Genomic DNA, 57671 nt, shown 5'->3' on the forward strand with positions numbered 1-57671 from the left:
AGAAGTTGTAATTGCCGCCAGGATGGGGCGCTTGCGCCCCGTTTTTTTGTATAGAACTACTTCCGCGGGGTGCAGAAGCCTGCGAACCCATTTGTTCAGATTTTGGCACAGAACTGTCTCCGTGACCGAAATTTACTTCAAACTAGTTTTTGTCTCGACAAGACTAGAAAGCGTCTTCATTGCGAATCTTACCGCCCGCGTTCTTATCGGTCTTGACTGACTGTCCAACTGAATAAGCCATCCGGCTTCTCTACTGGAAAGGTTTATATGGAATCTCTGGGAAAAGCCTCTATCAACCGACAAGGTCTCGATCAGGAAAGCTTTACTCTCCAGATTTCTGTATACTCCCAGAAACTTCACAAAAATCTCGTTACTTGAAAAAGCTTCTCCAATAAGGCTCCCAAGTCGAGCTTCATCGACGTCTTTCACCCATAGATGTGACACATGAACCACATCCTCTTCAATATTGACGACTCTTTCATTTCTCATACAGTAAAACTTGAAAATCTCTTTCTCCATTGACAACCATTTTCTTTCGTACCTGGTTTTTGCCCCGGCTGACGGATTTTCTTCAATAGTTGGATTGTCAAATAACCTCGTTTCATTTACGCTCAACATCATCTCGCGTACGAACTCTTTTGAATCAGAGTACAGTTGAAAGAACCCGTCTGGTTTCAGAACAGTGGCAATTCTCTGGACAAAAGCAGTATCATTTAAGCGTCGATTCGAATGCCTCTTTTTAGGCCATGGACAGGGAAAGTTCATATACAATCCCGAAATCGAAGCAGGAGGAATTACATTACCCAAGGCAAACGGTCCATCGATTAGAAGTACGCGGACGTTGTCCAGAGAATTCCTGGCCAGTGATTTCAATAGCTTTTCAGCACTAATCATAGAGAGTTCAACACCCAGCAAGTCTACTCCGGGATTCTCAACTGCCTTCTGCACAAGAAATTCACCGCTGCCAAATCCTACTTCAAGAAAGACGGCACGATCTCTTCCAAAGATACAGGCAAGGTCCAGAGGCAAATCAAATTCAGTAGCGTCAAGATAATTGCTCAGGTAATGGAGATTCATGAAATCGCTCCGCTCAACCAATCCGCCCCGTCACTAGGCCAGATCTTAGTCAGGTTACAAAAAGCATTCTAACTCAATTTGCCCGATATTTCCATCTTGAGCCTTCAACGAAGACAATCGTTTCATCCTCTTTTTGCGATGGTATAATTATCGTGACTCCCGGAGGTGAAGGAAATGCACTTTGACCCCGCTAAAATCGAAGTTCTATACTCTGAAGAAAACCTCAGAAGAATTGTTGATAGACTTGCTGAGGAAATTAACAGATACTATTCTCCTATAACAGATGAGATAACAGCCGTTTGCATTCTGAAGGGATCGGTGCATTTCTATAGCGACCTTTTGAAAAGGCTTGAGCTTAAAGTACGATATAACTTTGTCCATGTTTCCAGCTATTCCGGGACTTCTACAACTGGAAGAATACGCGTCAAGACCTGGGTAGATGAATCAGTTACTGACCGTTATGTTCTGTTGGTGGAAGACATAGTTGATACAGGTGGGACTCTCAGGTACATAATCAATTATATCTGGAAACAGAAACCTGCAGACGTAAAGCTCGTATCACTATTTGAGAAGACAATTCACGATCACGGAGTGAAAATCGATTTCACTGGCGAAAGGATAGGTGATCAGTTTATAATCGGTTATGGACTTGATTATGACGAAGTATATAGAAATCTTCCTTATGTGGGTTGCTTGAAAGGTGAATAATGAAGAAAGGCAACATCGTTACACTAGTTCTTGCTGTACTGCTTCTGAGCATTTGTACGATAACTTCACTCTTCGCATTGAGTGTAGTTAGTTCAAATCGAAAGAATACTCAGTTGATGTTAGAAGCTTCGATTATAAGAGGAGTAAGAGCTTCCGCAAAGAAACTTCTTGAGTTCAGTGCAGATTGCGGAGAGCCAGTGGCTGTTGTCATAAACGGTTATTCTCTCGAAACCGACCTGATTGACGGTATATGGTGTGTGAGAGTTAGCGACGGGGACAAGGAAGAGATAATATTCGCCGAAGGCAGGTGAAGGATTTGATAGCAATATCCATTGATTCAGGTTGTGCGCCCACGAGAGATTTCATTCAGTCCCACAAGCTTTTCTTCATGGGAATGAAAGTAATAATCGATGATATGGAATATAACGACGAGTTCGATTTTATGGAAAATGTCTTCTACAGGATTGTGGACAGCTCTAAGGAGTTTCATACAGCGCAGCCACCTCTTGGCCAAGTCCTTGAATACTACAATGATATAAGATCAAGGGGATTTACGGAACTTCTAGATATTCACTTTTCCTCGAAGATGTCCGGCCTTTACGATACTTGCATTTTGGCTTCGAAGATGGTTGAAGGACTTGAAGTACACGTGGTCGACACAAAGAAGGTCTCTATTGGGGCCCATCTGGTTGCAAAAGGATTGATCGAACTGACCGAGTCTGGATTGAAAATCGACGATGTCATGAAAAGAGTACCCCAGGTTATTGATGACACATTCATGGAATTCAGCGTTCCCACTCTTAAGTATCTTATTAAGAACGGCAGAATAGGAAGGGCTCAGGGACTCGCAGGAACTCTGCTGAACATCAAGCCGATTCTTTCTGTGGATGAAGAGGGTTTCATAAGCCCCATAGCCAAACTTAGGGGCATGAAAAAACTTCAAGAAGAGATGGTCTCAAATATCGTTGAGTTTCTGGAGAAAAGAAGAAGGTCGATAACTCTATACTCAATCTATGGAAGCGAAGAATACTTAGGAGTAATGAAAGAAACAACGGAGAGGGCTATCGAAGCCATTGAGATGAATTTGGGCATTTCGAGAAAAGAGATCGAACTTATAAGCGGCAGAATCTGGCCCACAATCGCTTGTCACAGTGGCCCTGCAGTCTTTGGGTTGGCGTGCTACGGGGAGAAAGAAATAGAATAATGCTCTTTGAGCAATTCCTTGATAGATGCGAAGAGCTTTTTGAGACTTCTTTGACCGAAAAGAAGGAAGTAAGTGTTCTTCCCGAATTTAGACAACTCATTTCGTTAGTGGATAAGGAGGAGCTTTCTTCTTATGCCTCGCTTGAGGATTACTTTCCGAAATTTACTTCATACTTCTCAGGAATTGACAGCTTATCGGATGATCGCAAGTTAAGAAGATTGAGAAACGGACTTGAGATGATCGAAAAGCTGAGAAAGATCTTTCTTATGCGTTCAGCCGAAGAAATCGATTCCCTTCTCGGCAGACCTGTTTCTCACTCAACTCCGATCAAGTTCGCATACTCTGTTGGTGAAGCAAGATCAAAAATACTTAAGAGAATGGATATTGAAACAGTCGGAGATCTTATCTACTACTTTCCAAGAGACTACGAAGATCGTAGGATAATTGTCTCTATTTCCTCGATAGTCCCTGATTGCAAGGTAAGCGTGAAAGGTCGAATTCTGAATTTCTCTGCCAAGAAAGTCTCTGGATACACGATTATCTCAGCTGTAGCGAGTGACGGCTTTGGTCAACTTCTTTTGAAGTGGTTCAATCAGGACTATATTCTTCAAAAGCTCAAGAAGGAGCGAGAGTATCTAATTCACGGACTGGCCAAGAAGACTCCTTTTGGCCCCATGGAAATGAACTCCCCGGAAATTGAGGAGGTTGAAGGGGAGGTACCTAGAGAGATTCTCCCGGTCTATTCTCTGACTTCGGGAATCTCAATGAAGATGATGAGAAAAGTAATTAAGCGCAACCTGGGGCTAGTTAGATCGCTGGATAATCTGGTCCCGCTCCCGTTTGTGAAGAGCAGAGACCTCCTCGATCGGAGACATGCCTTTGTTGCAATTCATTTTCCAAAGAGCCAATTCGAAATAAGAAAAGCACGAGAGACTCTGGCGTATGAAGAATTCTTTCTCTTCGAAACCTCAATTCTATATAGAAGAAGGCAGATTCAGAACCGGTATCAAGGTCTTTCTAAAGATATCAGTGGAGGTCTTGCCAAGAAGTTGATTCAATCATTACCCTTTGAATTGACGGAAGATCAGGTGAGAGCCTTCAATGAGATCAGGGAAGACATGAGAGCCTCTTCGCCTATGAGTCGATTACTTCAAGGTGATGTCGGATCTGGAAAGACTCTTGTTGCCGAACTGGCAATTGTAGACAATTATGAAGCAGGTTATCAGAGTGCACTCATGGTTCCAACATCTGTCTTGGCGATGCAGCATTACGAGAAAATCAAACGAGATCTATCGCCTATTGGAATTGAAGTAGCGTTGTTAACCGGTTCAATGAAGAGAAGTGAACAGGACTCTGTAAGAAACGCGATGATTACTGGAGAAATAGACCTGGTTATTGGTACGCATTCTCTCATTCAAGATGGTGTGGAATTTAAGAATCTTGGACTTGTAGTAGTCGACGAGCAACATAGATTCGGAGTTAAGCAGAGAGAGACTCTGACATCTAAGGGAAGTCTTCTCGATAGTCTCGTAATGACAGCCACACCAATTCCAAGGACTCTTGCCCTAACGGCTTATGGGGATCTCGATATTTCAACTATTCTTACGATGCCGAAGGGAAGATCACCGGTGAGAACAGTCCTGCTTGCCAGGAGCAGATTGCGAGAGTTATACTCCTTCATCTCAGATGAGCTGAAAATGGGACATCAGGTCTTCTTCATATATCCTCTTGTTGAGGAATCTGAACAAGTAGACCTCAAGAATGCAACAGACGAAGCTGCAAGGCTTAGAGAACAGGTCTTCCCAGGAGTAGGGGTTGAACTGCTCCACGGAAGATTCACCGATACAGAGAAGCAAGAGATAATGCAGAGATTCAGAACGAAAAAGAGCATGATTCTTGTTTCTACAACGGTTGTTGAAGTCGGAATTGATGTGCCCTCGGCAACGGTAATGGTAATCGAACACCCTGAGAGATTCGGAATGGCCCAGTTACACCAGCTTAGAGGACGGGTAGGAAGAAGCAGCCTCAAGTCGATTTGCGTAATGGTTATGAATCGCGCTATTTCAGAAGAAACTCTCGCCAGGCTAAGGGAATTTGCTTCAACCTCAAGTGGCTTCGATGTTGCAGAGCTTGATCTGAAGCTGAGAGGACCTGGAGAGTTCCTTGGGTTAAGGCAGCATGGAATCCCCCAGTTTAGAATTGGGGATATAGTTGCTGATCGAGATCTGCTTTTCAAAGCTAGAGAAGACGCAAAGAAGCTGATTGACAAAGATCCCGAACTCTCTGAACATGGCTCACTACGAATCGAGATGGAAAGAGTTTATTCGGAAAAGGTAAATTTGATAGAGGTCGGATGATATGTTGACGATAACAGGAGGAAAGTGGACGAGAAGATCGATAAAGACGACGGCTAGAAGAAAGACCAGATATACACCACAGTCGGCAAGGAAAGCGCTCTTCGACATTGTGGACGTAGCTTCGAAATCCTTCATTGATCTCTTTGCTGGAAGCGGAATAATGTCCTTTGAAGCTATGAGCAGAGGTGCTGCAGAGGCGATATCTGTCGATGTGTCGAAGAAAGCATGCAACTTGATTCTTGATAATAGGAATGAACTCGATCCTTCAATGAATCTGAGGATCGTTTGCGCCGACTTTCGCAGAGCGATCCCATCACTTATCAGACAGGGCGTGGGCGCTGACACTGTATTTGCTGACCCTCCCTTCGATGAAGAATACATTGAACCTTTCTTTACCGTTCTGAACCAGAACCCCGAACTCATAAACCATTGGGGTCAATTGATAGTCGAAACTTCAGAGAGAGAGAAGAAAACTGTGTTGGAGCTCTCCTCGTTGTTTCAACTTGTTGATCAAAGAGAATATGCAGGCGTTGTATTCTCAATAATGGTGAGACAATGAAGTTTCTTGTCGAAGACTCTTTGACAAAGCTGGCGAAGAAACTTCGACTTATGGGGTTTGATACCGAGATATGCACTAGAAGTGAAATTGGCGAAGCATCTCTAGATAGAGACGTGTTTCTGACAAAGAGCAGAAAGGCACTTGAAATTGCCTGGAAGTCCAAGATCAAATGCTATCTCATCAAATCGGAGAACTGGAAGTCTCAACTGAAGTCTGTAATTCAGCGATTCAAGATAGATTCGAACGATGTGCACTTTTTAAGCAGGTGTTCAAAGTGCAACGGCATCCTTGTTGAAGCTTCTCCAGATGACCTAGCTAACGTTCCGGAATATGTGGCACTTACAAAAGGCAGGTTTTCCAGATGTAGACGCTGCGGTCAGGTCTACTGGAACGGAAGTCATGTTGAGCAAATGAAATGGATGAAGGCCTTGTTGGAAAAGAGTGGTGATAAAACTGAAGAGATCTAGCTTTGAGATTTCAGCCGATGAATTAATCAAAAGAATTCTCTCGAGAATTTCTTCAGAAGTCTCTTCCGATGCATCCCTGTTCATTCTGGAAAAATACCGTGACGTATTTAAAGAAGTTGATCCGAGGGAGGGTCTTTCACGTACGGGCAGAGAGATAAAGTTGAGCGACAATGACTTTCTCAGAAAGAGGACGGAGAATATCATCGACGAGAAGAACGTCATCGTATCTTCCCATCTTGGAGAACTAGAGGAGCGGGTTAAACTAATATGTCTTTCTTACAGTAATGAACCGCTTGGCCTGCTCTTGCTTTCTGCTGGCTCTGAAGTTAAGGACTCACTTAAAGCATGGATCAAGGAACTCGAACTCGCGTTACACTATTCTCTCAAGAGGTCGACCGAAGAAGAAGGGTACAGGAGACTGAAACTCGTGTCGAGACTGACCTCGGTTCTTGAAACAGAAACTCATTCAGAAGAGCTCATTTACAAATCTCTGGAGATTGCAAGAGAAATGCTGAGGGTTAGGTGGATCTTCTTTCTTGAAAGATTCGAGACAAGATTCCTTCTAAGAGCCGCCATAGGTGAAGGCACAAACCCTCTCAGAGCAATTGAGATGAAGATTTCCGAGGAACAGCTCGATTTACTTTCTCAGGAGAGACTATTCGTTTCAGCCAGGAAGTCAGTGATCTCATCATTGATTTTCAGAGAAGAGATTTCGGTTGGCTCATTCATTACTATCCCTCTTACTGTTGAAGGAACCCTTCTTGGACTAATAATTGCGGCGGACAGGGAGGAAATCGAAGGAGAATTCAGAGCCTACAAACATCTCGATAAAGAAGACTTGAAGATGTTAGACGATATCAGCAGAAGAATGGCCGTTGCGATAAGCAAAATAAAGCTTACTTCCAGACTAGAGCTAGAGGTGAGAAAACTCAAACAACTTGGAAAGAAGCATGAAGAGCTCATAAGTGAGCAGAAGGAGCAGCTTTTCAAGCTTAGCGTACTTCATAAAATAACTGACGCGATGAAAAGAAGCCTTGATCGAGAGAGAGTAGTCAGAATTCTTCTCTTAGGCGCAACCGATACTTCGGGACTTAAATTCGACAGGGCGACATTCTTTAGAGTGGATGCTGTCCGCTCCCTGCTCGTTTCAGAAACCAGAGTAACTTCAGGAAGAAGAGATAGTAGACATGACAAATCTGTATACAGTGATCTTTCCAGATATCTTCAGGACTTATCTCTTGAGCCGTATGACTCTGACGATAATAGAGTATCGGGTTCAATTCCATATCCTGGAAATCTGATTCTGGAGAGAGTGGTCCTCAGAAAAAAGATGGTTCATGTAACCCCGGAGATGTTGAGATTGAGAGTAGATGAGTTGGCGCTTATGAACAGAATAATCGGAACCGACGAATACTTGATTGCTCCAGTAGCCGGCGAAGAGGATGTTCTTGGAGTTCTGGTAGTTGACAACAATGATTCCGGGAAAAAAATAAGCAATGCTGATATGGAAATCATAGGGCTACTTGCCGATAGCACAGGAGTAGCCCTGGAGCTAACTGAAAACTACAAGAGAATTCTGCAAATGGCTGAGAGTCTGGAGAAAGAGCGAAATCTGTCAAATTACTATCGCAAGTTTGTTTCAAGCATACTGCAGTCTCTCGAGTCTGCGATAATCGTCTGTTCTGTAGAAGGCGAAATAACAGAACTTAACAGAACGGCAGAGTTTCTTCTGGACCTGAGCAGGGAAGAACTAATAGGAAAGAGCATTGAATCAATTAGAACGAAACTTGGTAGCATTATTGACCTGCTGTCTGATGCTATAAGAATCGGGGAGACAATTACGTTAACGGATCAGCACTTCGACGCTTTTGGCGAGAAACATTTTGATGTTCGAATTACCCCTTTGAGGGAAGAGAAGCGGAAGAGGCTGTCAGGTGTAATTCTATCGCTAGATGACATTACCAGAAGAAAAAAACTGGAACAAGAGCTAAAGAGCAGAGAGCAGCTTGCAGCGTTGGGCGAGATGTCGGCAAAAGTAGCCCATGAAATCAGAAATCCCATAACAATAATCGGTGGTTTCGTGAAGAGAATACTGGCTTCCTCAGACAGGGAGAAAACTGAAGAATATGCAAGGATCCTGATGGACGAGCTTCAGAGGCTGGACGGTATAGTAGGGGAAGTGCTGGAAATCTCTAGAAGAAAGAGCAGACCTTCCGAAGAAGAGTTTGATCTTGTTTCTGTCACACGTGAAATACTGGCCGGTTTTGAAGAAAAAGCCACGACAGAAAATGTTAAACTTGTCCTATACGCGAAAGAAGATAGAATTGAATATTACGGAAATAAGGATAGGATTAAACAGGTTATAATCAATCTTGTTCAAAACGCCATTGAGGCCTCTGATAAAGCCGGGCAAGTTCTTATCACTTTAGAGAGAAGAATTGATTGCGTTTCTTTCTCGGCAAAGAACGGTGGGAAGACAATCCCGGAAGAGACTTTGAAGCGAATCTTTGAACCCTTCTTCACGACGAAGACTCTAGGCACGGGTCTCGGACTTTCGATCTGCAAGAAGATCGTTGAGGAACATGGTGGAGAGATCCATGCCTCAAGCGGAATGGAAGGAACGGTTTTCACCTTCACTTTGCCGACTAAGAAATTTGGGAGGTTTGAACTTGAAAAAGATACTGATAGTTGAAGATGAAAAAAACATGAGACTGCTTCTTGAAGAAGAACTTGAGGAGTCAGGTTTCAAAGTGGTGAGCGCAAGCAGTGCTGAAGAAGCAATAGGGATTCTCAATCTTGATACTTCATTCGACCTCATAACTATTGACATTGAAATGCAAGGGATGAATGGTCTTGAACTTGCAGGAACAATACGTAAGCAATATCCTGAGAAGAAAATTGTACTTCTAACCGCTTACACACATTATAAGCATGATCTATCTTCCTGGGCTGCTGACGCCTACGTAGTTAAGTCTCCTGATTTTTCGGAGCTCAAGTCGTTAGTTGAAAAGCTTCTCGGGGAAGAGAAATGATTACAATAGAAGGAGGAAGTCACATGCATGTGAGAATTATCTTACTTTCGATCCTGTTATTGCTAACGGTCTCCCTGTTTGGATACTCAGTTAGACCGGGCGACCTCTTGACAGTTTCAGTCTATGGTTCCGCTGATCTTTCCAGCGAAGCCCTTGTGGGTCCAGACGGTACTGCTTCAGTGCCTCCACTTGGAAATGTAATGTTACTTGGAAAAACTCTTGAAGAAATCCAGTCGTTGTTATCATCTCAGTTTCTAAGCCAGGGTATATTGACATCAAAACCACAGGTAACCGTTTCGGTGAAATCATTTGCTCCTTTCATGTTTTATGTTCTTGGTGAAGTAAACAAACCAGGAGCTATAGAGTGGCACGATACTACTATTGGGATTTCTCAACTCTTGGCACTAGCCGGTGGCCTGGGAGATGGTGCAGATCTTTCTTCTTCATTTGTTGTAGGAAAGGATGGATCTAGAAAGCAAATTGACCTGTCTTCGATTCTGTACGGAGGAACGGCTCTGACAGAAAAACTAACTGAGGGTTCAACTCTGTTCATACCTGCCGGAGCGCGGGCATGGATAATGACCATGGGGGAATTTAGATCTCCTACCCTTGTGAAGTTCAATCCCGGGATTACTCTAACCCAGGTGATTGCCAAGTCTGGAGGACTGACAGAAGCTGCCGACAATGAAGAGATCCTCTTAATCAGTGACGATATTGAAGGCAACGTTACCGCCATAAACCTGAACGCTATTCTCTCCGGAAGAAACAAGGACATCCAGTTACCCGCAGGAAGTATCGTTATTGCAAATGATTCCTCCTCAAAATCCGTGAAACTTCTAGGCGAGTTCAATAATCCAGCATCTATCTCCTATCATGAAAAACTCACCCTATTGCAGGCAATTGGTGTGGCTGGGGGGCTTAGACAGACAGCTTCTGATGGACTATACATTTTGAGGACCGGTCTAGCAGTACCTGAATCAGTGAAAGTCAGTGATCTCTTCAGCGGCTTGATCGAGGACATTACCTTGAATCCAGGCGATACGATATTCGTTCCTCGTCAACAGGAACGATTCGTGTACATCGCCTCCGCATCATTTGGAGGTAAGGTGGAGTTTAGCACAGACGAAAAACTATCTCTATTGAGCGCACTGGTTAAGGTTGATCTCTACGATCCCACAAATCAAGATTCGTTAATTGTAGTAGAGCCTTCAGGAGAACGTTTGGAGTTTTCACAAGGACAAGACGCAGAACTGGAGCCAGGATCGATGATAATCTTGCCGCGTGGAGAGAAGAACGTGTTCGTAACTGGAGAGGTTAGAAATCCCGGCTCAATACCATTTGCGAACTTCGAAGAGATCACTCTTGGAAAGGCAATAGCCAAGTCCGGCGGAGTTACTGAAAGGGCAGGTCTCGTTGAGCTAGTTACGGAGACCGGGACGAGATTGTTCTCTGTTGAGGAATCGACAAAGAGCTCTCTGATTCTAAGTCCTCAGTCAGTAGTTCACGTCAAGGAAAAAGAACAACGATACGTGTACGTCATCTCTTCGACAGAGGGCGGAAGAGTTGATTTTAGCGAGAAGGAGTCCTTCACTCTTAGGAACTTGCTGGCGAAAATGAATCTACTGAATCTCAATTCAGACAAGGACATTTCAATTATTGATTCATCGGGTGCGAATCAACTTGTAACGACTTCCAGACTATCTCTGGACGACCACAAACTTGAAACCGGGTCAATTGTTATAGTTCCCGATATCAGTACCTGGATATACGTATTCGGAGAAGTGGGAAGACCGGGGAAAGTTGAGCTTGACAGAGATGACCTTTTGTTAACCCGTGCGATCAGCGCAAGTGGGGGATTCACGCAGAATGCCGATATTTCTTCTATTCAAGTTCTCTCCGGGTCTGATGCCACCGAAGTCAATCTTGATGAAGTTCTAAGAGGCTTTTCCAAAGATCCAACAATCAAATATGATGACCTGATCTATGTTCCCAGAATTGATAATAGGTTTGTTTATGTAATTTCGGAAGAGAGTGGTGGCAAGGTTGATTTTTCAGCAGGAGAGAGTATCACTTTAAGAAGTGCTCTTGCAAAACTGAATCTTGTAGAGATTTCGTCGGAAAAAGAAATCCTGGTGATTTTGCCAGATGGTGAAAAGTTTGAGATTCCGATCAGTTCTCTTGGGAAATCCGATTGGGAGCTGGAAATCGGGAGCGTAATCTTCTATCCTCAGGCAAGCAATGTGGCAAACGTACTCGGACAGGTGCGGAGTCCCGGTACGGTCACCCTCAAGCCAGACATACCCTTTAATCTTTCGACCGTCATAGCTGCTGCAGGTGGAATCACCGATCTGGCAGACAGATACAATATTGCAGTGATTGACTCTAAGTCTGCTTCAACAGTTATTTATACAGTAGAAGATCTTTCGAGTGATCCTATTCCTAGCATTCCAGACGGAGCCACTGTGTTTGTCCCTGAAATGGATTCAAAATACGTATACATTTTGGGCGGAGTCAGAGAACCGGGAATGAAGCTGATTAGTCGTGAAGAGACGAATCCCACGTTAACTAAACTCATCGCCATGTCGGGCGGTTTGACTGATCCTCTTTCTGAGAAGATTGAAATTGTCGATGTGAGTGAGAGAAGAAGACTCGATCTTCAGGAGATACTCGAAGGTTCCATCCAGGACCCGCAGATAGCGAGCGGTTCAATAATATATGTTCCTGAGACTTACGGGAGATTTGTCTATGTGATTTCTAGAGAGAAAGGTGGAAGAGTCGATTTCGCAAGTAACGAGGAAATCACACTGAGAACTGCACTCGCAAAACAGAACCAGCTTCACTTTGATTCAAGCGGTAGAGTTACCGTAATCTTCCCAGATGGATCAAAGAGGGAAAGGAAAATTTCGGATCTGAAAGACAACGATATGATCCTGTCTCCAGGATCAATAATAGTCTATCCAGATGTGGCCCGCCAGGTTTTTGTGATCGGCGCCGTAAATGACCCAGGGTTAGTGCAATTTGAGCCGGGAGACAAAGTTTCTCTGACAACTCTCCTTGCTCGAGCGGGAGGAATGACCCCACTAGCTCTAGGCAACAAGATACAGATTACAGATCCCTTCGGAAGAACAACCACAGCGAGCGTCGATCCAATACTCCTTGGAAAGGCTCTGGATTTGAACCTGGAAGATGGTTCTTTTGTTTATGTCCCGATCTACGAACCAGTTAGAGTTAATGTAATTGGAGAGGTTAAGAGCCCGGGTACAGTTGAATTTGCTAAGAACGAATCTCCAACGGTGCTACTGGCGATTTCTAAGGCTGGCGGACCAACAGAAAGAGCTGCAACCAACATTAAGATCAGTGATCACGACGGGGAGGTTTTATGGCTTGATCTTGTCGAAGGAAACGACGTCCCGTTAGCTGGTGGTCAAACTGTTTACGTAGCTGGCGACGATCGATATATCTATGTCAGTGGTGAAGTCAACTCACCGGGCAAATACGAATTTGCAGTAGATGAGGAAATAACGATTCTGAAGATACTGGCAAGAGCAGGCGGAGAGAAGTCCTCTGCTTCTGATCAAATTAGGATTCTATTGCCGTCAGGAGGAATTCTCCCAATAAGTCTTTCTCAGATTAAGAACGAAGGAAAGGATGCCTCTGTTGAAGCAGGTAGCACAGTTTTGGTACCAAAGCAGGTAATTAGAGTTACCGTTCTTGGTGCAGTTAATAGCCCCGGTCTGTTTACTTTCAATCCTGATGAGAGTCATTCTCTCTCTGACGCGCTGGCGAGGGCCGGCGGCCTCATAGATGAGAGCATCGTTGACAAGATAGCAGTTCAGGACGGGAAGCTCTATAACGAATTCTCTACATCTGTCCTACAAAGGCGGGGAGATTCACTTTCAGACAACTCGTTCATCTACGTGTCAAGCAAATCATCGATTTCCGTTACGATCCTCGGAGAAATCGCAAGACCTGGGAAGTACGAAATCAGCGGTACCAGGCCTTCTATAGCAACTGCAATCGCAATAGCGGGAGGGCTTGATCAATCGGTAACTACGCTAAGCCTTGTAGGAAGTGACGGTAGAGTGAAGCTAGTCGATGCACGAAAAACTGAGGAGTTGGCCAGAAGCTATCTGGAAGATGAGGATACTATAGTTGCACTGAAGAACTATGAGTCTTTCGTAACAATCATCGGTGACGTGAAGTCACCGGGAGTCTTTTCAGTCTCGGAATATGGAGATCTTTCGCTTGCCGAACTTCTGAGCCTTGCCGGCGGCCTCTCCAACTTTGAAACGAGAGGACGAGTATTCATTTCTTCAGCAGGAAAAACGGAAGAGATATCCACTACACCGGAGGACTTCATTTCTCTTACCAGAAAGATCGTTTCTCCGGGATCAACTATCTACGTGCCTTATTCCGAACCGGCCAGAGTATACGTTTTCGGTGAAGTGCAGAGACCGGGAGTAGTAAGATTCTATGAAGGCATGACTGCGATTGAAGCGGTGATCGAGGCCGGTGGCCCAACAAGCTATGCTGTTCTCGGAAACGCGCTGCTGTTCCAGAACCTTGAAGAGCAACCACTTGTTCTTGACCTTGATCAGCAAAAAGGGAAGGCCGCCAAGGGCAGTGTTCCTCTTTTGCCAGGCAATATCATATTCGTTCCTCAATCATCGATTGTGAATATAAAAGACATAATGTCGATTGTTGCTTCATCCCTCAGCATAGTGAATTCTGCTGTCGGCATTTTCAAGTGAGGTTGAGCTATCTTGAACATTGATTCTCATTGTCATCTGCTTCCGGCAGTTGATGACGGTGTTGAAAGTATTCAGGAGGCAATTACGCTCCTAGAAGAGATGAGACTAAAAGGAGTTGAGAGATTATACTTGACGCCACATTTCTTGTCTCCCAGGAGTCCAACAAACATATCGGAGATCATGAAAAGGTGGAATGAATTTAAGTCTGAACTGAACAGTCATTCAGTCGAAGTAGTGCTTGGTTCTGAAGTATTTCTAAGGCCTGAGGTTCTTGAATGTGATCTGGTTTCTATGGGTGAGTCCAATGTTATTTTCGTTGAGCTTCCGACTCAGCAAAAACCTCATTACCTTTTCGAAGTCATAGAGAAGCTTCAAATGAAGGGTTTCAGGGTCTTGCTTGCTCATGTGGAAAGGTATGAATACTTCTTCAAGAAAAGTGGATTCCTCTTAGGAAAGACAAAGCTTACAGGGGATATCTCAAGGCTTAGGGACATGGGAGTTCTATTTCAGGTGAACTGGAACAGTCTGGATAGAGATCCAAAAGCCAAAGCTCTTATTGAAGAGAAAATTGCCGACGTCACCGGAAGTGACAAACACAAAATAGGCGACGGCAGACTACTAATCGATTTCAATGATGGTCGATACGGATTTTTTCTGAATGATTATTATCTCTAGATGGAGGTGCTTTCGTGAGCGAATTCGAGGGTAGCGATTATAGGGAACTAACTCTTGAAGACATTTTTAGAATGTTTAAGAAACGAATGGTTCTCTTCGTTTCAGTAGTACTGGCTGTAGTTGTTGTCACAGGAATTTACCTAATTTTCGCTACGCCCATATATGAAGCCAGCGTCACCATCAAGGTTGATCCTACCTCTCAATCTTCAGTAGGTGATCTGTTCAGTAGCTCACTTACAGGAAGTTCAGGATCAAATATCTCTACAGAAGTTGAACTGATCAAGAGCAGAACGAATATTGAAGAGATAATTGATGTTTTGGGCTTGGTTGACAGGATTTATTCAGAAGAAACAAAGTCTCGGCTACTATCGGAAGGATATTCGGACCGCGATCTTGTAACCTCGCTCACACGAACTATTTCATCAATGATAACGGTATCCCCTGTTAAGGATACTAGGATTGTCAGAGTCTCCGTACAGAACAAGGATCCCATTCTTGCGAGGGACATCGCAAATACCCTGGCCGATGTTTACAATACTAAATTGGCAGAACTGTCAAAGAGAGACCTGACAAGAAAACGAGAATTCATTGAAGCACAGATTCCGCTTCTGGAGAGCGATCTGAATGAGGCTACCGATAAGATAAAGCAGTTCAAAGAGGAGACAGGCATCTACGTCCTGGACAAGCATGCCGATCAGCTCTTTCAAATGCTCAGCGGCTATGACAATCAGTACAACGAACTGATGATCTCTGCTGAAGAGAAGAAAGCTGAAATAGAAACATACCAGAGTATGCTAGATGACTTCGATAGTAATGATTCAAAAAGCATAAAGGCGCTTTGGGTGCAGACATCTGAGAGTTTTTCTGTCAATCCTGTACTGACCAGTCTGAGGCAGAACCTTGCTACTCTTCAAGTTGAGCTTGCTTCGTTGGAGGAACAGTATCCTAAAACTGACCCAAGAGTGAGATCGAAGATCACGGAGATTTCGAAGACAGAAAGTTTGATTGCAGAACAGATTCAGAATGAGTTCATAGTCTCAGGCCAGGGTATGACGCTGAATCCTGCGTACCAGCAGATAATAACTGGCGTCATCAGTTCAGAAGCCGGATTTCAAATCCTTCAAGCTTCAATTCAGGCTGTGGGTCTCTTGAGGGATCAGTATCAATCTGAACTGAGAAACCTACCCGCGAAAGAGCAACAGCTGCTCGATCTGGAAAGGCAAATAGCAGTGAAAGAGAGCCTCTACACTCTGCTTCTTGAGAGACTTGAAGAGGCAAAGATCAGTGAAGCTGCAGTAGTTGGAAATGCAGCTATAGTAGACCCCGCGACTGTACCTCAGTCGCCCGTGAAACCCAACAAGAAGCTATCTCTGGCTATTGGAGGAGTGTTGGGGATCTTTCTTGGAATGCTTATGGTCTTCCTTGCCGAGTATCTGGACAAGACTCTCAAGACCGAGGAAGAAATCGAGAGATTCAGTAGACAACCTATTATCGGTAGAATTCCAAACATTGAAGGCACAAGAGAAGAGATGTATGTTGAGAAAAACCCAACGGCGCCCTTTTCAGAGTCGATAAAGCTTGCGGCAAGCAATCTCTCCTTCACGATGGGCGAGGGAAAAACTGTGGCAGTTACATCGGTTCTCCCTACTGAGGGAAAGAGCTTTGTGATTGCAAATATCGCCTATTCATTGGCAAACAGCGGTCAAAGAGTAGTCCTCCTGGACCTTGATCTGCGTCGCCCCAGGGTCGAGAAGATACTTAAGGCTGGCAAGAGAACCAAGGGTGCGGTAGATGTAATAATGGGCACTGCATCGATTGATGAAGTTGTCCAGAACTACGCTGAAAACATGGACTTCATAGGAGTGGGCAGTATTCCCCCGAATCCAACAATAGTCCTTTCGTCGAAAAAAATCGATACTCTTCTTTCTGAACTGAAGCAGAGATATGATAGGGTTTTGATAGATATGCCACCTGCCGTTGCCACTTCCGACGTATCTTTAGTGGGGAACAAGCTCGACGGAATTGTACTTGTAGTAAGGCCTGGAAGAGCAATAAAGGATGGTTTGAGGATAGTAGTTGAGAATTTGAAGACAGCTGGGGTCAAGATTCTTGGGGTAATAGTCAATGGAGTTGATGAGAAGAATTCAAGCTATTACTATCACTACTATTATTATTACAACGAAGAAGGAAAGAAACAGAAAAGAAGAAATCGGACAGAGAAGTAATTGAAAGCATCAAAGATACAGACAGTCTCAAGTAGGTGAAATGACGGAACTAACGTAACCAGCTGTCCCAACCGAGAGGGGATAAAGTGGTTTAATGAGGTGGTCTAGATGACAGAGAAGAAACGCCTGATAGATTTCGAAACCATTGTCTATTTGATTCTGACCCTATTCATCCCTTTATTTGTGACCAAGGGATTTACACATGAACCCTCAACCGGGAAACACCTTTTCTACGTTGTAGGATTCGCAATTATCTTTCTTTCTATGGTGCTGAAAAAGAAAGAAATTTCCATCGAATTTGGGTTCGTTCATCTGGCGTTTTTCGGAGTCGGAATTGCTGCTTTGCTCTCGCTGATTGTGGTTTCGATTGACAATCCTCAATACTTCAGGTATTCTCTGGAGATCGCTCTCTACATTGTCTTCCTCTCATTCACAGCAGTCTATATTTCGAACAAATGGAACACGGTTGAGAAAATCGAGGTTGTAATGCTGTTCTTTGTCATAGGAGCAGCCGTAGTTGCCATAGATGCTCTGCTCAACTTCTATCTGGGGTTCGATATCTTTCTAGGGAAAGTCGGAGAACCATTTGCAAGAGCCTCCGCAAGATCGACAATTGGAAATCCAAACTTCGTATCCGATTATATGGGGATGACAATTCCCATGATATTCTATTTCGTAATATCTAGAAAGCCACTTGGCCTGCTATTCAAGAAACCTGCTGGACAGTTGATTCTCAAGAGCGTCATGGTGATTTTTCTTGTTCCAATGGTCGCTTCTGTATTTGTTTCTCAGACTAGAACTGTGATAACTGCAATATTCTTCGGAAACCTTCTCTTCCTGCTTCTATATTTCTTCCTGGGAAGGAAAAAGAAACCTGAAGCACTTGACGATTCAGAAAGCAAGAGATTCAGAAGGCTTTCTCTAGTCTTCCTTCTAATAGCTTTGATAATTATTGCTGTATTATCGTACATGTATTTGACACCTTCTCCTCTGTCGGGCGATGGGAAAATCAATATAACGGCCAGGCTGGAATATGCGCTGACTTCATCAGGATCGTGGAAAGAAAGGTTTTCGGCCTGGTACAACTCAATCTTTCAGTGGCTAGACGATAACAACAAGTTGAGAATTCCCTTTGGTTCTGGAATCGGCACGTTCCAGCTCTACCATCTGCTGTACAGCCCTCAGGTGTTGGATCATAACCCCGACTACATGCTTGTCTGGAACAACTTCAAGAGGACTCATAATGATTATATTCAGGGTTTGGGCGAAATGGGGCTTGTTGGATTCATTTTGATTGTCTTGATGGTGGGACTGCTCGTGTTCAGATTTTTCAAGAATCTTTTCAAGATTGACAACAAGAGAGACCTGTTGCTTTATGGCGCTCTTGGTGCGGGAATATTTTCTCTGGCAGTTCACAGCTTCTTCGAATTTCCTCTTCATATGCAACCGAATCTAATGCTCGCAATCTTTCTGGGATCTGTTGCTGTAGGAAAGTACTTCAATCCAGATCTCAAGAAGAAAATAGTATCTAGGACTCTGACTGCAGTATTACTCCTTGTTCTGGCCGCAGGTTTGATCTTTCTTAAGACTACGGCGTTTCTTGGGGAAGGGTTCTTCCGGACCGGGCAGACTAATCAACAGTATTATCTTGCTTACTTCAATCAGGCACAAAGCCTAAATCTTAGTGCTCTCCAACAAGCCAAGAGTGATATTTCCAATTTCACAGGCAATTACTCATATCTGGCGGACGTTGCTAGTTATATGAATGTTAAGGGCACTGAAATTCGATCGAAGTATCCCGGAGCGAATCAGATAGATCTTCTTGAGCAAGCTGAGAAAGAGCGTCAGAACGAGATTCGAAGATTGACAGACGAAATAAATAATCGTATCAACCAGTACAACTTCTACATTTCGAAATCAGCCGAATACTATGAACAAGCTATTGCGGATTTCAAACTCTCAAATAGACTGTATCCCGTATTCGGTAAGCCTTTATGGTATATAGCCGGTCTGGGAACAAAGACACAGCGACTTGAGACAGCAAGAGACAACCCGGAGCTCATGAAGTCCATTCTAACAGGAAAGGATGATTATTCCTCTGACATAATACTTGAGTTCAAGGGAGATCCCGAAATAATTCCGGTTCACAGAACAAGCATTAGAACTCTTCCGTTCGCTGAGTTTTTCGAAAAACACGCTTCGGTCTTCGACAATCCTGATTTTGTGTCGGGCTTGCAGCTTTACTTCATTACACAGATTCAGATGATACTCGACGCCGCCGACTATTACGAGTCCTCCACAATATTATTTAGTGAGCGCCAGACCCCGAGGATTCTTGGAAGACTCTACACAAGCATAAATAGTGAGCTCAAAAAATACTACAACTTCATAAATTCAAGAGAGAGCGTTATCAACTCGGCATTCGGGGAAAGCGAAGAGTTCCGGCAGATCATTATTGATCTGGTATACGAAAGTAGCAATAGAGCGATCTACTGGTTTGATCTGGCAATCTATCTTCTTCCTGGCACCTGGAACAGATATCCAGACTGGGAGGATATTTATATTGAATACATGAATTCAATCCCCTCGCTTCTTGACACAGTTGAAGAGCAAAAACTGAAGATACTTTTTGTTGCGGAAAAACACGTCTGGGCCTGTGAGAATATGGGACCGGCAGCTCCAGATGAAACACTGCAGTTCGCAGTACGGTGGGGCAGATCAAATCTCTCTGGAGACGAATTGAGCAACTTCGAGCAAAAGCTAAAAGATGTTTACGAAAGAGTGGTTAATCTTAATAGGGATCTGTTTCAGAAGTCACCCAATCTTCCGGAAAAAACCGTTGATCAGATACAAAGCTTAATCTCGCTCTTCGAAACGCTTTGAGTGATTTTCTTGGTATACATTTAGCTAGGTAAATGATATAATACTTCTGGAGGTGTCCTGTGAAGAAGTTCTATGTTACTACGCCAATATACTACATAAATAGCGAGCCTCACATTGGCTCTGCCTATTCTACAATAATTGCAGATGTGATTGCCAGATACAGGAGGCTCTCCGGCTATGAAGTATTCTTCCTCACTGGAACCGATGAACACGGTCAAAAAGTCTTGAATGAAGCTCTAGCCAGAAATATTGATGCTCAGAAATACTGCAATATGATGGCCGACAAATTCAGGAAGCTCTGGAATGAGCTTGAATTAACGAACGATGGATTCGTGAGAACAACAGATGAGAATCACATGAGAACCGTGCAGGAATTCGTTACTCGACTAAAAGAAAGCGGTGACATATATAAGGGGAGATACGAAGGGTGGTACTGCATACCAGATGAAACTTTCTGGAATGAGGAAGATCTGAAGGAAGGAAAGGCTTGCCCAGAATGCGGCCGCGAAGTGAAATGGGTGAGTGAAGAGAACTACTTTTTTCGACTTTCGAAGTACACCGATCGCCTTCTCAAACTCTACAAAGGGAACCCTGAGTTTGTCCAGCCGGATTTTAGAAGAAATGAAATGCTGAGAATTCTCGAATCCGGACTGAAGGATTTGAGTATAACGAGAACGTCTTTCAATTGGGGAGTACCGATGCCTGATGATCCAGAACACGTAATCTATGTTTGGGTAGACGCTCTTATCAATTACCTCAGTGCCATTGGTTTCCCTGATGACAAAGAGACCTTCGAGCGATTTTGGCCTGCAGATGTTCATCTCATTGGAAAGGAGATCAATCGTTTCCACTCCATTATCTGGCCCGCAATGCTTATCTCTGCGGGAATACCTGTGCCAAAACAGATTTATGCACACGGATGGCTGACAGTAAACGGGCAGAAGATTTCTAAGTCGCTTGGTAATGCTGTCAGTCCGATGGCTTTTGTAAATGTCTATGGAAACGACTCTTTAAGATATTACCTGTTGCGGGATATCCAGTTCGGTAGAGACGGCGACTTTTCTGAGGACAATCTAATAGGGAGAATCAATGCCGATCTTGCGAACGATCTGGGAAATCTTCTTCATCGAACAGTAGTTATGATTCAGAAGTTCAACAAGGGTCTTGTTCCTGAAATGGGCATCGAAGATCCAATAGATGATACTCTGAGAGAGCTTGCTGAACGCACCTTTTCGACTTATACGGAGTCAATGGATCATCTGAAGTTTACGCAGGCTCTCGAAGGAATTTGGGAACTTATTCGATTTGGCAACAAGTATATAGATTTGACCGAACCGTGGAAGCTGGGAAAGAATCCTGAGAACAAAGAACGGCTAGACTCTGTTTTGCACAATCTAGTTCGTGTCCTGAAAAATGTGTCGCTTATGATAGAGCCCGTGATGTTCAAGACCGCTGGCGAGATTAGGAAGAGACTGGCTCTCGATGAGAAAATGACTCTCAAAGATCTCAGTTGGGCAGACTTGCCTGCCGGAAATGCGGTCTGTCACGGGGAGCCAATCTTTCCACGAATTGACACTGAAAAACACAGGAAGGTGACAGAAGTGGAGAACGAAGACATGCTGGCGGAAGCTGAGGATAATCTTTTGATAAGCATAGACGATTTCTCAAAGGTTGAGCTAAGAGTGGCAAGTATTATTGAGGCGGAGATTGTTCCTAAGTCAAGAAAGCTCATGAGATTGCAGCTTGATTTGGGAGAATTCGGAAGGCGGCAGGTAGTTGCTGGTATCGCTCAGTTCTACAGTCCAGATGAGCTAATTGGTATGAAAATAGTTGTCGTAGCAAATCTGCAGCCCGCCAAATTGATGGGAATCGAGTCGAACGGGATGATCCTAGCTGCGAAGATTGGGGACTCGCTTTCGTTACTGACTATACATAAGGATCTACTTCCCGGCGCAAGAGTTTCTTAACGATTAGAGGAGGATAACGTCTTTGCCTGAAGAGATAATTCATAAGAATATCGACGATGAACTGATTAATTCATATATGCTTTATTCAATGAGTGTAATAGTAGGTAGAGCTATTCCTGACTTGCGTGATGGCTTGAAGCCTGTACAACGAAGAATACTCTTCGGAATGTCAGAGCTTGGTCTCCGCCATAACCAAAGCTTCAAGAAGAGCGCGCGTATCGTTGGAGAAGTCATGGGGAAGTTCCATCCACACGGTGACGCCGCGATTTACGATGCCCTGGTCAGAATGTCTCAATCTTTCTCGATGCGTTATCCCCTTGTTGAGGGACAGGGCAACTTCGGATCAATTGACAGAGATCCACCCGCTGCAATGAGGTACACCGAAGCAAGAATGCAGTCCTTATCTGAAGAACTGCTCCAGGATATCGACAAGAACACTGTACCAATGCTGCCCAACTTTGACGGGTCTCTTTCTGAACCAGATGTGCTTCCAACCAAGATTCCCAATCTACTACTCAATGGTACATCGGGAATCGCTGTCGGAATGATGACCAGCATTCCTCCGCACAATCTCGGCGAGATTGTGGAAGCCGTAAATCTGCTAATTAGTGACCCTGAATGCACGGTTTCCGACCTTCTAAAATATGTTAAGGGACCTGACTTTCCGACTGGTGGGATGATCATGGATGCAGCATCGATTCCATCGATTTATCAGGAGGGAAAGGGCCGCATAACGGTCAGGGCAATTGCGGAGATTGAGGAGTCAGCGGGAAGTTCTCAAATAACTATTCATGAGATACCTTACAACACATCGAAAGCGGATCTCATTCAACAAATCGTTAATGCCACTCAAAACCATCGCGATCTCCAGATCAGAAATATTAGGGATGAATCTGATCAAAAGGGACTTAGGGTAGTAATAGAGTTGAAACGAGGAGCCGATCCTAATGTTGTTCTTAATCTCCTATTCAAGTACACCCAACTGCAGACGACCTTCAGCGTGAACATGCTGGTTATTGACGAGAAGAAGCGCCCAAGAGTAATGAATCTTAAGCAAATCCTCCAGGGCTTTCTTTCTCATCGGTTCAATGTAATTAGAGCAAAGACTGAATACGATCTTGAGCAAGCATCCAGAAGGGCTCACATTGTCGAGGGTTTGACTAAGGCGACCAGATCCATCGATACTGTTGTCGATATTATTCGTAATTCGGCAAATGCAGAGGAAGCTTCGAAAAACCTCATGGAGACTCTTGAAGTAACCCAGGAGCAAAGTTCCGCCATTCTTGACATGAAAATGGGGAAACTTACAGGAATGGAAATTGAGAAGCTTCTCAATGAATACAGAGATTTGGTCGCTAGAATCAACGAATACAGATTGATTCTCGCGAGCGATGAGAAGGTTTACGGAATTATTAAGAAAGAACTCGGGGAGATAAAAGAGAAGTACGGTGACGCAAGGCGAACTAGAATCAATCTGGGAAATGGAACGGATTTCAACATAGAAGACGTCATCCCCGACGAAGAAATCGTTCTCATGGTAACAAAGAAGGGCTACATAAAGTCAACACCGCTCGAAAGTTACAGAAAGCAGGGTAGAGGCGGTAAGGGTGTCATTGGAGTACGAACGGGTGAAGAGGATTTTGTTGTCAATATACTAACGACTACGAGGCTTAGCAAAACGGTTATCATAACTTCAAAGGGTAAAGCATACGTGCTGAACAATCACATAATTGATCACTCTTCAAGAGATTCAAAGGGGAAACTCCTTGCAAATTACATAAAGATCGACCCCGACGAAAATGTCCAGGCCGTTCTTTCAACAAGAAGGGAAGAAGTTAAAGGAAAGTATCTCGTCATCACAACCCGTTCAGGCAAGATAAAGAAGACTAAGTTTGAAGCTTTCTTCAATGTCCGTGTGTCCGGTATAAAGGCCATTGGGTTGAACGAAAACGACAGAGTCATCGATGCATCGCTTACAACAAAAGACAATGACACAATAATAATCTCCACGAAAAACGGGATGGTTATCAGATTCTCCCTCGAACAGGTACGTTCCATGGGCAGGAGCGCGGCGGGCGTGATGGGAATAAGACTGAAGAAGAACGATGAGGTCGTCGGAGCTAACATCGTAGCGGCCGAAGACGAGAGGTTTCTTCTCACTGCGACTCAGAAAGGCGGTGGCAAGAGAACTCGCATTTCAGAGTATAGATGTCAGAACCGGGGCGGCTTGGGAGTGAAGAATATTTATGGGCTGGAGAAGATCGGTCAGGTTATTGGAACTCTTGTGGTTACTGGCGACGATGGAGTGATACTTGCCACCAAGTCAGGGATGTCAATAAGAATCCCCATTTCACAGGTTAGACCCACTGGAAGAGTGACCAAGGGAGTCAGGATCGTAGATCTAAAGGAAAATGATATCGTTGCGACGATGGCGGTAGTAGTTGACTGAATTCCCGGCCGAGAATAGGGGGTGTCATGAATTGACGCTGACGGAGAAACAGAAGAAGATTCTGGAGTATATCGAGAACTTCATTAAGCTCTATGGTTATCCTCCAAGCATCAGAGATATCTGCAGAGACTTCGACATATCTTCTCCTAGGGGAGTGGCAAAACATCTCGAGTCTCTGGAAAAGAAGGGCTACATCGAAAGAACCGGTGTCTCTCGTGGAATAAGAGTTCTTAAAAGCCCAGACGGTTCTTCGCTGGCACCTGGCGAAGATGTGGTCATGCTCCCTGTTATCGGCAATGTTGCAGCGGGCGAAGCAGTGCAGGCTGTTCAGATGGAAGAAGAGAAGATTCCAGTACCTCTTTGGATGATCAGAAGAGGATTTGAGTACTACATGTTGAGAGTTACCGGCAACAGTATGATTGATTCCCACATAGTAAATGGAGATTTTGTGATTATAAGAAAACAGGAGTGGGCAAATAACGGCGATATTGTGGTGGCTTTAATAGATGATGAGTATGCTACTCTAAAGAAGTACGAAAACGAAGGGCCAAAGATTCGACTTGTGCCTTCAAATCCGGAGATGCTTCCTATCGTTGTAGAAGCGAACAGAGTAAAGGTGCAGGGCCGGCTTTCCGGAGTTATCCGCTGGTACAAGTAATTTAAACAATTAAGGAGTCAAAAGATGAAGATCGCGATTGCTTCTGACCACGCTGCATTTGAGCTGAAATCCTATCTTGTTAAATACATAGAGAAACGGGGACACACAGTTTTTGATCTTGGCCCGGAATCGGGCGCCTATCCGGTAGATTATCCTGACTTTTCAGAAAAGGTTTGTGGTTCAGTAACAAATGGAGAAGCCGATTTTGGCGTTTTACTTTGTGGAACTGGAATTGGAATGTCGATTGCGGCAAACAAGCACAGAGGCATCCGCGCCGCACTATGCTTTTTCCCTGAGATGGCAGCGCTTGCCAGGAGGCATAACCACGCTAACGTTCTGGTTCTTGGAGGCAGACTGATTGGTAGTGAGCTGGCTGGCTGGATTGTTGATGCCTTTCTTAGCTCATCAGAAGAAGGTGGCCGCCACAAGAAAAGAGTAGATAAACTTGAAATTAGGGTCGACGAGAATCGGGTGAAAGACGGTTGATAGTTTTTTACGATAGAAGACATCTCTTTCATCTGCCGATGAAAGAGCTTGAGGGTGGTATATGGATTGAGAATCCAGACAAACCGGAGAGAATTGAGGCAATTCGGAGCGCTCTGGAAACGTCTGGTTTTCAGATTAAAGAGCCTCGTGACTATCATTGTTCCCATGTATACCAGGTTCACTCACCTGAATATGTTGAATGGTTAAGAGAAAAGAGCCTATCTGTATCAAAAGACAGAGAATACTTCCCAGAGGTTTTCGGGTACGATAAGCTTTTCGACACCGGCACGCCAGTCACGTCGGGTTGCTACGTGGGGGCCCTTGCGTCTGTCTCTACAGCCCTGAATGCTGTAGATTCTATTCTTGAAAGCGAAAGTGTCTCATATGCGCTCTGCAGACCGCCTGGGCATCATGCCGGAATATCGACTGGTGGAGGCTATTGCTACTTCAACAACGCTGCAATTGCAGCTAGGTATTACCAGAAGCATACAAGAGGTTTTGTCGCGATTCTGGATGTTGATTTCCATCACGGCAACGGCACCCAGGAGATTTTTTACTATGATGACACTGTCTTTTATGTCTCAATTCATGGTGATCCAAAGATATTCTATCCGTGGATAAGCGGCAGTTCATGGGAGATAGGTTCAGATTCCGGAGAAGGTTTCAACATGAATTTCCCCCTTGCCGGCGGGACAGAAGGTCCTGAATATATGCGCACACTTTCAAAGGCTCTTCAGGAGATAGATGACTTTGCTCCAGACTTGCTCATTATTTCCTTGGGAATTGACGGTCACAAGAAAGACGGCATTGGCCACTTCAATTTGAATGATGAAGACTTCTCAATGATGGGGAGGCTCATCGGCGAACTTGACGTTCAGAAACTGGTAGTTCAGGAAGGTGGGTACAATCCAGTTGCCAACTCGTCTTCTGTTCTGAACTTCCTTCGCGCGATAAGATAATGGCGCAGAAAAAAGCGCGGCAGACGCCGCGCTTCTTTTCTTCTATCAGAAGGCAGGACCGAAACCAAAGAAGGGTGTTCCATAGTACGGCTTCCCACTTGTCGAACTCTGATTAGCCAGATAGGTATTATATCCATAACCCAGTCTAACTAGTCCTATCATAGGTATTGATATGTCCAGGCAGAGACCGAAGTCCGCAAGGAAGTTGCCTCCAATAACATCTCCGCCAGACGTATTACGATAGAAAAGCAAGTCGCCAAACCCCACAATGTCTACAGGTATTGATGAAGTTTCCGGTGTAAGAGGATATCGTAATTGTGCAGAACCGACGGTTACCCCGTACGCATTCTGACCTATACTCTGTGAACCCCTTACTCTAATAAATGTATCAGGACTCAACAAATAGCTCCTGAAGACTCCGTGAGGAGAAAGAGGAAATAGCTGCTGAGTCCTTATTCTGAATCCGAGAACCGGATCTCCTATAGACATGAAGTTTCTGTATTCTGCATAACCTGACACAAATAACTTGTTTTCCTTTCCAAATATTCCCCTAACGTTCAACCCTGCAAGGTATTCGCTTCCCATCGTCGGCCTCATCAGATCATCGCGCGTCGAAAGTTCATAGCTTACACCGGTGAAGAGACCGTCAAAACTCTCGGATACTCTGCCTGTATCTGTTCCCGTTGATGCCTTGGTCTCCGTAGAAACCTGACTCTCGGACATCAAGTATTCATAACCGGCAGTGAATCCAACTTTCTGTCCTGGCGAAATATTGTAGATTGGAGTCAAGGAAAACATAAACTCCGTTTCCTGCGATGACTTTTTAACTAGAGTATCTGTTGAATCGACAGTCGTATTGAATCCGGTAAATTTCAGTTTGAAGGCTGTATCAAGATCAAGACGAGAGCCAGCGATTTTCGGTATAGAGTAGCCAATCGTAGCGTCAAAGGCAGGTCTTCTTGTAGTTGTTTCCGTAGCACCGTTGGTGATAATTACTTCCTTATTATTAGGCATGGGGAGCGTAACGCTCAGAGTAGTCGAAATGTTCTGACCGTAACCCCAAACATTAAGAAGACCGAGATCCAGATAGAGATTCAGACCATTCTGCCAGCCTCCGCCGCCACCAATTTTGTTGTTCTTATCGGTTTCTTTGAGCGTGATTTTGACATCGAGAGCATCTGTACCAACGGGTACAGGAACGATGTCCACTTTCGAAAAATAGCCTGTATTGTTCAAGAACGCATATGTGTTTCTAAGTTCATCTAAGGACAAGACCTTGCCCTTTTCTATGACTATCTTCTCGCTTATCAGATAGTCCTGTGTCTTCTTCGGACCGTCAAACTCGACTGTTACGTCTCTGACTAGCGGCTCCGTGATTTTGAGACTGAAGAAACCGATCTTCTCATCAATAGCAGGCTCAATTCTCATAAAGGGATACCCACTGTCGCTGTACAAATCTTGAACAGCCTGGATAGCCTTCGTTGCGACTTCGTTGTTAACCTTCTGACCTTCAATTAGTCCGGTTTCCCTAAGGATTTCGCCTTTCTGGAGATTGACGTTCCCTTCAACAAAAACGCTCCTAAGATTGAACTCAGACTTCACATATTCTACAGGTGTGAAGGTTATGCTCATTGACAACGCATTGCTTTCCTTTACCTCTTCAGGAAGAGTTACCTGCCTCACGCTTTTCAAAGCATTGTTCAACGTCACGATCATTGCCTGGTAAGTCAAGTCGTCGAGACCCCACTGCCCATTTGGATTAGCATAGTAAGTACTGTAAATTGTCTGAACAACTGCGTTTATGTCTTCGATCCTGGGAACGTACTTTTTCTTTGAATTAATCCACCTTATAAGAATTGAGGTATCATAATACTTTTTCAAGTAATCTATCTGCAACTTACTAGCAAGATAGGATTTTGCGTCATCGGAAATAGGTGCATCAATTGAAAGCTCCCAGAGGAAGGATACTCTGACTTTGAAAGTTACTTTCACCCTGTCAGAAATGTTACCGGAAAAGATGTCTGATCTGCTCTTGTCTGTTTCCCAATCTACTTTGACAAACGGTTCTATGTAACCATTTTCTCTTAGTTCGGCCTCAATGGCGTCCAGAGTCAGTGGAATATCATACATCAGTCTGGAGGGATTCATAGGTTTGCCACTTTTTATAACTGAGACAGCCTCAAGAACAGATTCTTCAACGATTTTTGGTCCGTCGAAAGAGACTTCAACATCCACTACGGGATACTCCTTAACCTGTATTGATAAAAGGCTAGACGATTCATCAAAAGAGTAGTAGACGTCGGAAAAGTAACCACTGCCTCTTACTCTTTCTAAAGCTTCTCTCATTTCGGAATCGCTGATCTCTTCACCACGTTGAATGTTCAACATCCCAAGAACCTCATTATCTGAGATCACTCTGTTGTCAAGAATTGTGATTCTTGAGGGAATCATACTTGCTGCAGCAAAAGCAGAAGTCAGAACCAATGCAATAATTACAAACAGTCTTCTAATAGACATTCGATAAACCTCCCAGTGATATTTCTGCCTCTTGAAGAATTCCTAGAATCATCCTCATTTTGACTGGAAAAGTGAAACAGTCGTTCCCCAAAGCTTCTCGAAACTGAGATGAAGAGAATGTGTATCCATCTTCATCGAGAACTCTCTCTACTGTCCAGTCTACATCATTCATAGTTATTACTGCGAATAGAGTCGAGGGAATGTCTCCAACTGGCTGGCAATCTACACTGGAGAGCAAGAAAGACGCAGTTATCTCCGTACCCGATCCCAATTTTGAGCAAATATTGAATGTCCCTCCAGTAGTCTCTGCTGCAAATTTCAGCATTGGGAGCCCTAGCCCGAATTTCACTTTCTTTTTCTTCTCAGTATAGAATGGATCTAAGACAGCCTCAAGCGATTCAGAAGGAATCCCCTTCCCCCAATCAAGTACCGAAAAAGAGAAGCTATATCCTCTCTTCTCTTGGATTTTCAATTCAGCTTTTTTCGTTCCGGAATCCACTGCATTTTGAGCAATGTCAAGTATGTGATCGCATATTGTTCTTAGTCCCATATTATTTTCAACGTCCTTCCAAAAGAGAAAATCGCCGATCTAAACTCTTCAAAGCTTCTTGTATTCGCCGAAAGGGATACAGTGGGCGCGATAACATTCAGACTGTGAGCATCGCTTGAATGAAGGATGTTTCTTGACTCAATCCCCTCAAATAAAGTCCTTCTAAAGGAGATCTCCATCGGTACTTCTCTGTACTCCTCGGGAATAACTCCGAGCTGCGTTATAAGGCCCATCTTCCTGTCAATGTGAGCCATAACAGATACTCCACCGTTATCACGAACAGTTTCCAGAGTCTCTGAAATGCCCAAAGTAGTAGGTTGGCCAAGCCAAATTTCTTCCATACCGGTGAAAGAATCATTATCATCAACAAACAGCTGATAACCGGATATTTCTGGATCTACAGAAATATGCGCAAGCCTTTCCTTTCTAATCCAGTCTGAATAAGCCTCAGCCAGCGAAACCTCGGGAAAATATGCCAAAACATGAACATCCTCAACTGTATGTACTTCTATACCAGGAATGAAAGACACACCGGCTCTAGTCAGAACTTTACTGAAAACCCTGACATTCCCGGCACTGTTATGATCAGTGATTGAAATCCAATCGATCCCTTTCGATACGCATACTGAAGCTATCTCATGAGGGGTCATCGTTATGTCAGCACAGGGAGAAAGACAACTATGAATATGAAAATCACAAAGGAATGACAAATCATTTCAACCTTTCAAACCACTCTTCAGAAGCTTCAAAGCAAGATTAAAGGTCGTTTCATCGCTTTCAAGAAGCACTACTCCTGTCTCTTCAGCCTTTTTTATGGTCGCTTCCTCAAAATGCAGACCATTACAAAGCACTATCGCTCTAGCTCCAACAATTGTAGCCACGGCAAGTATGTTCATATGAGACTGAACAGTTAACCAGATTGACTCTGGTGGGGCGTTCCCCATTACGTCACTAAGCAAATCCCCAATGTAGGCGTCTGATATGTCTGTCTCCAGAAGTAAGCTTGTGATTACTCTAAGTTCGCATTTTTCAACTAGTTCGCTCAGCTTCATATTATTTCCTCCCATTCCGATAGAAGTGCATTTCCACGACAACCCCTTTTCCTGCTTCAGAGACCACAACCATCTTGTCGGAATACCTTCTCATGTTTGGCAGGCCCATTCCGGCTCCAAAGCCAAGTTCTCGAACATGATCAGAAGCAGTTGAGAACCCTTCTTTCATCGCCTGTTCAACATTGTCTATTCCTCTTCCATAGTCCTCCACCCTTACTCTAGTTACGTCTTCATCGTACCAGGCAAAGATGTAACCCTCACTTCCACTATGGATCACAACATTGACTTCAGCTTCGTAACAGGCAATCGAAACCCTTCTTATGAGGGAATCATCATCTGTCAGTGTCTTCAAGTAACTCTTTAACTTGGCAGACCCGACTCCTGCCGTGTCAATATCGGTATAATCGATGTGGTAGACGAAATCTGCGCTGGTTTTCTCAACGTAGGCACCTGAAATTAAAGACTTGTCAAACCAGTCAACGCTTCTTTCCAGCACTTCCCTTCGTCTCGTATCGTGAACGTAAATAAGTCTAAATTTGTCAAGAATCGCACCGATTATATCCTTCTTAGTGATTATGCCGAGAAGTTTTCCATTAGAATCCACTACCGGAAATCTACCGTACCTGTAACGGTTGAATCGCTCGATTAGCATCTCAAGATTAGTCTCCGGTGAGAAAGTTACCAGGTCCCTGGTCATATGCTTTTCTATTGGATCTGTAATGTAGTTTCCTTCCAAAGCAACAATTATGTCTTCTATGCTGACTATTCCTTCAAGCTGATTCTCAACATCGGTAATGGGAACACCCGAGATTTTGCAGATTCTCATGAGCTCCTTAGCCTGCCACATTGTTCTATCCTTGGTAAGAGTAATAACGCTTTTTATCATTATGTCTTTGGCCGTAATATCAGTGAATAAACCCCTTAGTTTATCAAGAAGATCATCTACATTCCTTTCAACCAAGCTGCTTACCTTCCTCAAGAGAATCTCCAAGACCCTCTCTGAATAGGATCCCGCAGGCTCTATACATCGACATCCTTGCATGAACCAGAGGCATGTCGAGTTCCTGAGCCAGCTCAATAGTGGTCTCAGGAACATTTCTCTTTCTTATAATGACTACCGCTGCAGCTCCTACCACAGAAGCCGTTCTAACACATTGAGGGGAGTTCAAACCCGTCACCAGAATCATTCCGGGGCCTCCAAAAGCCAGTACGTCACTCATCAAATCGGCAGCCCCCACTGACTCTATCTCAGGATCTTCATCTTTGATGGTGAGAACTTCACTTTCGAGCAACTGGATGATTTTGGACAACCTCATCCCCTAACCTCCTTGTTCAGAAGATCACCAGTGTAGTTGTGCCGAATAAAAGCATCAAACGTCACCGGACAACTGGTCTCAAGAATCTCTGCAATCGCGATTGCGTAATGCTGAATTTCTAATTGAGCGTGTGAATCTGCCCTCTGGTTGAGGAAGTTCATAATAGACCTTGCATTTATCGTCCAGTAAGCTTCCGTATACATAGAAGTTGGTAGAACAACTCTCGCCACCTCTCTTGCAACTCCCATTTCAAGGAGCTTCGAATACGCATCATAGGAGTTCTCATAAGCTTTGCTGATAATCTCGATCGCCGTTTCATTCAGCGCCTTGTCGTCACTAACAACAGAGCCCTGCCTGTTGTCTTTATCGGGGATTCTAATTTCGCTCGGCAGATACCATTCTTCAGAGAACTTCGTATATCTACCACTCCGCTCGTTGATAGACGCTATCCTGTGCCGAACAAGTTGTCTCATAACAAAGATCGGAAGTTTCAAATGGAATTTGAACACAATGTGTTCAAAGGGCGAATGATGACCGTTTTTCATCAAATAGTGGATTAGGCGATCGTCTCTTTCCTTGTTTGTTAATCCCTTGCCGTAGCTAGTTCTTGCAGCTTGAACCACAGAGTAGTCATCACCCATCTGATCCACTAGCTCAACAAAACCTTTATCTAGAACATCAATCCTCATTGTTTCCTCCGTCTTCTCTCATTGCCTTCCGTTCTTGTGAACTCTTTCTCTTTCTACTAACGTATTCTAACAGAAAGAGTCCTATAACTACTACCGCCGTCAGCGGGACCACAGTAACAAGTGCCAACTCAAAGATCGCTCTTCTTCTCAGTTCCTTCAAGGCGGAGTTTACTTCGTCATCGGAATCTTCATAACCACTCAGCTGGAGATAGAATCTTGCAAGATCATAGTAGTCTCGATCTTTTGTCTTATAATACGCCATTCCAAGATTTCTGACGGCCCGCGAATTGTTGGACCAGAATCTTACTGACTCTTGATATCGCTCAATGGCTCCATCAAAATCGCCTTCTTCAAGTTTCAGGTCTCCAATTACCAAGGAGGCGTTGGAAGCAAATCTAGGTGGAATCTTATTCAGATCAAGATCTTCGAGGATCTCAACACCTGCCAGAGATTCTCCAGTTTTAATGTACGACATTGCAGCGTAGTATCTTGATAAAGGATCTTCTGCTCCCAGCGTCAAAAAATCTTCTATTACAAGTTCATCAAGTCCCGACACAAATTCACTCTCTATCAGATCATCTCCAAGCAATCCCTCAATATTCTCAGAGAATATTGTCTCGCGAATTTCTAAAAGTCTCTGGACGTCCTTTGAACTGCCGCTCGAATATAGCTCCAAAAGAGCTTTGTAAGGAAAGTACTGACCAGGTCGATCATCAATCAACTCGTTGGCAATCTCTTCGATCTTTTTCGCTGACCTGGGATCCCTTGTGTCGATCCAGTCGTAGAAGAAAGTTCTCAAGGAAATTGCTTTGATCAGATCATCATTGCTCGCAGAAGAATAAAGCATGTTTAATGCCGAGACGGTGGATACGAAAACCAGTTCTTCTACTATCTGCAGACCTTCCTGCAGCTGCGGAGAAAGAAGATTCGCTTCAAGACCTGAATAGAGGTTGGTGAACCACACTTTGTAATTCGGCTGAATTGTCTCTCTGTATTTGAGCCCAATTGCTATGGCCAGAAAGGCCTCCGCTTCTGGATCACGGCTATCTAATGACTGCAATTCAATTAGGTACTCTTTGGAAAGGAGAAGATTGACGTTGTCAACCGCAAAGGCGAGAGCCAAAACGGTCAAAACAATCACAACTGCCGCCACACGCTTCATATCGCCTCACTCCAGAACGGACCTAGAGTAACCGCAAGAAACTCTGTCTCCATCTCCAATAGGTCATTAATAACAACGTATAAACTGGGTTTATCTCCGATTGTTATACAGATTCCCTTTCCGGAGAAAGAATCAGTCTTCTCGATCGAGAAATACTCCCACTCAAAACGCTTCATTCGCTCCTTTAAAGTGGGCATAAGTAAGGGTCTGCTAGCATGCAGTGCTCTCTCGAGGTTCAGTTCCCGCCCCCTATTCCAGTCAAAGAGCCTGTAAGTAATGTCACTGTTTTGCTGAATCTCTATGAGCTTCGAACCCGGTCCTATTGCATGTACAATGCCGGCAGGCAGGGACAAAAGATCTCCTCGTCTCAAGTGTATATGATTCAGGTCTTTTTCTCTGATGTCATGGATTGACCTTTCTCTTTCCTTCATTCCCGCAAGAACCTGGCCTTCCCCAAGGAAGTACCAGCACTCGCTTTTTCCCCAGGGCTCTCCTTCATGGAGTTTAGCAAGTTCATCGTCAGGGTGGACCTGCACTGATAGCCATTCATTAGCAGAGATATACTTCACCATCAGTGGAAATCTCGGCAAAGTATGTCCTACTAATTCCTCCACAATATTCTCTGGATAAACTGTTGTCGAGTTCACTACCAAGCGCGTTTTCATGTTTTCAATATCAGACAGAAGCCAGACCTCACCAATAGGCTCCTTTGAAGCAATACCGTAAAGTCTGTTCAAGTCCCGGTCACCCCAAGGCCTTGGCGAAAAAACCGGCTCACTGATGAGAATCATCTCTCTACCCCTTCCAGAAAGCGCTGCATTTCCTCCTGCGCTCTAATTACCTTCACTCTGTTCTTTTCTCTCCTGTTCCTTATTTTGATCTCAGGAAGCAAACCGAAATTCGCATACACAGGTTTCAGAGGACTCCTACCCGAGACTGTGACATGATGGATTAATCCGCCTATCATAGTCTCACTGGGGGGAATAAAGGTCTGGCAACCATGAACAAAACGATTTACATTCATCGCTACAATCCTACCAGAGACTATTGCCTCAACATATCCCTCGAGGCCACTGATCTGTCCTGCGAAGAACAAACCCCTCTTGATCTTGGATTGTAGATCTGGGTTCAGAAGCCTCGGTGAGTCAAGAAATGTGTTCCTGTGCATTACCCCGTACCTAACAATATCAACGGCTCTCAGGGCAGGTATAAGTGAGAGAATTCTCTTCTGTTCATTCCACTTGAGTCTTGTTTGAAAGCCTACAATGCCTAATAAGGAACCGGAAATGTTTTCCTTCCTGAGTTGCACAACCGCATACGGTTCTTTACCTGTAACGGGCTCGATCAATCCGACAGGCTTCATAGGACCATATCGAAGCGCATCGATCCCGCTTCGCGCAATCTCTTCAAAAGGTTGACATCGTTCAAAGAGAAAACTATCTGTAAAATTCTCAACCTCTGCCACTTCCGCCATCACTAGTTCTTTCCAGAAAACCTCATAATCCTCCCTGGAAAGCGGACAATTCACATAGTCACCGTCCAATGCATATCGATCCGCGACAAACGCCCGCGAAAAATCAACTGAGTCTGCAGCAACTATTGGAGCAACCGCATCAAAAAAGAAGAGCGAATCTCCAAACAACTCAGCAAGAAAGTCTTCGAGACAACCGGAAGTTAGAGGGCCAGTACAGACGATATTAACCGATTCATCTAGGCAAAGTGAACAGATCTCTTGTCTCTTAATTTCGATCAAAGGATGGTTTTCTATTCTACTGGAGACTTCTTCTGCAAATGTCTCCCGGTTTACTGCGAGCGCCTTCCCTGCAGGAACTCTGTGATGATGAGCAATCTGGAGAAGTCGAGATCCCAACTTACATCCTTCTTCCTTGAGCAAACCCGATGCGTTTTCCAGAGATTCAGATTTGAACGAGTTACTGCAAACTAGTTCCGCAAAGTTATCCGTGTGATGAACCTCAGTATTTTTGGCCGGCCTCATCTCGTAAAGAACCACTTCATTCCCAAAATCGGCGAGACTAAGCGCGGCTTCAGAACCGGCAAGTCCTCCCCCAATAACATTTATTCTCATTTAAGATCTCTTCCCAGTTTATGCGTTCTGTAGTATCTGAAGACCGCTTCTTGATAGTATCCTCCATACGGCGCAAATGAATTCATTCCAAACTGCATTAGCTTCTTTGTAGAACCGCTAAAGGCGAACAAATCCTTCATAACCCTGCTAATCCATATATCAACTGGAAATGCACCAAGTTCGCCATAAGAAAAGAGAATTACACAGCTTCCCACTTTGTAACCAATACCATCATGTTTTGTCAGCTCTTCAAGCTTCTCTTCAACTGTCAGAGTTGAAAGCTCTGAAAAGTATGATTCATTCTCGATTTTCGAAAAGAGCTTCAGCAGCCATGGAACTCTGAAACCAATCTTTAGGTCGATCAAAGCTTCCTCTGAAATTTTCTTCAACTGGCTCAGTGAAGGAAAGCCATAGTAGCTTTCTCCACAAAAATCAATTCTGTTCTCAGGAAAGAGTTCAGATAACTTGTCGCTCATCCAGCGAATCATGGGTATGCTGTTGCGAGTTGAAAGGATGTATTCAACAACCATTTCAAATGAATCCTGTCTGAGAATACGTAGCCCGGAGGCTTCAGCCAGAGCCTTCTCAGAGACAGCTCTGACTTTCAAGTCGAAAGCTCGAAGTCTTTTTTCCAGAGTTGAATGAATCAACTGCAAATCATCTTCAAGACCAAGATAGGATTCAATCCCCGAGTAGACGTCTCTTCCCAGCAAAGATTTCGAAGAGGATCTCACTATGATGCCCTCGGAATTCTCTTTCAAGAAAAGAACAGTATCACGAACGACACCTTTCCACCACTCTCCGTCTTTTAGCCAACGAAAAGTCTGACCACAATCTAGCGTCGAATCAAGATCGATCTGTCGTCCTGTAGTTCGCAAAACAAATTCAATCATAAATCGACCTCATAGAACTTGATTACCGTTCTCAGAAGCCTGTATGCGTTGTCTTCAAGGAACTCTCCAAGCACTATCAAATAGCACCTCTCTATAGTATCTTCCAGATAAAGAGCGGTAATCTTGATTCCATCAACCACCGTTGAACTTCTTGAACCTGTGGCTTTCGAAAGATCAAGAACAAGCTTTGGGACTTCGAAATCGATTTCTCCATCGTATGGGATTCCATTCTCGTCCACAAGGCGAAAGACCATACCGCACTCTTCTCCCAGTGTTCTGATCCTTTTAGCTAAAGCATTCATTACTCCTTCTCCCTGATTATTCGGCAATTGTAACTACCAGTCTTTAACCATCTTCTATCCTCAAGTTCCGCATCTCGAATATCATCGAAAAGTGCAGAGGGTTTGACTATCGCTATTATCCTTTTCAAGTCCGAAATCTCTTCTAAATGAATCCTGCTCCGAGGAATCACATTACCTCTGAAATTCCAGAGATCGACGAATCTCTTGAAATCCTTATCAAGCCTTTCGCGATCTCTCAAATCATTGATCTCTCTATTCCTTATTGCTTCATTTTTGCTTGGCAGACAACCGCAGTAATTCTGCCTGTAAACACCTTTCAGGAGATCTCTTAACTTATCTCTCTCTGCTCTGAAATTACCGGAAATAAACTCAATATCAAACTCTGCGGCCAACTTATCTCCTATCAGAGTTATTTGGGCGATTGACTTCCTGGGACTCGCCAGAAGCGTTGTGCTGAAACTTGAAGAACCAATCGATTTTGCTAAGCAAGCAGTCTTCCTGAGTCTGAGTTCTATACATTTTGTGCATCTGGTCCCGCCTTCATTTTCGGTACCAAATGAATCGAGAATATCTGAGAAGTCTTCAGGAGAGTGGTTTTGTTCCGGGAGATCAAGAGCCGTTTTCTCGCATACCTTTCGCAAAGCATCGTATCTCCTGAGGAATTCCTCACCTGGAAAGATATTCGGATTATAGAAGAATAGCTCGGATTGTCTGAGTTCCTCCCTTTTCACAACAGTACTCACCAGATCAGGTGCACAGCAGACATGAAGTAAATTCAAAACTCTACCAGCTCCTTAAGCCTTACAACAGTCTTTTCGCCAATGCCGCTAACCTTTATCAGATCATCATATGAGCGAAATGGTCCGAAACTTTCCCGAAAATCTACGATTCTTTGGGCAATGGCCGGGCCGATACCGGGTAGGCGACACAGCTCTTCCAGATCAGCGGCGTTTATATTCACTTTCTTTGAACCTGCCTGTTCCTCACATCCAGGAAGAGGAAGAATGTGGGCCAAAACCTCAGTAAGTATTGAGGGACCTATACCGGGTATTTGTAGAAGGTCTTCCTCATTCTTTATCAATCCGTTGTGTTCTCTAAATTCAATTATCGCGGCTGCTTTAGCTTCACCAATACCTGGAATACTTTGCAAGGCAAGTGCATCGGCCACGTTTATGTCAATCAAAGTAGCTTCATGTCTGGATGCAGCGGACACCCCTGAGACAGATACCATTTCTCTGAAAGCGTTCAAAGTCTTCTCACCGATACCTCTTACTAGAAGAAGATCATCAACTGAACTAAAAGAACCCACAGAAGTTCTGTAATCGATGATTGCTTTGGCCTTCGCGGGACCAATTCCTGGAAGCAACTCAAGCTCTTTCTCGCTACATGAGTTTAGATCAATCGGAAAGTCCACTGACTCTTTTTGATCAACTGTATCTTCCGGAATCTCTGTCCCTCTGTAACCCGTCAGGGCAACAAAACCCATAAGAACGAGTATTAGAATCGGTCCAATTACCTGCAACTCTTTAGCAGCTGGTTTCCTCATCTTAGCTGCCTCGGGAATCTGTCCGTGATATTCCAGCCGGTTGTTCTCTGGAGCGCCTGAACATCAACCGTTGAAGAATACTCTCTTGCAGTTGTTGCGTCGGGAAAAACTCCAAGAATCGCCGCATAGAATGTTCTTCCATCAGCAGTGACTGATTTGTACACAAAAGCGGGAAACCCCATACTCCTAAGGTCCATGACTTGCGGAGCAATTCCATCGGAAACTGTATGAGAAACCAGCTGGATTCCGTATGCAGTTTTCGAATCATAAAGTCCAGCAAGCGGGTTTTCACCTAGAAACATCACACCAAAACGGTCGCCCACTCGTGTAATAAAATACTTGCCGAGACCCTTTTCCACGCACAACTTGAATGCTGTCTCTTCTTCCACCACAACGTATCCAAATTCCGAGCCTTCAGCCAGAAAGTCAAATGAGTTAATTATCAACCTTCGGTAATCGAAAGTCTCAAGGAAGAAGTTCTGGGTTTCAGGAATAGCTATTGTCTCTCTTATAACTTGTGTACCCGTTGGAAGGTTTACAGGGTTTTCTTCCATCTCAGGCTGATCGACTGTGGGAGAAAGAACTGAATTGCGGATTTCTTCAATTATGAGTTCCGCCCTCTTGTTTTCTTCCCTGAGTATTATCGCGTAACCACCGAGTGTGAGAACTATCGCAGATAAACCAAGGACCACAACAATCAGAGCCTTCAAAACATAATCGTGCGATGCTTCTTTCATACAAAGCTCTCCAATCCCCTCCAAGTCTTTTCTCTAACAAATCTTTCAAATACTGTAGCCTCAACAAACAGTGTTTTGTCAAGTTCACCGTCGGGCATACTGATTCTCACACCGCCCTTTTGATCAATCAAATCCACTAGAGAAGACATATCGATCCTTGAAGTCCAGTCCTTTTTCCATAGTAGCTTGACAGATCGAAAGAAGTCCTCGACAATTCTGTTGTCACACGCTCCCAATTCCTCTGCAAGGCGCAATTCGATCATTCCTCCAACGATCAGAGAAACTTGATTTTCTGCCCTCAATCTGGAAGCTGTTTCGATATGCCTTCCAATTTCCTCGCCAACAACGGATTTCCCAATCTCGATTCCCCTCAGATACGCTTTTACTGAGGAGAAAATCACATCATCCCACAGTTCGGCAGACACTTCGCTGCCGGAAACCAAATGATTGAAGAGGTACTTGAACAACCTCTTGTCGAAGGAAAGCGCAACGAGTAGCGGAAAGAGAAAATCGCTACGAGACAAGTGGCTGTAAGACCAGTAGCTGATCGATGAATCGATAAAAACTTTGTTGGGCAGCCCTCTAGACGAGAGTAAATCTTTTACAAACTCGAAATTCACTCCGAATCCATTCACAGCCGGCATTATTTGACTTACAGTGGTCGTGGGAAAGAGAAAAAGCTTCTCAATTTCTGTATGACCGGCAGATGCGTAGCCTACCAGATCGATAATCGAACCTCCGCCAATCACGGTAATAGCTTTGCTCTTGGATGTCCTTACCAGCTGATAGATTTCGAACACCCTGTCAATTGACTTTATGTGTTCACCGCCAGGCATCAAATATTCGTCTTTCAGCATCTTTCCGTAAACCTTCTTGAATCCTGAGTCGACGATTCTTATGGACTGAGGAAGGCTATTGATAAGATCCTTCCCAAAAATCAGCTGACATTTGTCGACAGACTCGCTTGTAAAAGTGATTCTTCTCATTCCACTCCTTCTTCTGCAAGGGCCTTCAGTAGTCGGACGGCATTGAGAACGTCGTCGTAGTCAACCATTTCGTGTGGAGAATGCACATATCTACACGGAATCGAGACTGTTCCCGAAGCTATGCCTCTTCCGGTCGTCTGATATCCTCTCGCATCAGTACCTCCGAATATCAGAACCTCGTACTGAGTGGGAATATCCCTTTTCTCAGCAACTTCCTTAAGTCTGGAAACAACTCTTGAAGAGCTAATGCTTCCACGATCTTTAATTTTTATGGTCGGACCTCCTCCAAGATTAAAGCCCATTCGCTTGAAAGATTTGGGAGTATCCGGTCCCGCAGTTACATCTATTGCAACTGCCATATCAGGCATAATATCAAAAGCGGCAACACAGGCTCCTACGATTCCAACTTCTTCCTGAACCGCAAAGACAAAATAAACGTCATCTTCGGGTTGCTCCAGTTCCTTCAGCACCTGAATCATTATCGCGCATGCAATCCTGTCGTCCATTGACTTTGAAACTAGTCTCTTTCCGAGATCAACGAATGTTGAATCATATGTCCCAAAGGTTCCAACTGGAGCTTTTTTCTCGGCGTCTTCTTTATCAGTAGCGCCAATATCAACGAAGATGTGGTCATAGTCGAGACTTTTCATTGTCTCTCTTAAATCCTTGACTGTCTCCCCTTCAACATCTACAACTCCTGAAGCCCCCGTATCAAAGACCAGTCTCGAACCCAGAAGCATATACGGGGAGAGACCTCCTATGGAATCCACTCTCAGAAAACCCTTCGAATCTACGTGAGTAACAACCACACCGATTTCGTCCATATGACCGTCAAACAAAAGTTTTCTGCCGCTCTTCCCTTTCTTAAGAGCGACAAGATTTCCCAGAGGATCTATCTTCATCTCATCAACATAGGGTTTGATCCCTCCAGCTATTACTTCTCTTATTGCATGCTCTCTGCCGCTGGGAGAACTAATCGTGACCAGCTTTTCAATAAGACTTTTCATCTAGACAGCACCTTCCCTTCCTTAACTAATATACTGGCAAGTTCGGCAACTCCAAGAAAATCGTTGATGTTTATTATTGAGGTTGGAGAATGAATGTATCTCGAAGGAGTGGAGATTACTCCCGAAGGTATGCCAGAAACGACTCTTGCAAGTCTCGCTGCGTCAGTACCTCCAGCTATTCTGCTTTTGTACTGAAAGCTTAATGAGTTCGACTTAGCGGTTTCTACAATAGTATCAAGGATCTTCTTGTCAAGAACGAGCCCACTATGGGCGAATGTTAAGACCGGTCCTCTTCCAAGACTTGTGGCCCACCTGTAATCAGGAAGCTCTGGATTGTCTCCGGCAGTAGTGTTTTCAAAGACTAGGGCAACATCCGGCTTTATCTGATTTGCAGCGACTCCGCTGCCCCTTAAACCTACCTCTTCCTGAACAACCCAGGCAAAGTAGAGATCGAAATCAGTCGAAGTTCCATCAAGACTTTCAAGCACTCTTATGAGCACCTCACAACCAGTCCTGTCGTCAAGGGATTTTGCAACTGCGTAGTCACCTATTTCATTATATGGAGTATCGAAAAATACCGGATCACCAATTCTATGACTCTTAGAAGCTTCATCTTTCTTGGAATAGCCCAAATAGATCCTCAATTTACCCATACTGGGCGTTTTTAGAATAGATGACGGATCTTGAGTATGTATCGCTTCAAATCCGATCACTCCAGGAGTAAGGCTTTCTCCCACCAAGACCTTCTTACCCATGAGCACTCTAGGATCTACTCCTCCAATATTGGTAAAAGATAGCGTACCATCTTCATTGATCTTCTTCACCATTAGTCCGACTTCGTCCGTGTGAGCCAGAAGCATTAGTTTCTTTGAAGTTTTCCCATTTCCCTTCTTAAAGGCAATTAAGTTTCCAACTGTGTCTATCCAGATGTCGTCAACCTTGGCCTCAACGGTTTCTTTGATATAGGAGGAGACTTTTTCTTCGAATCCGGAAATCCCCGGTAATTCACACAGCTTCTTCAATCTCTCAAGTTTCATAGGCTCTCGCCTCCCTTCAGCGAGATGAAGAAACCTGCAAGCAATCGTGCCGTGCATGCGACATCGCTAATCTGAACAACTTCAACCGGAGTGTGCATAAACATTTGTGGAAGGGAGAGAAGCAGTGTTGGAACCCCACTTCCGGCTATCTGGACGTTGTCTGCATCGGTTCCCGTTCGTCCCGGTCCGAACTCATATTGAACTTTGAATTCTTTATCTTTCGCGTAGTTATCAAGCAACTTGAAATATCCCTTGTGAATGTTTGGACCGCCAACAGATAAAGCGGGCCCCTTCCCGATCTCAATATCGCTCTCTTTATCATGATGAGTTACATCCATTGCAACTCCGAGATCGATTTCAAGCGATTCAGCGGCGCCCTTAGCCCCAACTGCTCCAACCTCTTCCCTTGTGGTAAACACAAAGTAGACGGTGGGAGTTGAGACATATTTCGAAAGCTCTTTCGCAGTCTCTATGCTGATCGCTGCACAGGCTCTGTCATCTAGAGCTTTACCGGAGATTTTTCCGTTCATTTCAAACGCCGAGAAATCTACTACTGCAAGATCACCAATGTCGATCTTTGTGTAATCAGGGTTGATTGAAGCGTCGATGAAGAGCTCATCGAATGAGGGTACCTCTCCTCTAGTCTCTTTCTTCTGGAGATGCGGAGCAAGCATCCCGATCACCCCGGATCTTTCCTTTCCGTCTTTGCTCTTTATTCTTACTCTTTGAGAGATAAGGACCTTCGGATCGATACCTCCAAGTTCTTCGAATCTAGCGAATCCTCTTTCATCGATTTTGGAAATCACCAGAGAGACTTCATCTACGTGAGTAAATATGCCTATTCTCTTTCCTGTTCCTTTCTTGACTGCAATGAGATTTCCAATTTCATCTGTGTAGATCTCATCAACGAAGGGACCTATTTCTTGTCTAATTACTGAATGTACTTCATCTTCATATCCCACAGGTCCAAAAGCATTGGAGAGATCCATTAACAAACGGGCTAAACTCAACTTGCCTCCCCCTTTACTTCAAACTTGACATCAGCTGCCTCTTCAACTACAATTCTTCCGGTCCTAACATGAGCAACCGCAGGACCCTCGAAGTGATCGTATTCCTGAGTTAGAAAATTGCCTATCTGAATTAGCGAAGGCTGTAAATCAATTGCCGCAATGATCCCCGTCTCGCCCTGGGAATAACCGGCTCTTAGAACACCTTTTGCACTTCCAAATATGACAACGCTTCCACCCGCAATAACTTCTGCGCCGGGATGAACATTTCCCACAACCACTACATCGTAGTTATGAACAACTATTTGTCCCGATCTTAGATTCCTTCTGATAATTTGGGCTCCCCGCACCTCAGTGATCTTCTCTCTAACAAGATCATATTTCTGACCGACTTTTACGTCCTTTTGCTCCATACTTCCAACAAGTATATCTTTTACATGTACTCCAAGGTCGCTGAGTAAAGAGACAATCTTCACTATATCGTCCGGTTTGCTTGTATCCTGAGTAAGCATCAAGGAAATTTCATCGCCCCCCGAGAAAAAATCCTTTGCGTCGGCAAACTTTTTCATGATATCCTGCCTCAGTTCATCGACGCTCCTGTACGAATCAATGAGAAGTATCAGCCCCTTCTTCGTCATTCTGAAGTCAATCGGCACTATGATCACCCCTTTCTTCAAGATTCTATCATGAAAAAACCCTCCCTAAAGCCCGTTGATCTTCAGAAATTGGTGTGCTGCGACCACGAAAGAAGCTCGACCTCTTGACCGTGAAGAGTTTATAGTGTAATATAAAATACGTGCTTCGGCCCTCATCGTCTAGTGGCCTAGGACACTGGCCTTTCACGCCGGCGACCGGGGTTCAAATCCCCGTGAGGGCGCCAGTGGTGGAAGCGTAGCTCAGAGGAAGAGCGTCTGCCTTACAAGCAGAAGGCCACAGGTTCGATCCCTGTCGCTTCCACCAGATTGATGGCGAGGTAGCTCAGCAGGTAGAGCAGCGGACTGAAAATCCGTGTGTCGACGGTTCGATTCCGTCCCTTGCCACCAGCTTTAATGAATTCTTTGATGTGCCCTTCGGGGCATATTTTTTTGATTGAACTCACTGTAAAGTAGCTGCTATAATGTGACTGTTGCAGGAGGTGAAAGATGGAGAAGCCAGAAAGACAACGTTACATTGTTGAAGCCTTAAAACGTTCAACCAGTCCCGTAAAGGGACAGGCTCTCTCTCTGGAAACCGGTGTCAGTAGACAGATGATAGTGAAGGACATAGAAGAACTGAGACAAAGAGAATTCAACATATCGTCGACCCCGAGAGGCTACGTTCTCAATGAAAGAAAGAGCTGCAGAATGGTCGTTTCCGTAAAACATTCAGAAGAGGACATTTATAAGGAGCTTTCAGAGATAATTAAAGCCGGTGGACGCGTTATCGATGTAAGCATAATTCATGCCGTATACGGAGAACTGAAAGGAAAACTGAACCTGTCAAACATGGACGATCTTAACAGGTTCATCGCAGCTTTGAAAGCATCTCATGCCGTACCACTTCTTAGCCTTTCAAAGGACGGTGTTCATCTTCACACAATAGAGGCAGATACCGAAGAAGCTCTTGGAAGAATAAGAGACACACTGAAAAGAAATGGCTTTTTGGTTACCTGAAGGAGGCTCTCATGAACATTGACGAAGTAATTCAAAAGTATGTAACTACCGCCAGAAGAACCAGGATGCTTATTTTGACTTCACTTGAGTGGATGCTCGTGGCCGGTGGAGTAATGATTACCTCACTCACACTTCCATCGATTATCGCTGATCTTGCTGACACTACTGGAGATCAAAACATGATGGCCAGCTCAGTATTTGCAGGAATGCTATTAGGCGCACTCTTTTCTGGTGCAATTTCCGATAGATTCGGAAGAAAATGGACGAACCTTTTTCTTCTGTTGATTGCCGGTCCTGCCACAGGAATTACAGGAGCTTCTCTTTCGATGAGAATGTTTACCTTAGGAAGGTTCATTTCAGGTTTCGGTTATGGCGGCCTTCTGCCCGTCGTCAATGCTTACTTGACTGAGTTTTCATCAATAAGAATCCGAGGTCTCTATCTTGCTCTTCTAGAATCTAGCTGGGCAATCGGCAGCATTATCACCGGGGGATTCACAATGATCACACTAAACACTTATGGGTGGCGCTCGTCATATTATTTTCTCGCAATATTCAGCATCCCTCTACTAATAATCTCCTTCTTCCTTCCAGAAAGCCCAAAATACGAGTTCATGAAGAAGGGAAAGTCCGCTCTGGAGAAGATACTTGGAAGGAGCATCGACGAAGAGATAGAAATGCACAGGAAGTCAAAGCAACCACTTCTTGGACTTTTCAGGAGTGGCCTAGCCCGAAGAACAATCATGATCTGGATTAGCTGGTTCTCGGTAAGTTTCGTTTATTATGGAATTTACACGTGGGCGCCTAAGATTTTCATGTCTAAGGGCCTGACTCCTGTCTCATCACTCTGGTACACTTTCTTCATGTTGATTATGCAGCTTCCCGGTTATTTGACCGCAGCACTGCTTATTGAAAAGATCGGAAGAAAACCCTCCCTCACATTCTTTTTCGGTGGGATGGCAGTTTCTTCAATTATAATGGCCTTTGTAAGCAGCTCCGGACTTCTCTTGTTCGCAAGCGTCTTGATTTCTCTTTTTGTTCTTGGCGCATGGGGAATGGTCTACGCCTATACGCCCGAATTATATCCCACAGAGATGCGCGCGCTCGGAAATGGAACATCAGGAGTCATGGCACGAGCAGCGGGGATAATCGCACCATATTTCACAAGCTTGATCATGGGAATCACCGGAAGCGTTCTTCTCGTAATGGTATTCATGTCTTCTCTTAGCATCCTTGCGGCGATAATTGTATCAAAGCTGGGTATAGAGACGAAACAGACGATCATAGAATAGAGAATCGGCTGTTACTTCTCGGAAAAATCTCATTGCATTGGCTTAAGAAAATACATTATTGAAGGCACACTCTGTATCATAAATGCGGAGGATTTCTGGTTTTACTTTGCACGATCTCACTGACCAACATTCGACAAGAAGGAAATTTCGACGTGTCTTGGCACACAATGTCTGTTTTACAATCTAGAAATTGAACATTGTAATTTACACCTCCACTTTTATTAAGTGCATTATTAAAATTTGAAATTCTTCAGTAGACTGATTCCTTCCACTTTCAGCTAGTAAAGCGGATATTATTTTTTATCGGGGTTGCGGTCTTTTTGCTTACTGGATGGAGGGATCTCAATGAAGAAACGACTTGACAAGTGTCCTAGCTGCGGCGGACTTCTAGCAATCACTGAGTATGCCTGTCAGAATTGCAGGACTAAAATAATCGGGACGTTTTCACAAGACGAACTGCTCTCCCTTCTTGACTAGCTTAGACTTTCTCAAGGTTTTTATCAAGAACAGAGGTAATCTCTCAGAACTTCAGAAAAAATTGAATATCTCTTATCCAACTGCCAGGAGCAAATTGTAAGAGCTGGTGACGAGTTTGGGGTTCGAGCTTGCAAATCGCCAGATTCAGGAGGCTTCAAAGATCATCAGAAAATTCGAAGAGGGCGATCTAAACCCGGAGTAAGCAGCTGAACTTCTTGTAGAATAAAAAAGAGAAAACAGGGATTTGCTCACCGTCTCTTTGTACTGAGCTATTTCGTGCAGAGCTAATGATGATTGCAGCTTCAATAAATCAATGGCAACTGTACCACCAACTTCGAAACGACCTTCACAACAAAAGATGGTATATTATTTATTGTTACTTCAGAACTTCCTGAAATGGGGTGTCCCGGATGAAAGTAGTTAAGGCTCTCTTTCTGATCCTGCTCATCGGCATAGCACTGGTAGTGGTGAACAGCATTTTTAGCGTGACGATGGCAAGAATCTACTTCAACCGGATAGAAAGAGACGGAAGGTATCTAAAAGTGGATGAAGAGGAGCTTTTCTTGAAGATCCTTGGAGAAGGGAAGCCAACTTTAATGATTCATGGATTCCCAGGATCTCACGTTGACTTTCAAGAACTTGCAGAGCTGCTTTCATCAAATAGAAGAATCTACATGATAGACCTACCTGGGTTTGGTTTGTCTACCGCTTCTAACAAGGGTGATTATTCAGAGAAAGGGTATGCCGACCTTACCGTTGATTTGATGGACCTTCTGAACATTGAGAAGGCTGATGTCATAGGCCACTCATTGGGGGGAGAAGTGGGTCTGAATCTAGCTTATTACTATCCGGAAAGAATGGAAAGCCTTGTCTTAATAGATGCCTCTCCATATGGAGAGAGAGATTTCTTGCCCGACTTTGTATCAAGCAACAAGATTCTTTCTTGGCTCGCAATGAGGTTTTTTTATCAGACATATCCAATTCAAAGATACATCTATCTTAGAAGACTTGGAAATCGAAGCAACTTCAAGTCTGAGGAGTTTGGGAAGTACTTTGCGCTTGTAGATCATATGCCCGTCTCCTTCTTATATGAGTTCATGCGGGGAAACGACGGAGCTCTCTTTTCACAATCACTTGGTGAGATCGATTGCAGCACACTGATTCTTTGGGGGGAACGAGACAAGATTTCTCCCCTGAGTTATGGAGAGAAGCTATCTAAAGAGCTTTCTGACAGCATTCTAACGGTAATTGAGGGTGCGGGGCACGCTCCCTTTATCGAGTATCCCAAAAGAGTAGCTGAAGAGATAACTGGCTTTCTAGAGTAAAAAGGGAGGCTAAACAGTTGCCGCAGATCAGACCGAAAGTTGTAGTAAGTAGATGTTTAGGATTCGAAAGCTGCAGGTACAACGGGCAGATGATTCCCAGCAAATTCGAAAGCAGGTTGGGGAAATATGTGAATTACTCAACCGTATGTCCCGAGTTTGATATTGGGCTGGTGTTCCCGGAGCGCCCATAAGAATGGTTTCTAAAACTAATGGAATGAGGCTTGTTCAATCTCTAAGAGGGATCGAAGTTACCGAAAGACTTTCGGTCTTAACAAGCAAGTTTCTCGACAACCTGGAAAGAGTGGCTGGCTTTGTTCTCAAAGCGGCTTCACCTACATGTGGAGTGAAGGATGTGAAGCTCTGTCCAGGAGAGGGTAAAGTGGTATCCTCAGGTAGAGACGCCGGATTTTCGGAGGAGCTGCTCCTGCAAAATAGAGCTGTCTTCCGATTGAAGACGAAGGCAAATTATCCAATTACATCATAAGAGAACATTTCTGGACAACTCTTCACCGTCACACGTTTCAGGGATCTTTCGAACAGCTTACTAGAAAGGGCCTTGTTGAATTTCAATCAGAAAATAAGCTGCCGCTCATGTCCTACAATCAGAATGAAATGAGAATTATGGGAAGGATTGTTGGAAACATGAACTCAAGAGAACTTAGAGACGTTCATGATGACTATGCCTATCACTTCTACAAATGATGTCCACCCCACCGAAACACACTTTGCACACAAATGTATTGATGCAAGGACATGGTTACTTTTCAGACTACATTTCCTCTTCAGAAAGAGGTTCTTTCAGAATATGCTCGAAAGATACCGAAAAGGGATGATACCGCTTAGCGTTCCTCTTCATATTCTTCGTTCATACGTTGTAGTCTTTGAAAGCGAGTATCTATTCCGTCAAACATTCTTAGACCCAAACCCATCAAGCTTGTTGAGGTAACAGATTCGGTCAAAGGAAGATCGGGGAAATGAAGGCCGAGAGAGTTTACAAGCTCAACGAAGAAAAGAATGGACGAGGAGAGTTCGTTTTGTACTGGATACAGGCCTCTCAAAGGACCGATGAGAACCATGCACTTGAGTTTGCGAAGCAGGAAGCAAAGACTCTTGGGGTCCCGCTTGTTGTGTTTTTCATAATGGTTGTCGATTACCCATCGGCTAATCTAAGAAGCTTCAGCTTCATGCTGGATGGGTTGAGAGATGCAAAGAATCGTCTGGAGGATTCCAGAATAAGATTTGTCGCTCTTAAAGGCAATCCCACAGATATATTGCCATCTGTGTCGAAACACTGTGCCGAGATCGTCACGGACGTCGGGTATCTCAAACACCGGATTGCTTGGAGAAGAGAACTCGCAAGTGTTGCGAATTGCTCTGTGTTAGCAGTTGAAACCAATGTTGTTGTCCCTGTGGAAACAGCTAGTTTCAAAGAAGAATACAGCGCGGCCACATTCAGACGCAAGGTAATGCAATTTGTACCGGAATTTGCAAACGATTTTTCCCCCGTAGAATTCATATCGAGCAGACCAAGAATTGAATTCGAAGATTCACTCGATCTAGACGAACTCTCTCTTTCTGATCTGGATCAAAGTGTACCGTTGTAATCGATTATCGTGGAGGCCAAGAAGCAGCAAAGACCATGCTTAAGAGATTCATTGCACTAAGAATAGATGGATTTGAGGAAGATAGAAATGATCCCAGCTGTGATTGTCTCTCGCAGATGAGTCCTTTTCTCCACTGCGCAAATTCCTCCATCCTGGATCACCAGAAAAGTCTTCGAGTCTCACACACCTGGAACGGATGCCTATATTGAAGAGCTGATTGTCAGGAGAGAACTCAGCGCGAATTTCGTTTTCTACAATCCTGACTATGACTCCTTTAGGTCGCTTCCTTCTTGGGCTCAGAAGACCCCGAATGAACATAGAAATGACAGAGGGAGAGATCCCGTTTACTCCTTATCGCAACTTGAAAGAAGCGAGACAGATGATTCCTACTGGAACGCAGCTCAAAGTGAAATGGTTCTAAATGGAAAGATGCATGGCTACATGAGAATGTACTGGGGAAAGAAACTGCTTGAATGGAACTCTGATCGAGAGACTGCAATTCGCTTGGCAATTTACCTAAACGGCAAATACGAAATCGACGGCAGGGACCAAATGGTTATGCAGGCATTCTCTGGTGCTTCTGAAAACACGATAGAGCATAGCCCGAACGCCAAATATTTGGGAAAGTTGGGTATATGAACTCAAATGGTCTGAAAAGGAAATTCGACGCCGACGCTTATGTAAGGAAAATCGAAGGTCTGATCACTCGACGGAGAAACTCGAGTTGAACAGTGCGGTCTCGACCAATTCCCCATCCTTTAGTGACTCCAGTCTAACTGAAAGCCTGTAAGCTCCGGCTTGGAGATCCATTATCTTGATCGCCTTATATGGATATGTGAAGGCCTGAGTAACAAAGTCACCACTTCCAGGCAACTGCAGTTCTGCAGTGACTTCGATAGTGTTGTCTTCAAGAAGGCTGACGCTTCTAATTCCTATATCGTATCCTCCTGTGGGCTTTTCTCCAGCCTCGATTATTAGAATTGCTTCTCCACTTATAGTTCTGGTCTCGACGAACCCCTGTTCACGAATCTCTCCCAGTAGAAGCCCCGGATCGCTCCTTCTATCTGTCTGCAAAGAAACGCTCTCATACTTCAGATCTTTCATTTCAACCTCCAGTTGACTGTGATAGTCTATTCTAAGCTCCATTACCGCCAATGAATACCCACTTTCAAATGACAGGAGGAAGGGGTCTATCACGTAATACATACCTTCTCTAACCATCGCAATTCTTCTCACATAATACTCTCCGTTACCAATCAACTGGATCGAGGCCTCTAGCTCTTGTTCATCGTTTCTGGGATCAAAAAGCCAACCGGAGATGATTACAAAAACTATATCGGAATCGCTTCTCGAAAGAACAGAGAAGCTGACATTCTTTGTCTTGCTTCCGATGCTTTGCTCAAGGGCGAAAGACTCCGGCACCGCAAGCTCCGTGTAGTTTACGTGAAATGCCGAGAGAAAAGAAGAAATAATCATTACTAGCACAACAATCACTGTCTTTTTCATTAGTCCACCTCCTTGAATATGACTTGCAATTGCTCCGATTTGTTTGAATGAGTTAATGCTACATCATTATCTCTGTAAGAAAGGCCTTCAATGGCCCTGATTGACCCAAGAGAATCTTCTGATTTCGAGATAAAGTTGTATCATATCATTAGGAGCAGTTGCTCCAATTCCAAGGGGAGGTGTTTTTAATGAATAGGCGTTTTCTTTTTGCTCTACTCATGGCTTTTCTTGTGAGCTTTACAATGCTAACTGCAAACACCATCGAACTGGAGTTTTGGACTCACGAAGATCCTAACAGAACGCCACTTGAAGAACGTTTCATTGAGGAATTCCAGGAAATGTATCCCAATGTGGTAATAAAGAGGGTAACCCAGTCTTCAACGAAGATTCAAGAGCTTATACTTACAGCTTTTGCTGCTAATCAAGGGCCGGATATCTTCAATATGTCAATTGAAGATGAATTTGCTTACATCGTAAATGGCAGAGTCGCCCCTGTAAGTTACGAAGCAGCAGGATTCGCTAACAAGGAAGATCTACTCGCGTCCTATTTGCCTGGGACACTGCATCCGGTGATATATGAAGGTGAGGTTTATGGGCTGCCTCTTGAGATTACGAACTGGTGCATCTTCTTAAACAAAAAGGTTTTCAGAGATGCCGGTCTCGACCCGGAAGTCGACTATCCTAAGACGTGGGAAGAAATGATGGAAGTGTCGGAGAAACTTACCATAAGAGAGGGCGAGATCATTACCCGAAGGGGCTTCGACTTCAGGTATCCGTACTATCTCGTTGCTTTCATGCCTCTAGTTGAACAGATGGGAGGAAAGCTAGTCAGCGACGATGGCAAGACTGCAATAATCAACGATGAAGCTTGGCTCAATTTCCTTGATTACATGGCTGCCTGGGGGCCAAATGGGCGAAATCTCGGGTCGCCCACGTACAAGAACGCCAGAAGCCTCTTCAATATGGACAACAACGACATAGGCATGTGCACAAGCGGGCTGTATCAAATAGCAAGAATAAAGCGCGACAATCCGGAATTCTATGATAGCGGCGAGTTTATGGTCGTTCCTTTCCCACAGTTCGAAAATGCTGTGAATTATGTCCCGGCCCACTTTTACGGTCACTACTACATGGTCAATTCACAGAAGCCGAAGGAAAATCAGGAAATGGCCTGGAAATTCATTTCTTATATGCTGAGTCATGCGGAGGAATATCTTGAAGAGGTTGCAATCATAATTCCAACAAACGATCTTCTCGAATCAGAGACATTCAAGAACTACCCTTACTCCGATGTCTTCATCTCTGATCTCGAAAAGTCAACAGTCGTTTATTTCTCTGAGAGCTCTGCAAAGATCCAGTCGCTCATAAAGGAGGCCGTCGAATCAGTTATGCTAAGTGGGAGGAGTTCCCAGGACGCACTCAACACTCTTCGCAGAAAGGTTCAAGAAGTCTTGGACGATCAGTACTAGAGAATTCGCCCGCCTTTGGGCGGGCAAATTCTTTCAGAAAGGGGTGAGTCTTTCCTTTGAGACACATCTTAAATCGGGGTATAGAGCACAAAAAAGCAAGGTGGGGATGGTTCTTTGTTCTCCCATCCCTTGCTTTTTTCGCCGTCTTCTCTTTTTACCCAATAATTAATGCTTTTTATACAAGTCTCTTCAGAAAGAGACTTCTTGATCTTCGTCCACCAACATTCATAGGTTTTGCAAATTACGAGTACCTGCTTAAGTCGCCAGACTTCTGGAACTCGGTGAAAGCAACATTCATTTTCACTTTGGGTACCTTCATTCCCATTCTCATATTCAGTCTTCTTCTTGCAGTTTGCATAATGTCAAGACGAAGATTTCAGAAATTCTTCCAAATGGCATTCTACTCTCCGGCCGTTCTTTCGTCGGTGGTTGCCGCAGCGATCTGGTTGCTGATTTTCGATCCAAGGGGTCTGGCCAACACCACTATGAACACATTGCTTGGAACTGTAGGTAAAGACTACAAATGGCTCGCCACAGCAGGAATGGCTAGGCTGTCTACAATACTGGTCTATTTCTGGAAGTACATCGGCTACTTCACAATCATATTTATTACCGGACTGGCCAGCATTCCTCAGAGCCTTCACGAAGCGGCTCGAATAGACGGTGCCAATGGCTGGAAAGACTTTTGGCACATAACCCTCCCCTTGCTGAAACCCACGACTGTTTTGGTGTCAATAATGTCCATGCTACAGTGTCTCAAGACATTCAGTACTCAGTATCTTTTCACACAATCAGGGACCCCTACTGAGCCAATTAATGTCATTACGTTGAATATATACAACACGGCAATTAGAGATCACAACATAGGAAGGGCGAGCGCAATGAGCATTTTGCTGTTCGCTATGATGCTATTCTTCACCTGGCTTCAGTTTAGATTGAGCAGATCAGGTGGAGAAGTCGACTATTAGGGAGGTTATCATGAAGACAATTAAGAAACAATCAATCGTAGTTGATGTCTTGATTTGGGCCTTCCTAATTTTAACTGCCATTGTTATCCTTGCTCCTATTGTGTTCATGTTCACCGCATCTTTAATGCCCTCCAGAGATATACTGAAGATGCCGTATCCGTGGATACCGAAAGACCTTTACTGGCAGAATTACTGGCATGCTTTGAGGGGAAACGACGGGAGTTTCATTTTTCCGCGAAACATCCTAAATTCATTTATTGTGGCCGGAACAGTATCGATTTCTACTGTTTTTCTTTCTGCTCTCACAGGATACGGATTGGCTAAGTTCCCTTTCAGGGGGCGAAATCTTGTCTTTTTGCTAATAATGGCCACAATGATGATCCCCTTTGAGGCCATTATGATTCCTCTCTATCTGGTAGCCACATCACTGAAGATTCAGAATTCTTATATCGGCCTTATTCTTCCATTTCTAACAAACGCGTTCGGCATCTTTTTGATGAGGCAATATCTGATAACCTTTCCAGATGAGATAATTGACGCTGCAAGAATCGACGGTTCAGGAGAGTTCAGCATCTTCTTGAGAATAATACTTCCTAACAGCGCACCGGCTGTCGCAACTCTGGCAATTTTAACATTTAGAACCCAGTGGGATAACCTTCTATGGCCGCTGCTTATTTCGCAAAGCGAAGAGATGAAAACTATTCCGCTTTACGTCGTGAAATTCGCGACGGAGAAGCATACTAATGAAGGGGCAATGATGGCTGCCGCAGCCATAGCAAGTATTCCTATCCTTGTTCTCTTCCTCGCACTGTCGAAATACTTCGTCAGCGGTGCATCGCTTCACTCTTCGCGAAAGGGATAACCAAAGAGGTATCTTGGTTCGATTATCCCAAAGAACGCACCTTTCAGGGAAAATAGTTCCTGAAAATCATCTCTACTAAAAATGGAAATTGAATCATCAAAACGGCACAGAAGAAGCTTCCTGTTGTGCTGCCAGTCGTCGACGGGTACAACCTCTCTAAGAGTCCTGTCTGTGCTGAAGCTTTCCTTGAGAACATTATCTGCCTCACTGAATACTTTTATCTTGCTCTCCCTAGAATCAGCCACGAAAACTTCCCCGTCAAGAACTGCTACATCCATAGCGTAGCTGACAGGAATTTCGGATTTCTGTCTAAGGGTCAATCCGTCTTTCTCGAACACCAGAACCCCCCTATCTCCCGCGGCAACATAGAAAGAGTATTTCGAGCCTGCAATAGCGTTTACCGTTATTCCTTTTTCAATATCATTTATATACCGCGGCAGAATATGGTCGACCAATTCGAATTCCTTTTCTCCTCTCCTCACTACAAAAAGCCCATCAAGCTCGCTGCCAGCAAATACATAATCGTCAATGTACGAGACAGAGCTAATCCATCCTTTCATAGGTATTGTTTGGATGTGTTTGTAGAAGTTTGGTCCGAAGAACTTGAAAATCTCTAGCCCGTGAGTTCCATCTGCAACGAAGACTTCCAGTCTTTCGATATTGACATCGATCGCTTCACAATGAAAAGTGTCCACAATGCGGTGATTCTCGGGTTGAAGAACGGAGAGAATCGCGAACCCCCTATCCCTGAGTACATTGAAGACAAGGCCCCCAGCGACGACTCCTCCACTTGACAGTGAAGACACGGGAATGATTCTGACTCTCCACTCCTGATCTTCGACGGGAATTTCCAACAACCCATTAAACCCAAACCCAAAGTGAAAAGCATTAGCACATAGGATAACGGCGGCAAAGAGAACGATAATCAACGGAATTGTTTTTCTCATTGTACCACCTCCAGACAAATTCTAATACAAATGCATCGATAATCAACCCATCACGAGAACACAAAATCGATTGAGAAGGTTTCTGTTCTACTGCCAGTGCTCTTAAAATGCTGGGAAAGAGGATATATAATTGAACTGGGGTGATTTTATGAGCAAGAAAGACTTCTTGAGAAAGCTTCTCTCCGAAGGTCGCAGCGCCGATGATATTGCCGATCTATTTGGAATAACGGTGGAGAGAATGGAGAAGTATCTTGAAGACCCTTCACAATCTAGACTGGCAGTGGCAGAGATAAAGACGGAGCTCAGAAGGCTTGAAAGCTTGCCTTTAGAAACAAAAGAAGACATTCTACTTTTCTCGTTCAAAGTGATACTTGAGTCGATCAACTTTCTCTTTTCAGACATTGAAAGAACAGTATACGATAAGCCAGAAAAACTGCCTAGCATCGTGAGAAAGCTAATTGACGGCGCATACCTTCTGTTGGCAATTTCCAGACTGGAGAAGATTGGGGAGAGTCTTCCATCTCTTGTATCAGATCAAAGATTCTTACGAGCCTGTCAGAACAAAACTCTCATTGCAGAGAGATTGATGGATCTTGCGGAGCTGATCGACCGGGAAATCGAACGCTAGAAGATCGATTCTGCGGCTGCTAACCGGCCTTCTCAAGTGTAGTATAATCAACTTGGAAGTCACCTTAAGTGAGGGATTTGCTTTGTCTAATTCTCGTTATCGGGAATTCTTTACATTTTTGTCTGAAGAAGACGTTATTGAGAAAGCCAATGAGAGTCTTGAGGGTAAAAACTGGAAGCCGCTTATCGAGAATTCAAATGCTGCTCTAGTATCTCTCAAAGCTCCACTGGTGGCGAATCTTTTCAAAAAACTATTCGATACTAGATATGCCTTCATATTCAGGAATGCTGAGGGTGAACTGCTTTCTGAAACATCGGACAAAACCTCAGACCTACTTGAAGTATTCTTGAAAGCAGCCACGGAAAAACCACGCTTCGAAGAGAACTTTCTGGCTTTTCTGGATTATTTCAAAGAGGCACCTCAGATTCTTGAGAGAATAGTAATTCATTACGCTAATCAAATAGCCGATGAATCTGAATCTCTAGTAACAGGTCTGAGGGAGCTCAAGATTCTCTACGAAAGAGTGCGGAGAACCGTTGATCACTTAGGAGTCAGACTTCCCCTGAATGAAATTGTATCAAGACTTTTCTGCCTTGACTGCTCATTGCTTCCAATGATTGAGTCTGATCTGGTAGATTTTCTCTCACAGTTTCCGCCTGATGAAGAAGGAGTTTGCAGATTTCTGGAGAATCAGATTAAGCTGGCAGTAGGTGAATATGACGAAAGCAGCATAGAGGTTCAGTTATCTCGACTTGAAACAATAATTAGAGAGATAAAGAAATACTCTTCAACTTTCATGAACTGGCTTAAAATCCCTGACAATCTCTTTGTATCTTTCCTTGAAAAGGGGTTCAGAAGGCATGGGACTCTCGCTTCATGGCTAGAAGGAATAAAAGAGGCGAGAACGGAGTACGGGCTTTGTCAAAGCCATTGGGAAGAGACCCGAAAGTGGTATTTCGAAAAGATAAGTGGTAAGATCCTCCCATCTTTTCAGAAAGCTATTGCCGGTTGGGCTTGCTGGACAATTGTTGAAGAGCGACAGATCAAAGACCCTTTGGCTCACGCAGGCGAGGCAGTGAAGTATTCGTCAAGAAGAAGTGAGTTTCGCATAATAAAGGGAGAAGAGAGCAACGGAGTCTTTGTTCTTTGTACGGTTGATGACCTTACAATAACATCGTCGGGCCTCAAGAAAGCAGGGAGAAGCTTCCCTTTCAACTCGATTAGGACAAAGTTGGAAGAGCTGAAACTTTCAAGAGAAGCCTTCCTAGACAGTAAAGATGCACTTTTCGTTGGGTACACCTGGAAGTATCTCCTTCCCGGGGGTGGTCCTGACAAAGAGGCTAAGAACAACGAAAGGATAGAGTGTTTCAATTACTATGTAGTGACCGTCTCTGCGACGGGTTACGGGGTTCCTTTAATGAAGCTTTTCTTTGCAAAGGAAGAGAGTGCAAGGACTTTTATCGAGTTCTTGAAGGAAGCTCGAATTATGTCTTCGTGGAAAGAGTATCCACAAAATGGCCTTCCCGCGCCTTTGAAAGCGAAAACCAGAAATAAGACAGAATTTCATGAGGAAGCTTCAGAATACCATGATGATAAGAAA

53 protein-coding genes, 3 tRNA genes and 2 pseudogenes (2 of these 58 cut by a window edge) are annotated in these 57671 nt (G+C 44.1%); 35 read left to right on the forward strand and 23 right to left on the reverse strand.

Annotated elements, in window-relative coordinates:
• Positions 1 to 11, forward strand: the end of a protein-coding gene (gene fabF, locus B3K42_RS09505; RefSeq protein WP_110989994.1) for a beta-ketoacyl-ACP synthase II. It extends 1213 nt beyond the left edge of the window; 11 of the gene's 1224 nt are visible here — the last part of the coding sequence; its start codon lies off the left edge, out of view; the stop codon is at positions 9 to 11.
• 121 nt (positions 12 to 132) lie between these two features.
• Here fabF and trmB read toward each other — a convergent pair whose 3' ends face one another.
• On the reverse strand, positions 133 to 1077 hold the full coding sequence (gene trmB / locus B3K42_RS09510; RefSeq protein WP_292598484.1) for a tRNA (guanosine(46)-N7)-methyltransferase TrmB: 945 nt from the start codon (positions 1075 to 1077) through the stop codon (positions 133 to 135).
• 174 nt (positions 1078 to 1251) lie between these two features.
• On the opposite strand from trmB, the gene hpt reads away from it, so the two are divergent.
• The 17 genes from hpt to B3K42_RS09595 all read left to right on the forward strand — a co-directional run bounded on the left by hpt (position 1252) and on the right by B3K42_RS09595 (position 26457).
• Entirely contained in the window at positions 1252 to 1785 is a 534-nt protein-coding gene (hpt, locus tag B3K42_RS09515; protein ID WP_292598486.1) for a hypoxanthine phosphoribosyltransferase, read from the forward strand.
• Positions 1785 to 2096 carry a hypothetical protein gene (locus B3K42_RS09520; RefSeq protein ID WP_292598488.1) on the forward strand — a complete coding sequence of 104 codons (312 nt, stop codon included), beginning with the start codon at positions 1785 to 1787 and terminating at the stop codon, positions 2094 to 2096. Before hpt ends, B3K42_RS09520 begins: the two co-directional genes overlap by 1 nt.
• Positions 2093 to 2989 (forward strand): DegV family protein, encoded by an 897-nt coding sequence (locus tag B3K42_RS09525; protein WP_292598489.1) that lies wholly within the window; start codon positions 2093 to 2095, stop codon positions 2987 to 2989. The genes B3K42_RS09520 and B3K42_RS09525 overlap by 4 nt, the downstream gene beginning before the upstream one ends.
• Positions 2989 to 5346 carry an ATP-dependent DNA helicase RecG gene (gene recG / locus B3K42_RS09530; RefSeq protein WP_292598491.1) on the forward strand — a complete coding sequence of 786 codons (2358 nt, stop codon included), beginning with the start codon at positions 2989 to 2991 and terminating at the stop codon, positions 5344 to 5346. Before B3K42_RS09525 ends, recG begins: the two co-directional genes overlap by 1 nt.
• A gap of 1 nt (position 5347) precedes the next feature.
• Positions 5348 to 5905, forward strand: a complete 558-nt coding sequence (locus tag B3K42_RS09535; protein WP_292598493.1) for an RsmD family RNA methyltransferase — start codon at positions 5348 to 5350, stop codon at positions 5903 to 5905.
• Positions 5902 to 6372: a Mut7-C RNAse domain-containing protein gene (locus tag B3K42_RS09540; RefSeq protein ID WP_110989991.1), complete on the forward strand. Its 471-nt coding sequence runs from the start codon at positions 5902 to 5904 to the stop codon at positions 6370 to 6372. The genes B3K42_RS09535 and B3K42_RS09540 overlap by 4 nt, the downstream gene beginning before the upstream one ends.
• Complete coding sequence (locus tag B3K42_RS09545) at positions 6350 to 9064, forward strand: GAF domain-containing sensor histidine kinase (protein ID WP_292598495.1); 2715 nt, start codon at positions 6350 to 6352, stop codon at positions 9062 to 9064. Before B3K42_RS09540 ends, B3K42_RS09545 begins: the two co-directional genes overlap by 23 nt.
• Positions 9042 to 9404 (forward strand): response regulator, encoded by a 363-nt coding sequence (locus tag B3K42_RS09550; protein WP_110989990.1) that lies wholly within the window; start codon positions 9042 to 9044, stop codon positions 9402 to 9404. The genes B3K42_RS09545 and B3K42_RS09550 overlap by 23 nt, the downstream gene beginning before the upstream one ends.
• A 23-nt stretch (positions 9405 to 9427) precedes the next feature.
• A complete protein-coding gene (locus tag B3K42_RS09555) occupies positions 9428 to 14155 on the forward strand; it encodes an SLBB domain-containing protein (RefSeq protein ID WP_292598498.1) in 4728 nt (1575 codons plus the stop codon).
• A gap of 12 nt (positions 14156 to 14167) precedes the next feature.
• A complete protein-coding gene (locus B3K42_RS09560) occupies positions 14168 to 14830 on the forward strand; it encodes a CpsB/CapC family capsule biosynthesis tyrosine phosphatase (RefSeq protein ID WP_292598500.1) in 663 nt (220 codons plus the stop codon).
• A 14-nt stretch (positions 14831 to 14844) separates the two neighbouring features.
• The gene (locus B3K42_RS09565; RefSeq protein WP_292598502.1) at positions 14845 to 17055 is read left to right on the forward strand and encodes a GumC family protein; all 2211 of its coding nucleotides are present in this window, start codon (positions 14845 to 14847) and stop codon (positions 17053 to 17055) included.
• A 108-nt stretch (positions 17056 to 17163) separates the two neighbouring features.
• Entirely contained in the window at positions 17164 to 19938 is a 2775-nt protein-coding gene (locus B3K42_RS09570) for an O-antigen ligase family protein (protein WP_292598504.1), read from the forward strand.
• A 59-nt stretch (positions 19939 to 19997) separates the two neighbouring features.
• Complete coding sequence (gene metG, locus B3K42_RS09575; RefSeq protein ID WP_292598506.1) at positions 19998 to 21905, forward strand: methionine--tRNA ligase; 1908 nt, start codon at positions 19998 to 20000, stop codon at positions 21903 to 21905.
• 22 nt (positions 21906 to 21927) lie between these two features.
• Entirely contained in the window at positions 21928 to 24354 is a 2427-nt protein-coding gene (gyrA, locus tag B3K42_RS09580) for a DNA gyrase subunit A (RefSeq protein ID WP_292598508.1), read from the forward strand.
• Entirely contained in the window at positions 24347 to 25012 is a 666-nt protein-coding gene (gene lexA / locus B3K42_RS09585; RefSeq protein WP_292598510.1) for a transcriptional repressor LexA, read from the forward strand. Before gyrA ends, lexA begins: the two co-directional genes overlap by 8 nt.
• 24 nt (positions 25013 to 25036) lie before the next feature.
• The gene (rpiB, locus tag B3K42_RS09590) at positions 25037 to 25498 is read left to right on the forward strand and encodes a ribose 5-phosphate isomerase B (RefSeq protein ID WP_110989989.1); all 462 of its coding nucleotides are present in this window, start codon (positions 25037 to 25039) and stop codon (positions 25496 to 25498) included.
• On the forward strand, positions 25495 to 26457 hold the full coding sequence (locus tag B3K42_RS09595; protein ID WP_292598512.1) for a histone deacetylase family protein: 963 nt from the start codon (positions 25495 to 25497) through the stop codon (positions 26455 to 26457). The genes rpiB and B3K42_RS09595 overlap by 4 nt, the downstream gene beginning before the upstream one ends.
• Positions 26458 to 26502: 45 nt before the next feature.
• Here the strand turns inward: B3K42_RS09595 and B3K42_RS09600 are convergent, their stop codons facing one another.
• The 20 genes from B3K42_RS09600 to minC are packed head-to-tail and all read right to left on the reverse strand — an operon-like array spanning position 26503 to position 44000.
• Positions 26503 to 28974, reverse strand: a complete 2472-nt coding sequence (locus B3K42_RS09600) for a POTRA domain-containing protein (RefSeq protein ID WP_292598514.1) — start codon at positions 28972 to 28974, stop codon at positions 26503 to 26505.
• Positions 28964 to 29524 (reverse strand): ATP-binding protein, encoded by a 561-nt coding sequence (locus B3K42_RS09605; protein WP_110989982.1) that lies wholly within the window; start codon positions 29522 to 29524, stop codon positions 28964 to 28966. Before B3K42_RS09605 ends, B3K42_RS09600 begins: the two co-directional genes overlap by 11 nt.
• Complete coding sequence (locus B3K42_RS09610; RefSeq protein WP_110989983.1) at positions 29515 to 30234, reverse strand: PHP domain-containing protein; 720 nt, start codon at positions 30232 to 30234, stop codon at positions 29515 to 29517. Before B3K42_RS09610 ends, B3K42_RS09605 begins: the two co-directional genes overlap by 10 nt.
• 6 nt (positions 30235 to 30240) lie before the next feature.
• Positions 30241 to 30576, reverse strand: coding sequence for an iron-sulfur binding hydrogenase (locus tag B3K42_RS09620; protein ID WP_110989984.1), 336 nt, complete (start codon positions 30574 to 30576; stop codon positions 30241 to 30243).
• 1 nt (position 30577) lies between these two features.
• Positions 30578 to 31555: a CBS domain-containing protein gene (locus tag B3K42_RS09625; protein ID WP_110989985.1), complete on the reverse strand. Its 978-nt coding sequence runs from the start codon at positions 31553 to 31555 to the stop codon at positions 30578 to 30580.
• The gene (locus tag B3K42_RS09630; RefSeq protein WP_110989986.1) at positions 31530 to 31892 is read right to left on the reverse strand and encodes a hypothetical protein; all 363 of its coding nucleotides are present in this window, start codon (positions 31890 to 31892) and stop codon (positions 31530 to 31532) included. The genes B3K42_RS09625 and B3K42_RS09630 overlap by 26 nt, the downstream gene beginning before the upstream one ends.
• Complete coding sequence (gene thyX, locus B3K42_RS09635) at positions 31889 to 32581, reverse strand: FAD-dependent thymidylate synthase (RefSeq protein ID WP_110989987.1); 693 nt, start codon at positions 32579 to 32581, stop codon at positions 31889 to 31891. Before thyX ends, B3K42_RS09630 begins: the two co-directional genes overlap by 4 nt.
• On the reverse strand, positions 32571 to 33743 hold the full coding sequence (locus B3K42_RS09640) for a tetratricopeptide repeat protein (protein ID WP_292598519.1): 1173 nt from the start codon (positions 33741 to 33743) through the stop codon (positions 32571 to 32573). The genes thyX and B3K42_RS09640 overlap by 11 nt, the downstream gene beginning before the upstream one ends.
• The gene (locus tag B3K42_RS09645; protein WP_292598521.1) at positions 33740 to 34534 is read right to left on the reverse strand and encodes a type I phosphomannose isomerase catalytic subunit; all 795 of its coding nucleotides are present in this window, start codon (positions 34532 to 34534) and stop codon (positions 33740 to 33742) included. The genes B3K42_RS09640 and B3K42_RS09645 overlap by 4 nt, the downstream gene beginning before the upstream one ends.
• Positions 34531 to 35829: a methylenetetrahydrofolate--tRNA-(uracil(54)-C(5))-methyltransferase (FADH(2)-oxidizing) TrmFO gene (gene trmFO / locus B3K42_RS09650; RefSeq protein ID WP_292598523.1), complete on the reverse strand. Its 1299-nt coding sequence runs from the start codon at positions 35827 to 35829 to the stop codon at positions 34531 to 34533. Before trmFO ends, B3K42_RS09645 begins: the two co-directional genes overlap by 4 nt.
• Positions 35826 to 36722: a DNA-3-methyladenine glycosylase family protein gene (locus B3K42_RS09655; RefSeq protein WP_292598525.1), complete on the reverse strand. Its 897-nt coding sequence runs from the start codon at positions 36720 to 36722 to the stop codon at positions 35826 to 35828. The genes trmFO and B3K42_RS09655 overlap by 4 nt, the downstream gene beginning before the upstream one ends.
• Positions 36719 to 37024: a hypothetical protein gene (locus B3K42_RS09660; RefSeq protein WP_292598527.1), complete on the reverse strand. Its 306-nt coding sequence runs from the start codon at positions 37022 to 37024 to the stop codon at positions 36719 to 36721. The genes B3K42_RS09655 and B3K42_RS09660 overlap by 4 nt, the downstream gene beginning before the upstream one ends.
• Positions 37024 to 37803: an epoxyqueuosine reductase QueH gene (locus B3K42_RS09665; RefSeq protein ID WP_292598529.1), complete on the reverse strand. Its 780-nt coding sequence runs from the start codon at positions 37801 to 37803 to the stop codon at positions 37024 to 37026. The genes B3K42_RS09660 and B3K42_RS09665 overlap by 1 nt, the downstream gene beginning before the upstream one ends.
• Positions 37800 to 38570: a ComEA family DNA-binding protein gene (locus B3K42_RS09670; RefSeq protein WP_292598531.1), complete on the reverse strand. Its 771-nt coding sequence runs from the start codon at positions 38568 to 38570 to the stop codon at positions 37800 to 37802. The genes B3K42_RS09665 and B3K42_RS09670 overlap by 4 nt, the downstream gene beginning before the upstream one ends.
• On the reverse strand, positions 38567 to 39307 hold the full coding sequence (locus tag B3K42_RS09675; RefSeq protein ID WP_292598533.1) for a sporulation protein: 741 nt from the start codon (positions 39305 to 39307) through the stop codon (positions 38567 to 38569). Before B3K42_RS09675 ends, B3K42_RS09670 begins: the two co-directional genes overlap by 4 nt.
• A complete protein-coding gene (locus tag B3K42_RS09680) occupies positions 39304 to 40293 on the reverse strand; it encodes a 3-dehydroquinate synthase (protein WP_292598535.1) in 990 nt (329 codons plus the stop codon). The genes B3K42_RS09675 and B3K42_RS09680 overlap by 4 nt, the downstream gene beginning before the upstream one ends.
• The gene (locus B3K42_RS09685) at positions 40290 to 41300 is read right to left on the reverse strand and encodes a M42 family metallopeptidase (RefSeq protein WP_110989980.1); all 1011 of its coding nucleotides are present in this window, start codon (positions 41298 to 41300) and stop codon (positions 40290 to 40292) included. Before B3K42_RS09685 ends, B3K42_RS09680 begins: the two co-directional genes overlap by 4 nt.
• Positions 41297 to 42337 carry a M42 family metallopeptidase gene (locus B3K42_RS09690; RefSeq protein ID WP_110989979.1) on the reverse strand — a complete coding sequence of 347 codons (1041 nt, stop codon included), beginning with the start codon at positions 42335 to 42337 and terminating at the stop codon, positions 41297 to 41299. The genes B3K42_RS09685 and B3K42_RS09690 overlap by 4 nt, the downstream gene beginning before the upstream one ends.
• The gene (locus tag B3K42_RS09695) at positions 42334 to 43347 is read right to left on the reverse strand and encodes a M20/M25/M40 family metallo-hydrolase (protein WP_292598537.1); all 1014 of its coding nucleotides are present in this window, start codon (positions 43345 to 43347) and stop codon (positions 42334 to 42336) included. The genes B3K42_RS09690 and B3K42_RS09695 overlap by 4 nt, the downstream gene beginning before the upstream one ends.
• On the reverse strand, positions 43344 to 44000 hold the full coding sequence (gene minC / locus B3K42_RS09700) for a septum site-determining protein MinC (RefSeq protein ID WP_292598539.1): 657 nt from the start codon (positions 43998 to 44000) through the stop codon (positions 43344 to 43346). The genes B3K42_RS09695 and minC overlap by 4 nt, the downstream gene beginning before the upstream one ends.
• Before the next feature lie 148 nt (positions 44001 to 44148).
• Between minC and B3K42_RS09705 the strand changes: the two genes are divergently transcribed.
• From B3K42_RS09705 to B3K42_RS09760, 12 genes and pseudogenes are all read left to right on the forward strand, one after another.
• Positions 44149 to 44224 (forward strand) — tRNA-Glu (locus B3K42_RS09705).
• Positions 44225 to 44229: 5 nt separating this feature from the next.
• Positions 44230 to 44304 (forward strand) — tRNA-Val (locus tag B3K42_RS09710).
• Between the two features lie 7 nt (positions 44305 to 44311).
• Positions 44312 to 44387: transfer RNA gene (locus tag B3K42_RS09715), tRNA-Phe, on the forward strand.
• 99 nt (positions 44388 to 44486) lie between these two features.
• Positions 44487 to 44996, forward strand: coding sequence for a transcription repressor NadR (locus tag B3K42_RS09720; RefSeq protein WP_110989977.1), 510 nt, complete (start codon positions 44487 to 44489; stop codon positions 44994 to 44996).
• An 11-nt stretch (positions 44997 to 45007) separates the two neighbouring features.
• The gene (locus tag B3K42_RS09725; protein ID WP_110989976.1) at positions 45008 to 46285 is read left to right on the forward strand and encodes an MFS transporter; all 1278 of its coding nucleotides are present in this window, start codon (positions 45008 to 45010) and stop codon (positions 46283 to 46285) included.
• Between the two features lie 345 nt (positions 46286 to 46630).
• Positions 46631 to 46762 carry a DUF2089 domain-containing protein gene (locus B3K42_RS09730; protein WP_220026558.1) on the forward strand — a complete coding sequence of 44 codons (132 nt, stop codon included), beginning with the start codon at positions 46631 to 46633 and terminating at the stop codon, positions 46760 to 46762.
• On the forward strand, positions 46755 to 46862 hold the full coding sequence (locus B3K42_RS13780; protein ID WP_220026557.1) for a DUF2089 family protein: 108 nt from the start codon (positions 46755 to 46757) through the stop codon (positions 46860 to 46862). Before B3K42_RS09730 ends, B3K42_RS13780 begins: the two co-directional genes overlap by 8 nt.
• A gap of 310 nt (positions 46863 to 47172) precedes the next feature.
• On the forward strand, positions 47173 to 48087 hold the full coding sequence (locus B3K42_RS09735) for an alpha/beta fold hydrolase (RefSeq protein ID WP_110989975.1): 915 nt from the start codon (positions 47173 to 47175) through the stop codon (positions 48085 to 48087).
• 89 nt (positions 48088 to 48176) lie between these two features.
• A pseudogene (locus tag B3K42_RS09745) lies at positions 48177 to 48571 on the forward strand (DUF523 domain-containing protein).
• 137 nt (positions 48572 to 48708) lie between these two features.
• Positions 48709 to 49033 (forward strand): annotated as a pseudogene (locus B3K42_RS09750) (DUF1722 domain-containing protein).
• 28 nt (positions 49034 to 49061) lie between these two features.
• A complete protein-coding gene (locus B3K42_RS09755; RefSeq protein WP_258367141.1) occupies positions 49062 to 49691 on the forward strand; it encodes a deoxyribodipyrimidine photo-lyase in 630 nt (209 codons plus the stop codon).
• 411 nt (positions 49692 to 50102) lie between these two features.
• The gene (locus tag B3K42_RS09760) at positions 50103 to 50330 is read left to right on the forward strand and encodes a hypothetical protein (RefSeq protein WP_258367140.1); all 228 of its coding nucleotides are present in this window, start codon (positions 50103 to 50105) and stop codon (positions 50328 to 50330) included.
• A 63-nt stretch (positions 50331 to 50393) separates the two neighbouring features.
• Here the strand turns inward: B3K42_RS09760 and B3K42_RS09765 are convergent, their stop codons facing one another.
• The gene (locus tag B3K42_RS09765; RefSeq protein ID WP_110989974.1) at positions 50394 to 51197 is read right to left on the reverse strand and encodes a protease complex subunit PrcB family protein; all 804 of its coding nucleotides are present in this window, start codon (positions 51195 to 51197) and stop codon (positions 50394 to 50396) included.
• A gap of 188 nt (positions 51198 to 51385) precedes the next feature.
• On the opposite strand from B3K42_RS09765, the gene B3K42_RS09770 reads away from it, so the two are divergent.
• The 3 genes from B3K42_RS09770 to B3K42_RS09780 are packed head-to-tail and all read left to right on the forward strand — an operon-like array spanning position 51386 to position 54496.
• Positions 51386 to 52666, forward strand: a complete 1281-nt coding sequence (locus B3K42_RS09770) for an extracellular solute-binding protein (RefSeq protein WP_110989973.1) — start codon at positions 51386 to 51388, stop codon at positions 52664 to 52666.
• A 56-nt stretch (positions 52667 to 52722) separates the two neighbouring features.
• Positions 52723 to 53634 carry a carbohydrate ABC transporter permease gene (locus B3K42_RS09775; protein ID WP_110989972.1) on the forward strand — a complete coding sequence of 304 codons (912 nt, stop codon included), beginning with the start codon at positions 52723 to 52725 and terminating at the stop codon, positions 53632 to 53634.
• Positions 53635 to 53644: 10 nt separating this feature from the next.
• Positions 53645 to 54496 carry a carbohydrate ABC transporter permease gene (locus B3K42_RS09780; RefSeq protein WP_110989971.1) on the forward strand — a complete coding sequence of 284 codons (852 nt, stop codon included), beginning with the start codon at positions 53645 to 53647 and terminating at the stop codon, positions 54494 to 54496.
• On the opposite strand, the gene B3K42_RS09785 is transcribed toward B3K42_RS09780, so the two are convergent.
• Positions 54475 to 55443 (reverse strand): hypothetical protein, encoded by a 969-nt coding sequence (locus B3K42_RS09785; RefSeq protein ID WP_110989970.1) that lies wholly within the window; start codon positions 55441 to 55443, stop codon positions 54475 to 54477. The genes B3K42_RS09780 and B3K42_RS09785 overlap by 22 nt on opposite strands.
• A gap of 148 nt (positions 55444 to 55591) precedes the next feature.
• Between B3K42_RS09785 and B3K42_RS09790 the strand changes: the two genes are divergently transcribed.
• Together B3K42_RS09790 and B3K42_RS09795 are read left to right on the forward strand one after the other, a co-directional pair.
• Positions 55592 to 56071, forward strand: coding sequence for a hypothetical protein (locus B3K42_RS09790; RefSeq protein WP_110989978.1), 480 nt, complete (start codon positions 55592 to 55594; stop codon positions 56069 to 56071).
• Positions 56072 to 56153: 82 nt separating this feature from the next.
• Positions 56154 to 57671, forward strand: partial view of a hypothetical protein gene (locus tag B3K42_RS09795; RefSeq protein ID WP_292598545.1) — the 5' portion only. The gene runs 525 nt beyond the window's last position; the window shows 1518 of its 2043 coding nt (coding positions 1–1518); the start codon lies at positions 56154 to 56156; the stop codon falls past the right edge of the window.

Origin of the sequence: Mesotoga sp. UBA6090, assembly GCF_002435945.1 — a bacterium.
GTDB lineage: Bacteria > Thermotogota > Thermotogae > Petrotogales > Kosmotogaceae > Mesotoga.

What these genes read in the sequence shown, in the direction of transcription:
- trmB (WP_292598484.1), bottom strand. Translation starts at nt 1,077, where the DNA reads ATGAATCTCCATTACCTGAGCAATTATCTTGACGCTACTGAATTTGAT.
- hpt (WP_292598486.1), top strand. Translation starts at nt 1,252, where the DNA reads ATGCACTTTGACCCCGCTAAAATCGAAGTTCTATACTCTGAAGAAAAC.
- B3K42_RS09520 (WP_292598488.1), top strand. Translation starts at nt 1,785, where the DNA reads ATGAAGAAAGGCAACATCGTTACACTAGTTCTTGCTGTACTGCTTCTG.
- recG (WP_292598491.1), top strand. Translation starts at nt 2,989, where the DNA reads ATGCTCTTTGAGCAATTCCTTGATAGATGCGAAGAGCTTTTTGAGACT.
- B3K42_RS09535 (WP_292598493.1), top strand. Translation starts at nt 5,348, where the DNA reads ATGTTGACGATAACAGGAGGAAAGTGGACGAGAAGATCGATAAAGACG.
- B3K42_RS09540 (WP_110989991.1), top strand. Translation starts at nt 5,902, where the DNA reads ATGAAGTTTCTTGTCGAAGACTCTTTGACAAAGCTGGCGAAGAAACTT.
- B3K42_RS09555 (WP_292598498.1), top strand. Translation starts at nt 9,428, where the DNA reads ATGCATGTGAGAATTATCTTACTTTCGATCCTGTTATTGCTAACGGTC.
- B3K42_RS09570 (WP_292598504.1), top strand. Translation starts at nt 17,164, where the DNA reads ATGACAGAGAAGAAACGCCTGATAGATTTCGAAACCATTGTCTATTTG.
- rpiB (WP_110989989.1), top strand. Translation starts at nt 25,037, where the DNA reads ATGAAGATCGCGATTGCTTCTGACCACGCTGCATTTGAGCTGAAATCC.
- B3K42_RS09600 (WP_292598514.1), bottom strand. Translation starts at nt 28,974, where the DNA reads ATGTCTATTAGAAGACTGTTTGTAATTATTGCATTGGTTCTGACTTCT.
- B3K42_RS09605 (WP_110989982.1), bottom strand. Translation starts at nt 29,524, where the DNA reads ATGGGACTAAGAACAATATGCGATCACATACTTGACATTGCTCAAAAT.
- B3K42_RS09620 (WP_110989984.1), bottom strand. Translation starts at nt 30,576, where the DNA reads ATGAAGCTGAGCGAACTAGTTGAAAAATGCGAACTTAGAGTAATCACA.
- B3K42_RS09630 (WP_110989986.1), bottom strand. Translation starts at nt 31,892, where the DNA reads ATGAGGTTGTCCAAAATCATCCAGTTGCTCGAAAGTGAAGTTCTCACC.
- thyX (WP_110989987.1), bottom strand. Translation starts at nt 32,581, where the DNA reads ATGAGGATTGATGTTCTAGATAAAGGTTTTGTTGAGCTAGTGGATCAG.
- B3K42_RS09640 (WP_292598519.1), bottom strand. Translation starts at nt 33,743, where the DNA reads ATGAAGCGTGTGGCGGCAGTTGTGATTGTTTTGACCGTTTTGGCTCTC.
- B3K42_RS09645 (WP_292598521.1), bottom strand. Translation starts at nt 34,534, where the DNA reads ATGATTCTCATCAGTGAGCCGGTTTTTTCGCCAAGGCCTTGGGGTGAC.
- trmFO (WP_292598523.1), bottom strand. Translation starts at nt 35,829, where the DNA reads ATGAGAATAAATGTTATTGGGGGAGGACTTGCCGGTTCTGAAGCCGCG.
- B3K42_RS09655 (WP_292598525.1), bottom strand. Translation starts at nt 36,722, where the DNA reads ATGATTGAATTTGTTTTGCGAACTACAGGACGACAGATCGATCTTGAT.
- B3K42_RS09660 (WP_292598527.1), bottom strand. Translation starts at nt 37,024, where the DNA reads ATGAATGCTTTAGCTAAAAGGATCAGAACACTGGGAGAAGAGTGCGGT.
- B3K42_RS09670 (WP_292598531.1), bottom strand. Translation starts at nt 38,570, where the DNA reads ATGAGGAAACCAGCTGCTAAAGAGTTGCAGGTAATTGGACCGATTCTA.
- B3K42_RS09675 (WP_292598533.1), bottom strand. Translation starts at nt 39,307, where the DNA reads ATGAAAGAAGCATCGCACGATTATGTTTTGAAGGCTCTGATTGTTGTG.
- B3K42_RS09680 (WP_292598535.1), bottom strand. Translation starts at nt 40,293, where the DNA reads ATGAGAAGAATCACTTTTACAAGCGAGTCTGTCGACAAATGTCAGCTG.
- B3K42_RS09685 (WP_110989980.1), bottom strand. Translation starts at nt 41,300, where the DNA reads ATGAAAAGTCTTATTGAAAAGCTGGTCACGATTAGTTCTCCCAGCGGC.
- B3K42_RS09690 (WP_110989979.1), bottom strand. Translation starts at nt 42,337, where the DNA reads ATGAAACTTGAGAGATTGAAGAAGCTGTGTGAATTACCGGGGATTTCC.
- B3K42_RS09720 (WP_110989977.1), top strand. Translation starts at nt 44,487, where the DNA reads ATGGAGAAGCCAGAAAGACAACGTTACATTGTTGAAGCCTTAAAACGT.
- B3K42_RS09725 (WP_110989976.1), top strand. Translation starts at nt 45,008, where the DNA reads ATGAACATTGACGAAGTAATTCAAAAGTATGTAACTACCGCCAGAAGA.
- B3K42_RS09730 (WP_220026558.1), top strand. Translation starts at nt 46,631, where the DNA reads ATGAAGAAACGACTTGACAAGTGTCCTAGCTGCGGCGGACTTCTAGCA.
- B3K42_RS09735 (WP_110989975.1), top strand. Translation starts at nt 47,173, where the DNA reads ATGAAAGTAGTTAAGGCTCTCTTTCTGATCCTGCTCATCGGCATAGCA.
- B3K42_RS09755 (WP_258367141.1), top strand. Translation starts at nt 49,062, where the DNA reads ATGAAGGCCGAGAGAGTTTACAAGCTCAACGAAGAAAAGAATGGACGA.
- B3K42_RS09760 (WP_258367140.1), top strand. Translation starts at nt 50,103, where the DNA reads ATGGTTCTAAATGGAAAGATGCATGGCTACATGAGAATGTACTGGGGA.
- B3K42_RS09765 (WP_110989974.1), bottom strand. Translation starts at nt 51,197, where the DNA reads ATGAAAAAGACAGTGATTGTTGTGCTAGTAATGATTATTTCTTCTTTT.
- B3K42_RS09770 (WP_110989973.1), top strand. Translation starts at nt 51,386, where the DNA reads ATGAATAGGCGTTTTCTTTTTGCTCTACTCATGGCTTTTCTTGTGAGC.
- B3K42_RS09780 (WP_110989971.1), top strand. Translation starts at nt 53,645, where the DNA reads ATGAAGACAATTAAGAAACAATCAATCGTAGTTGATGTCTTGATTTGG.
- B3K42_RS09785 (WP_110989970.1), bottom strand. Translation starts at nt 55,443, where the DNA reads ATGAGAAAAACAATTCCGTTGATTATCGTTCTCTTTGCCGCCGTTATC.
- B3K42_RS09790 (WP_110989978.1), top strand. Translation starts at nt 55,592, where the DNA reads ATGAGCAAGAAAGACTTCTTGAGAAAGCTTCTCTCCGAAGGTCGCAGC.